General features: G+C 67.6%; 52 protein-coding genes and 2 pseudogenes (1 of these 54 running past the window's edge). 34 read left to right on the plus strand and 20 right to left on the minus strand.

The window, feature by feature from the left end:
- Both ABD333_RS42790 and ABD333_RS42795 read right to left on the minus strand, forming a co-directional pair.
- Positions 1–263, minus strand: a 263-nt coding sequence (locus ABD333_RS42790) for a hypothetical protein (protein ID WP_344548395.1), incomplete at its 3' end; no start/stop codon positions are given.
- 9 nt (positions 264–272) lie between these two features.
- The gene (locus tag ABD333_RS42795) at positions 273–860 is read right to left on the minus strand and encodes an ATP-binding protein (RefSeq protein WP_344548396.1); all 588 of its coding nucleotides are present in this window, start codon (positions 858–860) and stop codon (positions 273–275) included.
- A 265-nt stretch (positions 861–1,125) separates the two neighbouring features.
- Between ABD333_RS42795 and ABD333_RS42800 the strand changes: the two genes are divergently transcribed.
- Positions 1,126–1,980, plus strand: a complete 855-nt coding sequence (locus ABD333_RS42800) for a GntR family transcriptional regulator (protein ID WP_344548397.1) — start codon at positions 1,126–1,128, stop codon at positions 1,978–1,980.
- 127 nt (positions 1,981–2,107) lie between these two features.
- Here ABD333_RS42800 and ABD333_RS42805 read toward each other — a convergent pair whose 3' ends face one another.
- Genes ABD333_RS42805 through ABD333_RS42815 form a run of 3 tightly spaced genes read right to left on the minus strand, consistent with a single transcriptional unit; the run spans position 2,108 to position 3,016 of the window.
- Positions 2,108–2,344, minus strand: coding sequence for a hypothetical protein (locus ABD333_RS42805; protein WP_344548398.1), 237 nt, complete (start codon positions 2,342–2,344; stop codon positions 2,108–2,110).
- Positions 2,334–2,624 carry a hypothetical protein gene (locus ABD333_RS42810; protein ID WP_344548399.1) on the minus strand — a complete coding sequence of 97 codons (291 nt, stop codon included), beginning with the start codon at positions 2,622–2,624 and terminating at the stop codon, positions 2,334–2,336. Before ABD333_RS42810 ends, ABD333_RS42805 begins: the two co-directional genes overlap by 11 nt.
- Positions 2,624–3,016, minus strand: coding sequence for a hypothetical protein (locus ABD333_RS42815; RefSeq protein WP_344548400.1), 393 nt, complete (start codon positions 3,014–3,016; stop codon positions 2,624–2,626). The genes ABD333_RS42810 and ABD333_RS42815 overlap by 1 nt, the downstream gene beginning before the upstream one ends.
- A gap of 569 nt (positions 3,017–3,585) precedes the next feature.
- On the opposite strand from ABD333_RS42815, the gene ABD333_RS42820 reads away from it, so the two are divergent.
- Positions 3,586–4,659 (plus strand): hypothetical protein, encoded by a 1,074-nt coding sequence (locus ABD333_RS42820; RefSeq protein WP_344548401.1) that lies wholly within the window; start codon positions 3,586–3,588, stop codon positions 4,657–4,659.
- Between the two features lie 539 nt (positions 4,660–5,198).
- Here ABD333_RS42820 and ABD333_RS42825 read toward each other — a convergent pair.
- Positions 5,199–5,771 (minus strand): TetR/AcrR family transcriptional regulator, encoded by a 573-nt coding sequence (locus ABD333_RS42825; RefSeq protein ID WP_344548402.1) that lies wholly within the window; start codon positions 5,769–5,771, stop codon positions 5,199–5,201.
- A 77-nt stretch (positions 5,772–5,848) separates the two neighbouring features.
- Here ABD333_RS42825 and ABD333_RS42830 point away from each other — a divergent pair, with 77 nt between their 5' ends.
- The 8 genes from ABD333_RS42830 to ABD333_RS42865 all read left to right on the plus strand — a co-directional run bounded on the left by ABD333_RS42830 (position 5,849) and on the right by ABD333_RS42865 (position 13,263).
- On the plus strand, positions 5,849–7,114 hold the full coding sequence (locus tag ABD333_RS42830; protein ID WP_344548403.1) for an FAD-dependent monooxygenase: 1,266 nt from the start codon (positions 5,849–5,851) through the stop codon (positions 7,112–7,114).
- Positions 7,114–7,542 carry a DoxX family protein gene (locus ABD333_RS42835; RefSeq protein ID WP_344548404.1) on the plus strand — a complete coding sequence of 143 codons (429 nt, stop codon included), beginning with the start codon at positions 7,114–7,116 and terminating at the stop codon, positions 7,540–7,542. The genes ABD333_RS42830 and ABD333_RS42835 overlap by 1 nt, the downstream gene beginning before the upstream one ends.
- 669 nt (positions 7,543–8,211) lie before the next feature.
- On the plus strand, positions 8,212–10,260 hold the full coding sequence (locus ABD333_RS42840; protein ID WP_344548405.1) for a pentapeptide repeat-containing protein: 2,049 nt from the start codon (positions 8,212–8,214) through the stop codon (positions 10,258–10,260).
- Between the two features lie 507 nt (positions 10,261–10,767).
- Positions 10,768–11,028 (plus strand): hypothetical protein, encoded by a 261-nt coding sequence (locus tag ABD333_RS42845; RefSeq protein WP_344548406.1) that lies wholly within the window; start codon positions 10,768–10,770, stop codon positions 11,026–11,028.
- A complete protein-coding gene (locus ABD333_RS42850; RefSeq protein ID WP_344548407.1) occupies positions 11,006–11,524 on the plus strand; it encodes a DUF6879 family protein in 519 nt (172 codons plus the stop codon). Before ABD333_RS42845 ends, ABD333_RS42850 begins: the two co-directional genes overlap by 23 nt.
- Before the next feature lie 9 nt (positions 11,525–11,533).
- Positions 11,534–12,382, plus strand: coding sequence for a helix-turn-helix domain-containing protein (locus tag ABD333_RS42855; RefSeq protein ID WP_344548408.1), 849 nt, complete (start codon positions 11,534–11,536; stop codon positions 12,380–12,382).
- A gap of 64 nt (positions 12,383–12,446) precedes the next feature.
- Complete coding sequence (locus ABD333_RS42860) at positions 12,447–12,782, plus strand: hypothetical protein (RefSeq protein WP_344548409.1); 336 nt, start codon at positions 12,447–12,449, stop codon at positions 12,780–12,782.
- 268 nt (positions 12,783–13,050) lie between these two features.
- The gene (locus ABD333_RS42865; protein WP_344548410.1) at positions 13,051–13,263 is read left to right on the plus strand and encodes a DUF397 domain-containing protein; all 213 of its coding nucleotides are present in this window, start codon (positions 13,051–13,053) and stop codon (positions 13,261–13,263) included.
- Between the two features lie 295 nt (positions 13,264–13,558).
- Here the strand turns inward: ABD333_RS42865 and ABD333_RS42870 are convergent, their stop codons facing one another.
- Entirely contained in the window at positions 13,559–14,236 is a 678-nt protein-coding gene (locus tag ABD333_RS42870) for a DUF6879 family protein (protein ID WP_344548411.1), read from the minus strand.
- A gap of 552 nt (positions 14,237–14,788) precedes the next feature.
- Here ABD333_RS42870 and ABD333_RS42875 point away from each other — a divergent pair.
- Positions 14,789–15,358 carry a YbhB/YbcL family Raf kinase inhibitor-like protein gene (locus ABD333_RS42875; protein ID WP_344548412.1) on the plus strand — a complete coding sequence of 190 codons (570 nt, stop codon included), beginning with the start codon at positions 14,789–14,791 and terminating at the stop codon, positions 15,356–15,358.
- Between the two features lie 495 nt (positions 15,359–15,853).
- On the opposite strand, the gene ABD333_RS42880 is transcribed toward ABD333_RS42875, so the two are convergent.
- Entirely contained in the window at positions 15,854–16,993 is a 1,140-nt protein-coding gene (locus tag ABD333_RS42880) for a thrombospondin type 3 repeat-containing protein (RefSeq protein WP_344548413.1), read from the minus strand.
- Positions 16,994–17,097: 104 nt separating this feature from the next.
- Here ABD333_RS42880 and ABD333_RS42885 point away from each other — a divergent pair, with 104 nt between their 5' ends.
- On the plus strand, positions 17,098–17,769 hold the full coding sequence (locus tag ABD333_RS42885) for a MerR family transcriptional regulator (protein WP_344548414.1): 672 nt from the start codon (positions 17,098–17,100) through the stop codon (positions 17,767–17,769).
- A 186-nt stretch (positions 17,770–17,955) separates the two neighbouring features.
- On the opposite strand, the gene ABD333_RS42890 is transcribed toward ABD333_RS42885, so the two are convergent.
- Positions 17,956–18,465 (minus strand): CGNR zinc finger domain-containing protein, encoded by a 510-nt coding sequence (locus ABD333_RS42890; RefSeq protein WP_344548415.1) that lies wholly within the window; start codon positions 18,463–18,465, stop codon positions 17,956–17,958.
- A gap of 80 nt (positions 18,466–18,545) precedes the next feature.
- Here ABD333_RS42890 and ABD333_RS42895 point away from each other — a divergent pair, with 80 nt between their 5' ends.
- Positions 18,546–19,133: a GNAT family N-acetyltransferase gene (locus tag ABD333_RS42895; protein WP_344548416.1), complete on the plus strand. Its 588-nt coding sequence runs from the start codon at positions 18,546–18,548 to the stop codon at positions 19,131–19,133.
- Between the two features lie 1,035 nt (positions 19,134–20,168).
- On the opposite strand, the gene ABD333_RS42900 is transcribed toward ABD333_RS42895, so the two are convergent.
- From ABD333_RS42900 to ABD333_RS42910, 3 genes are all read right to left on the minus strand, one after another.
- Positions 20,169–20,387: a hypothetical protein gene (locus ABD333_RS42900; RefSeq protein WP_344548417.1), complete on the minus strand. Its 219-nt coding sequence runs from the start codon at positions 20,385–20,387 to the stop codon at positions 20,169–20,171.
- 31 nt (positions 20,388–20,418) lie between these two features.
- Positions 20,419–20,781, minus strand: coding sequence for a hypothetical protein (locus ABD333_RS42905; protein ID WP_344548418.1), 363 nt, complete (start codon positions 20,779–20,781; stop codon positions 20,419–20,421).
- Positions 20,782–20,901: 120 nt separating this feature from the next.
- A complete protein-coding gene (locus ABD333_RS42910; protein WP_344548420.1) occupies positions 20,902–22,569 on the minus strand; it encodes a WD40 repeat domain-containing protein in 1,668 nt (555 codons plus the stop codon).
- 496 nt (positions 22,570–23,065) lie between these two features.
- Here ABD333_RS42910 and ABD333_RS42915 point away from each other — a divergent pair, with 496 nt between their 5' ends.
- Complete coding sequence (locus ABD333_RS42915) at positions 23,066–29,974, plus strand: polymorphic toxin-type HINT domain-containing protein (RefSeq protein ID WP_344548521.1); 6,909 nt, start codon at positions 23,066–23,068, stop codon at positions 29,972–29,974.
- 462 nt (positions 29,975–30,436) lie between these two features.
- Here the strand turns inward: ABD333_RS42915 and ABD333_RS42920 are convergent.
- From ABD333_RS42920 to ABD333_RS42930, 3 genes and pseudogenes are all read right to left on the minus strand, one after another.
- Positions 30,437–30,688, minus strand: a pseudogene (locus ABD333_RS42920) (IS630 family transposase); the annotation flags it as partial.
- Positions 30,689–30,735: 47 nt separating this feature from the next.
- A pseudogene (locus ABD333_RS42925) lies at positions 30,736–30,828 on the minus strand (IS3 family transposase); the annotation flags it as partial.
- 498 nt (positions 30,829–31,326) lie between these two features.
- Positions 31,327–31,476 (minus strand): hypothetical protein, encoded by a 150-nt coding sequence (locus ABD333_RS42930; protein ID WP_344548421.1) that lies wholly within the window; start codon positions 31,474–31,476, stop codon positions 31,327–31,329.
- A gap of 185 nt (positions 31,477–31,661) precedes the next feature.
- On the opposite strand from ABD333_RS42930, the gene ABD333_RS42935 reads away from it, so the two are divergent.
- The 12 genes from ABD333_RS42935 to ABD333_RS42990 all read left to right on the plus strand — a co-directional run bounded on the left by ABD333_RS42935 (position 31,662) and on the right by ABD333_RS42990 (position 39,174).
- Complete coding sequence (locus tag ABD333_RS42935; RefSeq protein WP_344548422.1) at positions 31,662–32,864, plus strand: helix-turn-helix domain-containing protein; 1,203 nt, start codon at positions 31,662–31,664, stop codon at positions 32,862–32,864.
- 61 nt (positions 32,865–32,925) lie between these two features.
- Positions 32,926–33,396 (plus strand): hypothetical protein, encoded by a 471-nt coding sequence (locus ABD333_RS42940; protein WP_344548423.1) that lies wholly within the window; start codon positions 32,926–32,928, stop codon positions 33,394–33,396.
- Positions 33,393–33,587 carry a hypothetical protein gene (locus ABD333_RS42945; protein ID WP_344548424.1) on the plus strand — a complete coding sequence of 65 codons (195 nt, stop codon included), beginning with the start codon at positions 33,393–33,395 and terminating at the stop codon, positions 33,585–33,587. The genes ABD333_RS42940 and ABD333_RS42945 overlap by 4 nt, the downstream gene beginning before the upstream one ends.
- Positions 33,588–33,603: 16 nt before the next feature.
- Positions 33,604–33,804: a hypothetical protein gene (locus tag ABD333_RS42950; RefSeq protein WP_344548425.1), complete on the plus strand. Its 201-nt coding sequence runs from the start codon at positions 33,604–33,606 to the stop codon at positions 33,802–33,804.
- A gap of 164 nt (positions 33,805–33,968) precedes the next feature.
- Positions 33,969–34,316 (plus strand): transposase, encoded by a 348-nt coding sequence (locus ABD333_RS42955; protein ID WP_344548426.1) that lies wholly within the window; start codon positions 33,969–33,971, stop codon positions 34,314–34,316.
- 3 nt (positions 34,317–34,319) lie between these two features.
- Entirely contained in the window at positions 34,320–34,640 is a 321-nt protein-coding gene (locus ABD333_RS42960) for a hypothetical protein (protein ID WP_344548427.1), read from the plus strand.
- 72 nt (positions 34,641–34,712) lie between these two features.
- Positions 34,713–34,829: a pyrroloquinoline quinone precursor peptide PqqA gene (pqqA, locus tag ABD333_RS42965; RefSeq protein WP_344548428.1), complete on the plus strand. Its 117-nt coding sequence runs from the start codon at positions 34,713–34,715 to the stop codon at positions 34,827–34,829.
- 22 nt (positions 34,830–34,851) lie between these two features.
- Positions 34,852–35,742, plus strand: coding sequence for a pyrroloquinoline quinone biosynthesis protein PqqB (pqqB, locus tag ABD333_RS42970; RefSeq protein WP_344548522.1), 891 nt, complete (start codon positions 34,852–34,854; stop codon positions 35,740–35,742).
- Positions 35,739–36,443 (plus strand): pyrroloquinoline-quinone synthase PqqC, encoded by a 705-nt coding sequence (gene pqqC / locus ABD333_RS42975; protein WP_344548429.1) that lies wholly within the window; start codon positions 35,739–35,741, stop codon positions 36,441–36,443. The genes pqqB and pqqC overlap by 4 nt, the downstream gene beginning before the upstream one ends.
- 40 nt (positions 36,444–36,483) lie before the next feature.
- On the plus strand, positions 36,484–36,708 hold the full coding sequence (pqqD, locus tag ABD333_RS42980; protein ID WP_344548430.1) for a pyrroloquinoline quinone biosynthesis peptide chaperone PqqD: 225 nt from the start codon (positions 36,484–36,486) through the stop codon (positions 36,706–36,708).
- Positions 36,696–37,796, plus strand: a complete 1,101-nt coding sequence (gene pqqE / locus ABD333_RS42985) for a pyrroloquinoline quinone biosynthesis protein PqqE (protein WP_344548431.1) — start codon at positions 36,696–36,698, stop codon at positions 37,794–37,796. The genes pqqD and pqqE overlap by 13 nt, the downstream gene beginning before the upstream one ends.
- A gap of 175 nt (positions 37,797–37,971) precedes the next feature.
- Positions 37,972–39,174 (plus strand): erythromycin esterase family protein, encoded by a 1,203-nt coding sequence (locus ABD333_RS42990; protein ID WP_344548432.1) that lies wholly within the window; start codon positions 37,972–37,974, stop codon positions 39,172–39,174.
- A gap of 219 nt (positions 39,175–39,393) precedes the next feature.
- Here the strand turns inward: ABD333_RS42990 and ABD333_RS42995 are convergent, their stop codons facing one another.
- On the minus strand, positions 39,394–40,728 hold the full coding sequence (locus tag ABD333_RS42995; RefSeq protein ID WP_344548433.1) for an alpha/beta hydrolase family protein: 1,335 nt from the start codon (positions 40,726–40,728) through the stop codon (positions 39,394–39,396).
- A 378-nt stretch (positions 40,729–41,106) separates the two neighbouring features.
- Here ABD333_RS42995 and ABD333_RS43000 point away from each other — a divergent pair, with 378 nt between their 5' ends.
- The 3 genes from ABD333_RS43000 to ABD333_RS43010 all read left to right on the plus strand — a co-directional run bounded on the left by ABD333_RS43000 (position 41,107) and on the right by ABD333_RS43010 (position 44,470).
- Positions 41,107–41,361: a hypothetical protein gene (locus tag ABD333_RS43000; RefSeq protein WP_344548434.1), complete on the plus strand. Its 255-nt coding sequence runs from the start codon at positions 41,107–41,109 to the stop codon at positions 41,359–41,361.
- A gap of 275 nt (positions 41,362–41,636) precedes the next feature.
- Positions 41,637–42,803 carry a TylF/MycF/NovP-related O-methyltransferase gene (locus ABD333_RS43005; protein WP_344548435.1) on the plus strand — a complete coding sequence of 389 codons (1,167 nt, stop codon included), beginning with the start codon at positions 41,637–41,639 and terminating at the stop codon, positions 42,801–42,803.
- Positions 42,797–44,470, plus strand: coding sequence for a carbamoyltransferase N-terminal domain-containing protein (locus ABD333_RS43010; RefSeq protein WP_344548436.1), 1,674 nt, complete (start codon positions 42,797–42,799; stop codon positions 44,468–44,470). The genes ABD333_RS43005 and ABD333_RS43010 overlap by 7 nt, the downstream gene beginning before the upstream one ends.
- Here the strand turns inward: ABD333_RS43010 and ABD333_RS43015 are convergent.
- Together ABD333_RS43015 and ABD333_RS43020 are read right to left on the minus strand one after the other, a co-directional pair.
- A complete protein-coding gene (locus tag ABD333_RS43015; protein ID WP_344548437.1) occupies positions 44,440–47,508 on the minus strand; it encodes a condensation domain-containing protein in 3,069 nt (1,022 codons plus the stop codon). The two genes, ABD333_RS43010 and ABD333_RS43015, sit on opposite strands and share 31 nt — an antisense overlap.
- Complete coding sequence (locus ABD333_RS43020; protein ID WP_344548438.1) at positions 47,501–49,342, minus strand: non-ribosomal peptide synthetase; 1,842 nt, start codon at positions 49,340–49,342, stop codon at positions 47,501–47,503. The genes ABD333_RS43015 and ABD333_RS43020 overlap by 8 nt, the downstream gene beginning before the upstream one ends.
- Positions 49,343–49,477: 135 nt before the next feature.
- On the opposite strand from ABD333_RS43020, the gene ABD333_RS43025 reads away from it, so the two are divergent.
- Positions 49,478–51,100, plus strand: coding sequence for an AMP-binding protein (locus ABD333_RS43025; RefSeq protein ID WP_344548439.1), 1,623 nt, complete (start codon positions 49,478–49,480; stop codon positions 51,098–51,100).
- Positions 51,097–52,431, plus strand: a complete 1,335-nt coding sequence (locus ABD333_RS43030; RefSeq protein ID WP_344548440.1) for an MFS transporter — start codon at positions 51,097–51,099, stop codon at positions 52,429–52,431. The genes ABD333_RS43025 and ABD333_RS43030 overlap by 4 nt, the downstream gene beginning before the upstream one ends.
- On the opposite strand, the gene ABD333_RS43035 is transcribed toward ABD333_RS43030, so the two are convergent.
- Entirely contained in the window at positions 52,378–53,841 is a 1,464-nt protein-coding gene (locus ABD333_RS43035; protein ID WP_344548441.1) for a condensation domain-containing protein, read from the minus strand. The two genes, ABD333_RS43030 and ABD333_RS43035, sit on opposite strands and share 54 nt — an antisense overlap.
- A gap of 183 nt (positions 53,842–54,024) precedes the next feature.
- Between ABD333_RS43035 and ABD333_RS43040 the strand changes: the two genes are divergently transcribed.
- Genes ABD333_RS43040 through ABD333_RS43050 form a run of 3 tightly spaced genes read left to right on the plus strand, consistent with a single transcriptional unit; the run spans position 54,025 to position 56,661 of the window.
- Entirely contained in the window at positions 54,025–54,246 is a 222-nt protein-coding gene (locus tag ABD333_RS43040) for an MbtH family protein (protein WP_344548442.1), read from the plus strand.
- 46 nt (positions 54,247–54,292) lie between these two features.
- Complete coding sequence (locus ABD333_RS43045) at positions 54,293–55,429, plus strand: radical SAM protein (RefSeq protein WP_344548443.1); 1,137 nt, start codon at positions 54,293–54,295, stop codon at positions 55,427–55,429.
- Positions 55,430–55,470: 41 nt separating this feature from the next.
- Positions 55,471–56,661, plus strand: a complete 1,191-nt coding sequence (locus ABD333_RS43050) for a cytochrome P450 (RefSeq protein ID WP_344548445.1) — start codon at positions 55,471–55,473, stop codon at positions 56,659–56,661.
- Positions 56,662–56,701: 40 nt separating this feature from the next.
- Here the strand turns inward: ABD333_RS43050 and ABD333_RS43055 are convergent, their stop codons facing one another.
- Positions 56,702–57,671, minus strand: partial view of an LLM class flavin-dependent oxidoreductase gene (locus ABD333_RS43055; protein ID WP_344548446.1) — the 3' portion only. The gene runs 26 nt beyond the window's last position; only the last 970 of its 996 coding nucleotides appear in the window; its start codon lies off the right edge, out of view — the gene reads right to left on this strand; its stop codon occupies positions 56,702–56,704.

Genomic DNA, 57,671 nt, shown 5'->3' on the forward strand with positions numbered 1-57,671 from the left:
TTGAGGAAGGCGTGCCACCCTTCATCCACCGGAACCGAGGGCACGATCCGGGTCCACTCGCCGGGGTTGGCGTCGTAGGCCCGCATGATGTCGGCCTGGGCCTTGAGGAAAACCAGCGCCTGGCCCATCATCCGCTCGGCATACTGCCGCGTGACGTGGTTGTACTTGATGATGTCGGCCACCAGGAGGTCATAGACCTCGGACGACACCAACTCGCGGGGATCTTTGACGGCTTGGGCCGTCCTTTCCATTGCGATCGTCACAGGCTCCTCCTAGAGCCTCTGGCGCGGTCCTTTACCGCGCTGCTTGAAACCTCCGGGCGAACGGGGTGCGGAACCATCGGGAGCAGGCTCGGCGACCTGCGACCGCCCAGAGGAAATTGGGAAATCCTGCGGGTTGCCATGACCTGCTTCGAAACCCCGCCCGTCCAGAAGCGGGTTAAGGGACTCCAGCGCGAGACATGCCCAGACGGTCTTGCCGCCTGTCTCGGGAGGGTGGTCGCGGATGCCCCATGCCTGGGTGACCGTCTCGACGATGAGCAGTCCACGTCCCGTGGTTTCCACGGGCCCGACCTTCTTCATGGCGGGCTTGGCCTCCGCCGGGTCCCAGACCTCGATCACGAGGACTGCGGGAAGGCAGACGACCTGAAAGCCGATCAGACGTCCACGGCTGACGTTCACCGCATTGGTCACGAGTTCGCTGACCACGAGCGTCGCGGTCTCGACCTGGGCGCTGAGCCCCCATTTATGGAGATGCAACTCCGTGAGATCGCGCAGCATGCCCACCACCGCGGGAGTGGCGATCACGCCTTTCCTGAATTCGCGCCCATGCGCCTGAAGCCTTTCGCTCAGGGTCGTCATGGCCTGTGACCTCCGCTTGCGCGATCCGGTGCCGGGTGGTTTCGCTTGTGCCCGGAACCATGCCGGTGCTCAGGCGTAGGCTGCGCCGGGGAGATCAATCTGCTTGGACGGCTGGACGGTCGACCGTCGCGAGGTTGTGTTCAACATGCCGGGGAAGCCCCTCCTGGTGAGGTCGGCATAGGGAGGTAACAGGGACTCGCCACCGATTTGCTTCAACAAATCGTCTGTCATCATGGTGGCTGCTCTGCTGGAGAGAGGTGGGCTCATGGGAGCTGCCGCTCGGTACCTGGAGATCGCCGACAGCCTGCGGCAGCGCATCGATGGCGGTGAGTGGGCGCCGGGCGACAAGATGCCGATCCACTCTGAGCTCGCCAAGGAGTACGGGGTCTCCCGCAACGTGGTCGCTGCCGCGATCAAGAAGCTGGAGTCAGAGGAGCGAGTCTGGGCGGTGCCACGTCGAGGCACGGTCGTACGGCACCAGCAGCGCCGCACGATCATGCGGACGAACGTGGTCCGGCGCAATACCAGGCATGTGATCGACGGCAAGGCCGCATCAGGCGGATACAGCTTCCCGGCGGCGCAGGGCAACGAACTGTGGGTGCACCACAGGGAGCCCGACGTTTCTGAACAGCCGATGAGCGACGCCCGCTTGGCCCATATGCTCAACGTCAAGGTCGGCGCGAAGATCCTGCGACGACTGCGAGTGACAGGTCCGCCTGGAGAGCCTCCCTTCCAGATCAGCGCGACGTGGATCCATCCGCGTGGCGTAAGTGATGCACCGGAGGTCAAGGAATCTCATGGCACGGGACCCGGGGCCTGGCTCGATCGGTTGGAGGCGGCAGGCCATGGCCCGATCGAATGGATGGAACGGCGCCGGGTGCGCATGCCCGAGCAGGAAGAAGCCGGCCTGCTGAAGATCCCGGTCTCGCTGCCGATCTGGGAGATCGTCCGCATCGGCTACTCCGCCAAGGACGAGAACGCCCTGGAAGTCACACAGGTGATCATTCCGTCCGACCGGATGGAAGAGCTGTCCAGGCTCGTCCGCGACGAAACCGCGAGATGGCCCCACACCGACAAAGGACCTGATGGACCACCCGTGGCCGGCCGGAACAAGAACTAGCGCCGGTCTCCACGTGTCCGATTGTCGCGTCGGCATCGCTCGGGATGGTGCCTCATGCCACATAGCCGCATGGGCCCGTGCGGAAGGAGTGCCCCACCCTTCCGTGGTGCGTCCCCTCCGTCCCCCGTCAGCGCCGGACCCGGGGTTCGAACACCACCTCGTGCACGGTGCCGTCCGGTTGCTTCAGATAGATCTGGCCGCCGCTGGCCTGGTGGCGCTGCAACAGCGTCCACGCCCGCACCGCGAAATCGATGACCTGCGCGCGGTTGAACCCACTACGGGCGACCTCGGCCTCCAACGCCTGCGCGGTGTCGGGAGCGAACGGCACGAACGCCGACACCACACCCGGCCGGTCACCGGTCATCGGGCCCCCTCCCCGGACACGTGCCACCCAACTCCTTCTGAACCACGTCTGCGGCGTGCGAGATGTCATCGACCGGCGCGAACGACGGCCAGATGTAGCAGCCGCCCTTCTGCCACACGAATCCGTCGTGGATGACGCCGATCTCACGACCGGGGCCGAGCCGGACCGGCGCGACCCACATCCACGCCCCGGCCTGCGATACGTACCAGCCACGCGACAGCAACTCCACCGCCAGCGAGTGAACCGCGTCCCGGCGCCGCGCGACCTCCTCCCGCGACATCACACCTCCCACCCGTCCAACAGGCGCCGCAGCAATCCACGACGGCGCCGCACGTGGCGACCACACGCGGAGGCGCGGGGCGGAGACGCGACGATGGTGGACGCGGCGGCGAGAGCTGACTCTGCACGTCTCGCCGCCGCGTCGTCCGGGGACCCGCCCGGGACAGCCCGACGACGCGCGCCAAGCTCCTCCAACCGGCACGCCAGCTCGGCGGGGAACTTCGACTCGATCAACCGGACCTCACCGAACAGGCGCGGCGCGGCGAACCACGACCCGGTGAACTCCCCGCGCCAGATCATCACCCCCGCGAACCGGCGCTTCAGCTCACCAAGGAGCACCTCGGGATCGACATCTGTCGCCGCCCACGGCGGCGCATCGGCTACCTTGCCCATAGCCCGACCTCCATCGGGTCAGGCCCCGGGGAACGGCGCTCGTAACGCCGCCGGGGCCGCTTGCCGTCTACAGGCGGGACGCGCACCTCGAACCTGAATCGTGACCGCACGGGGAACAACAGGCAGTCGGTACGCGCCCCGCTGCCTCTCAGGAAAACGCGTCCCCGGGCGCAGTCCCAGGTGGAGAATGAGTAGAGCGAAGGAGACTCCGCCCTTCACCGCTGGACGGGACGCCCGGGAGGCGCATCTACATGACGGCCGACCGCAAGGAGATCAACAAGGCGATCGGAGCACGCCTACGCCGGGCACGCGAGGACCCTCGCCGCTCCGACGGGCGCCCCCGCTACTCACGCCAGAAGTGGGCCATCATCATGCGCCGCGCCGTCCAACCCGGTGAGGACCCCTTGCCCGGGATCGAGTCCCTCACCGACATGATCCGCCAATGGGAACGCGGCGACCACGCCCCTAGCGAGCGCTACCGCGTCCTGTACTCCCGCATCACCGGCAAGACCGTGGAGGAGCTGTTCCCTGCACCTCCCCAAGGTCCGACCACGGTCCTCACAGGTACCGTGGACATCAGCACCACTCCCGACACCGGGGACGAAGACGACGTGAAACGCCGCGCCGCACTCCAACTGATCACCACACTCGGGATTACCGCCGGCACATGGGGCACTGAACCCTTTCGACACCTGCTCGACCTCGCTCTCACCGCCGAACCCCGCGACCTTGACGAATGGCATCTCGCCTGTGTGGATCACCTCCACGCACTTCGCACCCGCCCTCCGGTGCAAGCCCGCGAAGATCTGGTCATCGATCTGCTCGCCCTCGGCTGCCAACTCCAGACCAGCCCGCCCACTGCGGACCGCATCGAACTACGGCGGGTAGAGGCCGCGCTTGCGATGCTTCACGCGCACTTGTTGACACGGCTCGGCGATCACGGCGCCGCCATCCGATGGTGGCGGACCGCGCGCGCCGCCGCCGACCACACCGGAGACCTTGATCTCCGGATGATGATCCGCTGCGAGGAAGCCGGGATAGGGCTCTACGGTCAGCGCGAAGTAGGGACGGTCTTGACCCTGGTTCAGAGTGCGGAACGGGCGGCTGGGGACGCCCCCTCGTTCTGGAAGGCCGACCTCGCTGGGACCCGCGCCAAGGCCCTGACTCTGCTTGGCCGACACGACCAAGCCATGGAAGCCCTGAACCTCTACGCCGGTTACGGCGGACCCGACAGCCGGGGCGGCATCTTCCCCACGTTGTGGGTATTCGATCAAGTGCACTTCGCCCAAAGCTGGGTTTACGCCAGCGCGGGCAATGAGGCCGCCGCCGACACCGCCCGCGAACTCGTACTCAGCGGACCCGCCGGGCATCGACTCGGTGGCGCATCGCCCTACGCCGTCAACGTCCGCCTCCACGAGGCGTTGTGCACCATCGTGAACGGCGGCATCGACCACGGCGCGCGGCAGGCTTCCACCGTCCTTGATCAGGTGCCCGTCTCCGCCCGAACCCATCTCAGCACCGCGACCGGCAACATGGCCCTTGAGGCCGTACCGTCAGAACAACGCGACGCCCCCGCCGTCCGCGAGTTCCGCGAAGTGCTGGCCAAGACCGCGCCCGTCCCAGCGTTGACCGCCGCCACCTGACCGGGCCCGGGCATGGCGACGTGCGGCGCGTGTGCAAGGGAAACGGCGGCTGGTGGATTCTCAAGAACGGCCAACCCGAGAGATGGGTCGGCTGCACCAACTGCCAGGGCAGCGGCGAGATCCCCGATGACGACTGACCAGCCATGCCACCTGTGCCGGGGCCGCCGCTCCTTGATCCTGGTCGGCAAGCCGGGATGGCGCTGGATCGAGATCCGCTGCGTATGCGCAGGACCGCCGTTCGAGCTGGGCGAGACATGCGACCCAGACGCGCACCTGTGCGGCACGTGCGGCGGGCTGAAGATCAAGCGCGCTGGCCGGTTCGTTTGCCCGAGCTGCACAACGGGATGAGCAGCAAACTACCCGCACAAGTGACGACGCCCCGCCAATCCTCTCCACCGGCAGGGCGCCGTTCGGTGGCTGCGGCTTTTATGACCGGCCGCACGGTGAACGTGGAGTGGGGGTTGAAGAACTCGTGATCAGAATCTGGCTGGGCATAATCGGGGGTAGGCCGCTTGCTGGCTTGGGGTAGATGAGCAGGCTCAACGAACTCGCAGGTCAGGCGTAGGGTCGTTCTGCGGCTCGATGCCCAGGGCCGCACAGGCGCCGTCCACGGCCGCGCGGCGGAGCTCGTCCTTTGGCACGCCGGCGAACTGGATCGTGCAGTCCTGGAGGCCGCCGAAGGCGATCGCGGCCCGGGTGGCCTGCTCCAGCGTAGGTTCGGCGCCGTGTAGCAGCTTGGTCAGCCGCCCGCGCCAGTCCATCACGCGGTCGATCAGGCCCAGGTCGGCGAGGGTGGTCAGCTCGCTGAGCATGAGCACCATCTCTCTGCGGTGGCGGTAGTGGAAGTCGAAGTAGCCCTCCAGCAGGGCGCGGGGCTCTACCTCGTCCAGCGCCTCCTGACGTGCCAGGAACGACTCTTCCTCGTCGATGATCGGCTGCACGATGCTGCGAACCAGGTCCTCGCGTGAGGAGAAGTGGTAGTAGAGCGCCGGCTTGGTGATGCCCAGCCGGTGGGCGATCTCCTGCAGGCTGGTCCGCTGCACACCCTGTTGGACGAAGAGTTCGCGGGCGACCTCCAGGATCCGCTGTTTGGTGGCGGAGGGGCGAGGCATGCCGCCAGCATATCTTACTTAACGATAGGTAAGTACTCGTGTTACGCTTACCTATCGTTAAGTAAGGAGGCGGATTCATGCGGATTCTCATCTCCGGCGCCAGCGTCGCCGGTCCGGTACTGGCGTACTGGCTGACCAGGCACGGCTTCTGCGTCACCGTTGTGGAGCGCGCGCCGACTTTGCGCAAGACCGGCGGCCACGCGGTCGACCTGTTCTGGCCCGCCATGAACATCTCCGAGCAGATGGGCGTGCTCGCGCGCGTCCAGGAACGGGCCACCGGCGCGAGCCGGATGACCCTCTACCGCGAGGGCGCGCGGCGGCCCGTCCACGTGGACCTGTCCAAGGTCTTCAGCGCCACCGACCGGCACGTCGAGATCATGCGCGACGACCTGAGCGAGATCTACTACGACGTCACGCGCGACGACGTCGAGTACGTCTTCGGCGACTCGATCACCGCGATCTCACCCGACGGCGAGGTGCGGTTCGAGAACGCCGCGCCGCGCCGCTTCGACCTGGTCGTCGGCGCGGACGGGCTGCACTCCAACGTGCGCCGCCTGGTCTTCGGCGACGAGTCCCGCTTCAACACCTTCATCGGGGCCTATTTCGGGGTGCTGACCCTGCCCAACGCCTCCGGCCTCGACGGCGAGCTCCTCATCCACGTCGGCGTGGGCCGCACCGCCGGCATGTACGGCGCGCGGCACCTGGGCGACGCCCGAGCGTTGTTCCTGTTCCGCAGCGAGCACGAACTCGACTACCACCACCACGACGTGCCCCGCCAGAAGGAACTCCTGCGCGCCGCGTTCGACGGCATGCACTCCGACGTGGACCGCTGGCTGGACGAACTCGACCGCACCCCCGCGTTCTACTTCGACTCGATCACCCAGCTCCACATGGACACCTGGTCACGGGGAAGGACCACGCTCGTCGGCGACGCCGGCTACTGCCCCGGCCCGGCCGTCGGCGGCAGCACCACCCTGGCCGTCGTCGGCGCCTACCTCCTCGCCGGGGAACTCGCACGGGCGCGCGGCGACCACCAGCGCGCCTTCCCCGCCTACCAGCGCGCCATGACCGAACACGTACGCGGCAGCCACGCAGCCGCGCTGAGCGCAGCCAAAACCCTGATCCCCACGTCCCGCCTCGGCGGATGGGGACTGGCCCAGGGCGCCCGCCTGATCTCCGCCCTGCCCGCGAAACCCAGCCGCACCCTCCTCCGCCTCACCACCAAAAGCGCACGCCTCTACAACTCCATGACCATCGACGACTACCCGCCCTCACCCACCGCACCAGCAGGCCCCGAAGCGGATTCCGCAGATCCGGCGACCGCCGGAGGAAGGACACTCTGATGCCACCACTCTTCGCGCTCCTGGTGGGGTTCGGCGGTGCCCGGCTGGCCGGCGCCGCCGGCATCGACGCACTGGACGGCTGGCAGCCGGCGCTGCGCGTGGGCGTCGCGATGATGTTCCTGCTCACCACCTTCGCGCACTTCTATCCGCCGCTCCGCGCCGATCTCATCGCCATGGTCCCGCCGGCACTCCCCAACCCCGGACTGCTCGTCACGCTCACCGGCATCCTCGAACTCGCCGGGGCCATCGGCGTCCTCATCCCAGCGACCGCGCCCGTCGCCGCGGCCTGCCTCATCACACTAATGATCGTGATGTTCCCGGCGAACGTCTCGGCCGCCCGTCGCAAGGTGGCGCAAGGCGACCCGATCGGCCGCCGCACCGCACTGCAGATGGTCTTCATCGCCGCGGCGGCGCTGATCATCCCATGAACGGCGGGCCGTATCCGATCGATTGTTACGGCCCCGGCTCGTTGTGGGCGGACCCCGGATGCGGGTCAGGCTGCGGGTTCGGCGTCGTCGCGGCACCAGTGGGTGACCTCGACGTTCTCCAACGGCACACCAATGTTCGCGTAGACCTTGCGGTGGCTCAGGTCGCGACGTCGCCGACGAACTACTCGCATACATCGCGCCCGGCCACAGGGCGAACATTGCTCATTCCAGAGATCGCCTTAGAAATCACCGACGATCAAGTAGGCTCACCCGAAATCGGGCCTGATCGGTCGAATTCGTCGTGCCTGCCGGAGGGCGATCGTGAATGTGGAAGCGAATATGAGCCCGGAGGTGCGACGGCTCGGTTCGCCTGCCCTGGCCAGAGAGTCGGACGTACGGGCCGCGCTGAACATGCTGGCCGCAGGTCCGGCCGGGCTCGTGATCACCGGAGGGGCGGGGGCGGGTAAAAGCGCCCTGGCTCGCCAGGTGCTCGGGCGTCTTCAGGCCGATGGCTGGGGAGTGGCCGCCGTAGTGGGCAGGTGGTCTCCGCAAACGCTCTTCCGAGGTGTCACAGAGGCCTTCTCGGGTTGGGGCGGGGAAATCCCTCCGAAATTTGAGGCCCTCCGCCTGGCTCCGTCGGACGATGTCGTGTTCGACACGATTTGCCGATTGCTGAAGAGCTTTCCCCTCGTTCTGCTCTTCGACGACCTGAGCCAGAACCTGGGCGGCACGGGCTACCTGGATCCCGGCTTCGGCGCGGCGTTCGACCGACTGTGCGAGGCCGCCGATCGGGGGCGAGTGCTGGTGACGAGCCGGACGCCGCTGCCGCCGTCGACCATCGATCGGTTCGGTGTCCTGCGGCTCGACCCTTTGGACCTCACCGCGGGAATCGAGCTGGCAAGGGGACTGCCGTTCCTGTCCACGGTGGATGCGGCCACCCGGGAGCGTGTGGTCCGCACGACCGCGGCGCATCCACGTTCACTGCAATTGGTCGACGCCTGGCTGTCGGCGAATCCCGACGGGACGAGGCTCGCGGCCGTGACACCGGGGGCCGTGCCGCTCGACCTCGTCATGGCCGAGCTGACAGGGCAGCAGCGAGAGACCCTGCTCCAGGCCGCGATCTCCACCGTCCCGATCACCGCACGCGACCTGGCCGTGGCCTGCGACACCAGCGGGCCGGACGTGCGGCAGCGCCCGGAACCCAAGCGGAAGGCGCTCAACAGCGTGCGGGCCACCGCAGCCCGGCTCGCCGAGCTCGGGTTGCTCAACGCGTGGGAGGGGTGGGACGGGGAAACCGTCTACTTCGCCGACCGCTGGATCGCGGAGCTGCTGGCACCGTTCCAAGGTCCGGCGATCGCCGACCGTCACGAACGCGCCATGAACATGCACTACAGCCGTACGCACGGCGACGGCACGTTCGACGACTACGTCGCGGTCTGTCGGCACCTGGTAGCGGTTCAGGGGATGGGCGACCTGACGCACTTCGTTCTCGCCGTCGTGGAGAGCTTGGACACCGACGCCGAGTACGCGGGGATGGCGCTGCTGGGAGAGATCGCGCCGTACGTGCCGGCGGGCAACGGCCATCACCGTCCCATCCGTGACCACCTGGTCGCCATGCTGATCCGGCACGGCTTCCCGCGCGCCGCGCGAGAGGTGGCCGAACGATCGTTGCCCGCCGTCAAGGAGTGGGCCGCCACCCACGCGCAGCGCGACGAGGCCAGGTTTTGCCTCGGCGCCGCGCACGACATCTGCGGCCAAGCTCGGTTCGCCGACGGCCAGCTGGTGGAGGCCGAGGCCGTGCTCACGGTCGCGGTGGACATTTACCACGAGCTCGCGGCCGAGCATCCGGCCTTTATCGAAGCAGACCAGCGGCTCGCCACCTCGCTGCAGCACCTCGGCGAGGTCTACCGCGCGCTCAATCTGCCGGAGTACAAGGACAAGGAATACGAGATCTGGTCCGAGTGCTCTTCGATCCGCACCCGGCTCTTCCAAGCGAACACGAACCCGGAAACGGCCATCGAAGCCGGCCTGGCCTTCCAACGCCTCGCTGACCTGGCCAAGAGCGACGGCGACCAGGACAACGCGCTGAGACTGCTGAGCACCCGCCTCGCGATGACGGAAGCGATGGCGGAGATGTATCCGTACGACGAGAAACTCGCCGCGGAACTCGCCAGTGCCAGGGCGGAGACCGCCGCCCTCGCCCCGCACGTCGCCGATGATCCTGGGCAGGCGGAGCGTTCTGACGTCATCGAGATCCTGAGACAGGGCCCGTTCGCCTTCAACCAGTGGCGAGCCGACAACGCGGAGCAGGAACTCGATCTTTCCGGCGCAGATCTGCGTGGACTGGACCTCGACAAGATGGTCTTCGCCGGCGCCAATCTCGCCGGCGCGGATCTGTCGGGAGCCTCCGCACTCGGCGCCATCTTTTCCGGTGCCGACCTGACCGGCGCCAATCTGGCCGGCGTCGACCTGACCAGGGCGGGGTTCGGCCACAGCGAGTTGGTCAACGCGACCATCGCCTTCACGCGGCTGGGCAAAGCGATGATCCAGCCGGCAATCTTGACCGGCGCGGCCTTCACCGGTGCGACCCTCGACCACACTTCGTTCCGTGAGTGTGACCTGACCGACGTCGACCTGCGCGGATGCGACCTGAGCACACTGGATCTCCAGCGCACGAGCCTGGACGGCGCGATCACCGACACCGCCGGACGATCGTGAAAAGCGGCACCGCCGCCGAGACCCCGCCCTCGCTAACGTCCGACAGCCCTCATTCAAGCCCCCACCCCAACCCCAAGCCGGGCCCATCCCTAGAACCCCCACCCGCTGCAAACCAACCCCCACGCCTGCCCATAAGGCCCCGCTTCAACGGGCCTTCCTCCTCCCCTCGTCCCCCCAGGGGATAGGGGAGCGGGAGAAGCGGCAACGCCGCTAGAGAGCATCGCCCTCGCCAACGCTCGGACAGCCCCATTGGGACTCCCGCCCCAAACCCCAAGCCGGGGGCTCCGCCCCCAGACCCCCCACCCCTTCCGTGGTACATCCCTTTCGCCCAGATGGACGCATCTGGGCTGGAGGGGTGTGCTTTCAAAGTTCGTACAGCTAGTCCTCGGCTGACCAGCGGCTTCCTCCTCGCCTCCCTTGATCGGTGATCTGCACACCTTGACGTGGGAAAGCGCAAGACAGAGGATTCAGCTGCTGGAGCACGCAAGTTGGTGCACACGGTCTGCCTTGGAGGTCATCGTGGCTCTAGAGTTCTATGGCAAGGACGACACCAGCAAGAACCAGGGGTCTCCGGCGGTCTTCTTGGACCGCGCCACCAATGAGCTCGTGTTTCAGGGCTGGACCGAGACCGACGCAGCGGTGCTGGCGGAGATCTCCTCGCACAGCCGCACTGCTGACAACGAATCATCAGTGCGTCTCCCTGCTCGCATGAAGCCAATGATCCTCAAGGCGTTGGAGGCTCTTGATGGGGACGCCCCTGACCAATGAGAGGTTTGAGAACCTCCTCACCGCAGCGGCCAACTCGGCAGTTCATCTGGAGTCACGCGATGCCTACATGGCGGATGCTTCATTCACGAGATGGCAGGAGACGGGCGTCGTTGCCAAGGACGCTAACGACGAATGGTGGATCTCCACTGTAGGCAAGGCGGTTGAAAGAGGTGTCAGGGTTCGGAGGGCGCGCATAGTATCGGAGCCACTGTCCAGCTATAGCCGTTGGCTTTGGGCATGTACGCCGTCGGTGAACTTGGCGGCCGGGGAAGTGGTTCGCTGGCTTCCTCGCCACCGGACCGCTGGACTCGTTATTCCCCCAGCGGATTTTTGGGTCTTTGATTCTTCTGTCCTTGTGTGGAACCACTTCACTGGTGACGGCGAGTGGGCCAGTAATGAAGTAACTCGCGACCCGGCGCTGGCCGAACTCTGCTCCAGCGCCTTTGAGTCGGTATGGGAACGAGCAGTTGATCATCAGGAGTACCGGCCGGTCTAGCGCTCCATCATGGCCACACATCCTTCATCGTCCATTCAGCGGGCCCGTGAGGCACTGGCATCACGACTGAGAGAGCTTCGTCTGGATTCCGGCCTGTCCGCCCGGGAGTTGGCGGCCGCATGCGGCTGGCATGAGTCGAAATGCAGCCGTATCCAGAGTGGAAAGCAGGCACTCACAGATTCCGACATTGCGGCGTGGTCTGCCGCGTGTGGAGCCGGTGAACAAACAGTTGCCGAGCTTATTACCATCAATCGCCAACTCGATTCGGCCTATGTGGAATGGCAACGCATGCAGCGTGGAGGCCTGAAGCGGCTACAAGAAGCCGTGTTGCCACTGTGGGAGCAGACAGAAACATTTCGTATCTATGAACCAGGGGTAGTTCCTGGTTTCTTTCAGACCCAGGGATATGCAAGCGCACTTCTTGATCGAATAGCCGAGTTCTTCTCGATCCCCGGTGATGGCGAAGAGGCGGCCATGGCGCGTCTGGAACGGCAACGTCTGCTCTACTCGGGTGTTCATCGCTTCGGCGTCGTGATCGAAGAGGCTGTACTGCGCGCTCGCATCGGCGGGCCGGAGATAATGGCTGGCCAACTCGGCCATCTACTCGACGTCATGGCTCTGCCTTCGGTGTCGCTCAGCATTGTTCCGTTTACCGCTGATCGTTCAATTTGGCCGGTCGAAGGATTCTGGATCTTGGATGACGAGCAGGTCGTCATCGAAACCGTCTCAGCCAAGATCACAGTGGAACAGGCAGGAGAGTTGGACCTGTATCGGCGGACCTTTGCAGAGTTGTCCGCGATGGCGGTAACTGGTGCGGAGGCGCGGCGTTTGATCACGACCGCGATCGCCACTCTGTGAGTTCGCTTGCAAGTTGACGCAAGTTCGTGGCCGCCGATGAGTGCTGCTTCTTAGCGTTCTACACATGAGCTTCGACACACCCAGCAGTGCGGCCCCCGACGCCGAGACCCCGACGCGCATCGGTGAGCGTCGCACGTTCCTGTCCGTCCTAGACGAGGCGGTTCGGGAGCACGGCGGTATGTCGTGCGGGGTTGTCAGGCGGGCCGGTGTGCCGGTTCTGCATGTGATCAATTCCGAGCATGCTTGTCGTCGTACCGAGGTCGGGGCCGAGTTTGTTGGTTCGGGCTGGTGGTTCATCTGGGCTGAGACCGACGGCACGATCGGGCCGGTGGAGGACCCTGCGGGTGTCGCCGAGGCTGTTGGTCGCTATCTGGGTGTCCACGTTCGGGCGGTGCGATGACTACCGCGGCTGGGACCCAGCGCTGCCGTCATTGCCGCAAGCCCATCGCCTACGGCCCCGGCTGGTGGGAGCACGTCGGCGGAACGGTGGCCTGCAATCCTCACCAGGCGACATGGCCGCCCCGAGGGACCAATGCCGCTCCGATCGTCGAAGGCATCACAGACCAGATGCCGCACGCACCGGCCCATGATCCCCGGCTGGCCACGCCTAACGGATAGCGCGGCGCGGTCGGCCGGTTCCACATCCTCGAAGGCCCAAGGGAGGCCCTGTGTTCATCAAGTCCAGCCAGTGCGACGGACAGCAGGAGACGTGTGGCTGTGTGAACGTCGCCATCGTGCGTGACGCGGTCATTGTCACCGACGAGCAGGGCAACGTCTCCACGTTCGACCACTTCGAGTGGCGCGACTTCATCGCCGGAGCCAAGGCGGGCGAGTTCGACTTGCCGGAAGACTCCCCGGCCCTGACCCCCATCCCGGTCTAGCCACTCCCATCACATGAGCAGGCCCCGCCCTGGGGATGGCCAGGCGGGGCCTGCCCTTGTTCGAAGGATGCCGTTCGATGGCCTTTCACTGCTACTGCTGGCACGGCGACACCGCCACCGCCCAAGGCCCCAAACGCGACTCGCTGTGCGGAGACCTCAGCATGGCCACCCCTCCGGTCCTGACACGCGACTGGCTGAAGAAGCCACAGAGCATGTTGCAACGAAAGGCCAGCACGCCCGACGAGGCCGTGAGCTGGCTGGAAGAGGTCTTCGACCAGCACGCGCCGAAGATGGCTCACTCGCAGGCCACCGGCATCAATCGACAGGACCGGTTCGGCTCCGCGCTGGCCGACCTCCAGGCCGGCAACGACCTGTCCTGGGGCTTTCCCTTGGCGGGAAGCAAATACCTTGCGCTAGCCGTCATCGTCGTCGGCTGAAAATCGGCAAGCCCCATCGCGTCGGCACGGCCGGGATGATCGATACCCCTTGCCCAGGCGGCTTCAAAGGCTGAACGCGCGAGCTTGGCCGATGCCTCCCGGTCGTCTCGTTCGACCTCGGTGAGGATGCTGTCGCCGGAGAAGTGGTTCCAGTAGACGACGACCTTGTCAATCACCCAAAAGTCGGCGCCGGTGAGGCACAGATCAGCCGCGCCACGACGCGCCAACCATCGCACCCGTTCGTCGGCTCCGATGTTCATGCTCGTCGTCCAGTGGAGATATCGCGTGTACTCACTGACCGGAGTACCGACGATGCGGGCCCGGCGGACCACGACTCCACGTGCGGTGGTTTCGCGGACGAGTGACACCCAGCGCGCAAACTTGTCCGCAGGGTCGTAGTCGACGCCGGCTTTCCAGTCCGCGAACGTCTTGGACGGAGGGCCGTAGAAGTCCCTCAACTCCAGATGTAGGGCCTCATGGTTCGCTTCGCGGAGCATCGCCGCGAATATTTCCTCGAAGTTCTGCGATGACATCATGCGCCTCCGCGAGCAAACCGTACAGCCGATCAGAGAACCGGTTGATCGACTCTTGATCGGGCGGCAGCTTCCCGTCGCTCGGGCCTCGGCCCCGAGATCTCGTAGGTCTCGATGTCCACCCACACGGCGTCGGAACCGCCGCCTTCACTCTCGTCGTCACCGCGATCAACCGTAGAGCCTGCGAGCTGATCGGATGAGGAGAGGAGAAGGCGCCGCTGGGGTCGGCCTTGTCGTTGTTCCGTGGGCGTGGGCGTGGGCGTGGGCTTGGTTTGGAGGGGGTGGGGGTCTGGGGGCGGAGCCTCCAGCTTCGGGTTTGGGGCGGGGGGCCCGATGGGGCTGTCCGAGCGAAGCGAGGGCGATGCTCTCTGGCGGCGCGGGCCTGGGGAGCTGAGGTGGGACCGGTTTCGAGGCCTTGCGGCTTCGGGTGTTCGACCGATGACGGGGACTAGGTTCTGGCACCGAGGGCCATGAGGTCGGCAGCGAATGCATAGAGCGAACCCCGGGTCGGCTCGTACGTTTGCGCCGATCCCGGTAGCGGAGGGAATTCCACTCATGGCCATCAGACGACTCATGCTGCACGCCCTGGCCATCGCGGGCACCGTCGGTCTCACCGCGGCCCCGTCGTTCGCCCAGTCGGCTTACACCTTGACGAGTACGGCGTTCGCCGAGGGCGGGGTGATCCCGAAAGTCCACGAGTGCACCAGCAGCGGCACCGGAGACCCGAGCCAGAGGAACGAGTCCCCGCCGCTGGCCTGGGCCGGAGCCCCGGCCACCGCCCAAAGCTACGCGATCGTCATGCGCGATCTCGACAACGCCAATCTCATCCACTGGGTGATCTACGACATTCCGGCGAACGTCAGCTCGCTTCCGCAGAACGTCCAGCACGTCTACATGCCGCCCGTTCCGGCAGGCGCCCGGCAGGTCTACTACCGGGGAAGCGCGAGCCTGTTCGGCTATCAAGGCCCGTGCTCACCCAGAACGGTCAACACCTACCAGTTCACGGTCCACGCCCTCAGCAGAGCCAAGCTGTCCGAGCTGAATTCCTCGTCATCGACGCAGACCGCGGCCCGGGTCATCTCGAACGCGTCCCTGGGCTCGGCCCGCCTGTCCGGTGAGTCGTGAACCCGTTCTAAAGACCACCCGAGGCAACTGGGGGACGGGCCCCAGCATCCGCCAGGAGGCTCCGCAAAGTGGCTACGGCCTGGTCCGAGGCAGGTCAGCCAGTTGTTGAGGACGATGGCCTCGTAGCGGACGGCCCAGCGTGGCCACCGCCCCGGCTGCCGCCGTTGCGGATCTGGTCGGCCTTTGAGCGGGATCGTGCAGGCGATGCCACGTCGGTGTCTTCGACACCCTCGTTGCATGGCCTCGCTCACCTGCACGTCATCGGTCACCGCCACCCGAGGGTGGCGGCGACCGAGCGGGCTCACCGCCTTGACCGAGGTAGTTCGCGTACCGCAGATTCGTCGTCACCTTGATGGACGTCTTCGGCAGTCAAGTCCCCGAGCTCTTGGAGCATGACGACGAGCTGCACGTCTGCAACCGTGTGGAACCCATCGCCGCGACGCATGGGGCTCCGGCGCCGCGCTTTGAGGCCCGTCCAGATCCGGGTCCACTCGTTCAGGAGGTGAAGCCGTACGCGGCGGGCTTGGACCAGCGCGGGTTGGCGTCTTCCCAGTCCTCCCAGTTCTTGACGCTGGGGTCGTTGCTCTGCCACATCATCCAGCCGAACTGGAACGTCTTGCGGTAGTTCTTCTTGGCGTCATGTACCAGATCGGCGTTGGCGGTGCAGGGCCAGATGCCCTCCTGCAGGGCGCGGCACTCGTCGTATACCAGCATCCCGTCGATGACCGGGAGGCCCTGCAGGTTGGGCAGCGGGATGCCGCCTAGGCCAGAGCCGCTGACCTGGCGCCAGTCCAGGATTATCGCCTCGCGGCCGTCCTTGTACGAGGCGCCGCGCATGACCTTGCCCTTGACAGTCTGGCCGTAGCCGTTGACGAAGATGTCGGGGAACGCCTTGATGATGGGCGCGAAGGCCGGATCCTCGGTGACAGGCGCGAAGAAGCGGTTGGTGATGCTGCCGCCGGCGTTGGTAGGGGTGAACAGGCGCTTGCCGCTCCACACTCCCCAGGTGATGAACCGGGTGAACGGTCTGGCGATCGCTCCGGTGCGGCAGTCGAACGGGGGCGTGTCGGCGATCGGGAGGTCCTTCTCCGGCATCCGGAGCGCGTACTCGATCATGTTGACCCAGCCGTCGTTGACGTCGGTGCAGACCGGCCCGCCGTAGACGGGGGTGTTCTTGCCGTACATCGGGCCACCGTTCCCGATGAACCGGTAGATCTGCTGCTTGGTCTCCTCGGGCGCGAGGACGAGGGCCATCTCGGTGCGCCGCCAGTTTCCGTTCCAGCCCGAGCACGCCTCGCCGAGTTCCTCGTTGGTACGGAACGGGGCGGCCGGATTCTGCCGCTTCCACTCGGCCGCCTGCTGGTGGACGTCGCCGTCCTTCCAGCCCGCGGGCTTGACCGCCTTCCGCTGGCCGCGGTTGGGAACGAGCAGGCAGTTGTCGTTCTTGTTGAGCACGCCGTCGCGGTCGAAGTCGGCGTTGCCGTACTGGCCCTCGGGGGCCGGGGGCGGGACGGGGACGGTCAGTCGCGGCTGGTCGTTCGAGCAACCCCAGTCGCCGCATCTGATCTCGTCGGCGGCGACGCCGGGCGCGGTCAGCGCGACGGTCAGGGCGGCCGCGGCTAGCGGTGTGAACATGGCACGCACGAGTCCTCCTCAGGCCATCTCTACATGGGCCATCTAAATATGGCGCATAGAGATTTGGCAAGGTCTACGGAGGAATCGATAGGGTCGAACGTCATATGGAGCTGACCATCGACGAGCTGGCCCGGCGCACCGGGATCACCGCGCGCAACCTGCGCGCCTACCGCGAGCGCGGCCTTTTCCCGCCGCCGGTGATGCGCGGCCGCACCGGCTACTACGGGCCCGCGCACGTCGAGCAGATCATGCGCGTCAAGCGCCTGCACGATCAGGGGTTCGCGCTCGACCTGCTGCAGGAGATCGTCGAGGCGGGCGAGGACGCGTTGCGCCGCGCCGAACGGCTCACCCGCCCGTTCACCGAGAACACCGCCGTGGTGGTGACCGGGGCCGAACTCGCCGCGCTGACCGGCCACGACGACCCCGCTCTGCTGCGACGCGCGGTCGATGTCGGGATGCTCAGGCCACTGGGCGACGACCGGTACGCGACGGTCAGCGACCGCCTGATCGGCGTCCTCGGCACGCTGCTCCCGCTCGGCGCGACCGGCGAGGACATCGTCGGCGGGATGGAGGCACTGCGCCCGCACACCGACGCGATCGCCCGGAAGCTGATCGAAATGTTCCTTCCCCGCGCCGACCGGACGGACCCCGAGACCCTCGAACGACTGCGCGCGGTGGCACCCGAGATGATCCGCGGCCTGCTGGAGCTCTCCCTGGACGCCGCCGTACGGGACACGATCGCCCAGGGCCACTCCAAGCCGAAGCACTCCTCGTAGCGGAGGCCGGCCGACGCTTCGCCCGCTCGGTCACCGGCTGCCGAGCAGCCGACGCGTGGACGGTGCCGCCGACGAACATCGCTGTGGCAGCCACGGTGGTGAGGAGGCAAGTACTCCTTCACCGCCTGCGCCTGCGCCAAGCTCGCCACAGCCATACCAACTCTGCGAAGACGGCGACTGAGCACCTCACGATGGTTCGGCTCTGCGGCGGCGTCGGTAGGCGCGGGCCTTGTGCAAAGACCCGCACGCCGCCATCGAGCACCAGCGTCCAGTGTGGCTACGCGAGATGTCGTAGAACAACCACCTGCATTCGGGATTGGCGCATGCCTTCAGCCTCGACCAGGTGCCCGCGATGATCGCCTCGTGTACGGCCGCGACGACCTCGCCGGCAACGTGGTGCGCTTGCAGTTCCGCACTCAGATCCGTCACGTCGTGGTCCAACCGGACGACCTGCGGGTGCGCGGCGGCGATCCGGTTGAACTCGGCCACGGTCTCATGCCGCGGAGGTTGCCGCTCGGTGTTGGCGGTCGCCAGATCTCGGACGGTGGTTCGCAGCCGGAGTAGTTCGTCGAGCCGGTCGGTCGGCCACGCCCCGTCGGCCAGCTCGTCGTGGCCGCCGTAGCGGTCCTCGGTGTTGGCCAGGCTCCGTACGAGCTCAAGCCGCCCCGGAGCGGGATGTGATGGATCAATCGCCAATGAACACCTTCGCAGCACAACCGGCGTCAGGCCGGCCGCCCGTCACCATCGTTTTCCCGAAGATGGTAACGTACCCGAGTATGGCAGGACTTCCTGACATCACCTCCGCACCCTTGACCCAGGACACGTGGACCGACTTCGAGCAGGTCATGGGGGCGAACGGAGGCGCGAGGGGCTGCTGGTGCATGCACTGGCGCATGTCGTTCGCGGAGTGGGAGAAGGGCCGAGGGGACGGCAACCGATCCCACCTGCACGAACGCGCCCTCACCGATCCGCCGCCCGGCCTCGTGTGCTACCTCGACGACGAACCAGTCGGCTGGGTCGCCGTCGGCGACCGTTCGGAGTATCCGCGCATGCAGCGATCCCCGGTGATGCGCCCGGTCGACGACACCACCGCCTGGGTGATCAGCTGCCTGTACGTCTCCGCACCCCACCGCGGGGCACGGCTGCAGACACCCATGATCCACGCGGCCTGCGACTTCGCGACCGGCCACGGCATCAGCGCTGTGGACGCCTATCCCGTCGACCCGCCCAAGGGCAAACGCGCCGGCGCGGACAACGCCATGACCGGCATCGCCTCGGCCTTCCGCGCCGCAGGCTTCAAAGAACTGGCCCGCCCAAAACCCGACCGCCCCGTAATGCGCCGCAAGCTAACCACCACCACGTGACTGACATCCACACGCCGGAATAGCCTCAGTGCGGGATGCCGTCGACCAGCTCCCCAGCATCCCCCGGTCCGCTGTCCCGCACTCCTGGGAATGCACGAACGCCCCGAGCGCATCTTCCCGCGCCGTTGTGCCTCACGATCTCGCCAATTCAAACTGAGGCCCAGGTCTCGCCGAGCCGCGGCTTTCAGTGCCGCAAACTGCGGCACTTCGATGGCGAGCGCGTTGACTGGCCCGGTGGATTCCTCCACCGACTATCGTTGCCTAGCGGAACGCCACTAAAGAATGGGCTGCACGCCACGGCCGCGTTGCTCGCCGTACGTGGCTGGCACGTGCGTCGCCGAGCGGTACCACCGGCGCCGGACTCCAGAACTTGAACGTGTCGTCGGCTCCGCCTTGAGACAGCAGTGCAGCTCACTCCGACCCGTCTGCGCCGCACTTGCCCGACCCCTTCTCGGCGACCAGTTCGTCGTAGCCCCTGGTTCCAACGCATCGACCTGCACTTGTGATTTCTCATAGCTCGCCTAGATCCACGCGTGTGGCGATGTCCGAAGTCGCGTGCACAGATCTCCGTACTCACTCACGTGCCTCCTGCACGGCACCGATCGGCGTGGGCAGGCTCAGGAGCTAAGCCTTACTTTGGCAGGTTGTTGGGGGTTGACGGTGGTGTGCATTCGTTGCAGACGTACACGGGTGAGCTGTCTGGGAGTCGTCCGATGAGATGCGTGGGGACGGGCCAGCGTTTGTCGCACGATGCGCAGGCGAGACCGCGCCGTTGGGCGCGGTTGAGGCCGGTCGGGTCGAACGTGATGTCGTCGGAGCTCACGGCGCTCGCCGTTCGCCATGGCCCAGGCTCAAGGCCGGTTGGTTGTTGCTAGGGAGCCCCTTCCGTTTGCTGCTGACGCGTTCGATGGTGGATTGAGGCATAGGAGCAAGTCCGGACCGCCCTGAATGCATGGCGGCCCTTTTCGGTTGGGCGGCGGTTGTGGAGCTGCCGCGCGTGGCGAGAACGGGAGTTTGCCTGCGTTCTATCTGCTCCTAGTCGACTTGTGTGGGCACGCTTTTGCGGCTGGTGGTGTTTCCAAAGGGATCGGTGGCTCGGATGGTGTAGGTGTGGGTGCTGCCGGGAGTGAGTCCGGTGTCGGTGTAGGTCATGGGTTGCAGGTCCCAGAATTTGGATGCCGATTGGGCGGTGTGGATGACGGTGGTGCCATCGCGGATGACCTCGTATTTGAGGGTTTTGTTATCGCGGGCCACACCCTCTACGTCGCCATCGAAACCATCGCCGTCACTGGCCGTCGGGGGTGGCGTGGATGTCGCGGACGATGGCTTGGGTGCCGTCGGGGCCTTCGACGGTGGGGTTCCAGGGCAGCGGCTGGCCGGTGGTGGCGTTGAACGCGGCCAGGTTGTGGCGGGGCAGCTCGGCTGGGTCGCCGGGGTCGGCGCCGGGCGGGCGGATGGTGTTGAACTCACCGCCGACGTAGACGGTGTCGCCGATGATCCGGATGGCCCATACGGTGCCGTCGGTCTGCCAGGTCGGCAACGGGTCGGCGGTGACCGTACGAGGCTCGCCCGCTGGCGGCGCGGTATCGGCTGCCGCGATCGGCACCAGGGTCAGCACAGCCGAAATGATCAGCGTGATCAGGCCCACGACGCCGTGCGTGGCGCGCTGGCGGGTACCCCCGAGTACGCGCGTGATGCTTCTGGCCGCCTGTCATCCGGTCTCCGCTGCGGTTTGGCCGTCGTGTACGTGCACCGAGTGGTTGCGGTGTCAGTCGGCTTGGATGGGGGTGCTTTGGGCTGACCAGAATCGGTTGCCGAAGGGGTCGATGGCGCGGATGGAGTAGGTGTGGGTGCTGCCGGGTGCCAGGCCGGTGTCGGTGAACGTCATCGGCTGCAGGTCCCAGAATTTGGATGCGGCCGAGGTGGTGTGGACGACGGTGGTGGCGTCGCGGACGACCTCGTATTTGAGGGTCTTGTTGTCGCGGTCCCAGGTTTGTTTCCAGTCGATTTTGATGGTTCCGGTGCTGCCGTTGGGTTTGGTGACCTGCGGCGCGGGGGTGGGCTGAGGTCTGTTGACGTCGGTTCCGGTGGTCATGGAGGCGAAGCGCGTCAGTCCCTGTTGGGGTTTGTTGTTGACGGTGGTGAATTCACCGCCGACCCATAGGTAGGCGCCGTTGTTGGCCAGTGCGCGGGGGCCTTGGTGACCGTTAACGGTGCCGTGGTTGGTGTTGGGGAACCAGTGCAGGATCGGTGGGGTTTCGCCGGTGGGTTTGGCGGGTTCGGCGAGTAGTCGTTGGGCGGGGAATCCGGTGAGTTCACCGAATCCGTCGGGTTGGGTGCTGCAGTTGTGGGCGTGTGAGCCGCTGTAGAGCACCCCGTCCAAGAGGGTGAGGGCCTGGGTGGCGCCTTTGCAGTTGTCGATCCAGCGCAGTTCACCGTCGTCGGGGTTGACGGCCAGGCGTCCGTCGAAGGTGCCGGCGCCTTCGGCTGCGGCGTAGATGGTGTCGTTGTCGGCGACCAGGTCGGTGACCACCGACCTGTAGGTGGCGTCTCGGTATTCGACGCCGGTGGCCCAGGGCGCGCTGGCTCCGGTGTCGGTGTAGACCGCGCCGAGTCCGTGCGGTGGGTTGCCGTTGAGGGTGTCGAAGTCCCCGCCTACCACGACGCGGCTGCGGTCGGGTGAGATGACCAGGGCGTGCACGCCCCGGTCGGCGGCGGGCGCCCACGCGGTCAGCGTGCCGTTGGCAGCGGTGGTGAAGGCGGCCAGGTGTTGCCGAGGCACACCGTCGGCGGTGGTGAAGTAGCCGCCGGCGTACACGGTGGTGTTGCTGACGGCCAAGGACTTGACGCGGCGGTTGAGGCTGCGGCCGAAACCGGTGAGGGTGCCGCCGGGCAGAGCGAACGAGGCGATCCGTTGGCGCGGCTGTCCGTTGATGGTCGTGAAGTCGCCGCCAACGAACAACGTGGTGCCGTCTGGTGAGGATCGGACCGCGTACACCGCATCACAACGCCACTGGTCACCGTCCAGATCGTCACAACCCACCTGGACATTAGGAGTGGTGAAGGTGGCCGCGTCGACGGTCGGGTTCCAGTCCAGGGGCTGGCCGGTGGCGGCGTTGAACGCAGCCAGATTGCGGCGCGGCACCTCGGCCGGATCGCCGGGGTTGGTGCCCGGCGGCCGGATGTGGTCGAAGTTGCCACCCACATAGACGGTGTCGCCGACCATCGCGATCGACCACACCACCCCATCGGTCTGCCAGGTCGGCAGTTCGTCGGCGGTGACAGTCCGCGGCTCGCCGGGCGGCGGCGCGGTGTCGGCCGAAGCGGCGCCAGGTATGCCGGCCGAGAACGCCAGGGCCAGGCATCCCAGCCCAGCCAGCAGGCGGCGATGAAGGCGGCACGCGTTACGGCGAGTGATCGAGGGAGCCGGTGTCATGTGGAACCTCTCCGTAATCGTTCTGCACTCGGCGGAGATCGTCACATCTTTCTCGGCTCCCAACAAGCCCACCCGAACGCTGTCATAGGCGACACTCACAAAGTGACAATGCCGCAGGCTGAGGGCCTTACGGACGAGGCTCAGCAGATTCCGGTTGTCCTGACGGCCGGATCCGGACGCGATCTCACCGGTGGCCTGCGGCGTCATCGGGCTGTAACCGGTCATGTCACGACTTGGGCTTGATCAACCTTCTAAGTGGCCGCATTGTGCAGTTTGTTCACTCCTCGTGAGTTGTGTGAGGCGCGTACGTCCCTTCGCCTCGTGCTCCCCAATGCTCAAGGAGATGCGGCGTGCTGCTGTCCCTCTCTGTCCGCCTGGTCACGTGTGAACGCACGCGTCCCGGAACTTCTTCTGAGTGCCAAACGCTCGCGTGTCGTGTTCCTGCGCCTCCAGGAGTTCCGCCGCTTTGGATTGCCGCAGACGGGAGGGCGTGGCGATGATGAACCGCAGACGGCTGGTATTCCGGATGGGACGTTCACTGCGCGGCGTGGCAGCAGGCATGAGCATGGTGCTGGCGGTCGGGCTGGCGTCGGCGCCACCGGCACAGGCCGAGCCGGTGAACTCCAGCCGTCCCAAGGTCAAGGACCACGAACGCACGGTCGACGGCCGAAATCTCAAGGTCCGGCCGCGTACCAGCGACCCGTCCGCCACATCACATCCCACAGCCCGGGCCACATGGCCGAAGCCAGGAAAGGCCCAGGCGGCCCTCCCGGCGGCCACCGGCCGCGCGCCGGCCAGCCTGGTGCGTGCGGGAGACCTGCCGATCTGGGTCGGGCCCCCAAGCGGCCAGCCCAAAGCAGCGCAACCCAAGACAGGGACGTCCAACAACGCCACGCCATCACCGGGCATGACCGGCGAGGCCAAGGTTGAGGTCCTGGACCGCAAGACTGCCCAGCGTGCGGGGATCGCCGGCATGGCCTTCGCGGTGACCCCTGCCGACAGCGCCAAGGCGGGCCGGGTCGCGGTCCGGCTGGACTACTCCGCCTTCGCCCAGGCGTTCGGTGGCTCCTACGGGTCACGGCTGCGGCTCGTCCAGCTACCCGCCTGCGCCCTGACCACCCCGACCAAGCCGCAATGCCGCACCAACACCCCGATCCCGACCGCCAACGACGGCGAGAAGCAGACCCTCACCGCCGACGTCGACACCACCCCACCCGCAGCGGCCGGTGGGCAGTCGTCCGAGGCCACACCCACCGTGCTGGCCGCTGCCGCGGCGCCGGAAGGGTCACAGGGTGACTTCAAGGCCACCACCCTGGAGGCCTCGGCGACCTGGAAGGTCTCCGGGAACACCGGTGACTTCACCTGGAACTACCCGATGCGGGTCCCGCCGGTGCCCGGAGGCCTGGCGCCGAAGGTGGAGTTGGGCTACTCGGCGCAAAGCGTCGACGGTCGCACCGGCAACACCAACAACCAACCCTCGTGGGCCGGTGAAGGCTTCGATCTGTCCCCGGGATTCATCGAGCGGCGCTACAAGTCGTGTGAAGACGATGGCGCCAAGAACGCCGAAGGCAAGATCCCCGGTGATCAGTGCTGGGGGTATGACAACGCCACGGTCACCTGGAACGGCAAGGGCGGCGAGCTGATCAAGGCCGCCAACGGCACCTGGCGGCTCAAGAACGACGACGGCACCCGCTTCAAGAAGATCGTGTCCCGGCCCGAAGGCGACGGCCAGTCCATCAACGGCGACAACGACGGCGAGTACTGGGAAGTCACCACCACCGACGGCACCCGCTACTACTTCGGCCGCAACCAACTGCCCGGCTATGGCTCTGGCGGCCCGCAGACCAACTCCGCCTGGACCGTCCCGGTCTTCGGCGACGACGCCGGCGGACCAGGAACTGACGACGACGAGCCGTGCCACAAGTCCAGCGGGTTCGCCGACTCATGGTGCCAGCAGGCGTGGCGGTGGAACCTGGACATGGTCGTCGACCCGAACGACAACGCCCTGTTCTATGTGTATGAGAAGGAAATCAACCACTACGGCCGCAACCTCAAGCCTGCCGACGCCACCCCCTACACCCGCGGCGGCTACCTGAAGTCCATCGACTACGGGGTCCGCGGCACCAACGTGTTCGCCAGCGCGGCGCCCGCCGTGGTGGAGTTCGCCACCGCCGAACGCTGCATCCCCAGCGCCGACTTCGACTGCGCCCCCGCCAAGATCTCCACCAACCCGGAGAAATGGCCGGACGTGCCATGGAACATGAACTGCGCAGCCGGCACCGAATGCACCGGCGACCACGGCTCCACCTCACCCACCTTCTGGTCCCGCAAGCGACTGACCAAGGTCACCACCCGCATCAACCGCGGTGCCGGCTGGGGCTACCGCAACGTCGACTCCTGGGCACTCGACCATGCCTGGGGCGCCGAAACCGACGAACGCGACCTGCTGGCCAAAGACATCGAGCACAAAGGCCTGGCCGGCCCCACCACCGCCGATGACATCGCGTTGCCGAAGGTCAGCTTCAAGCACGTGCCCCGGGCGAACCGCGTTGACCAGGCCAACGACGGCATCGCGCCCTACACCCGCTACCGCGTCAGCACGATCTACGACGAGTCCGGCGGCGAACTCAACATCAACTACACCGGGCAGGAATGCTCCCGCTCCGCACCGCCCACACCCCAGACCAACGGCAAACGCTGCTTCCCTTCGATCTGGCACCTGCCGGGACAGACCACGCCGTACCCCGACTGGTTCAACAAGTACGTCGTCACCTCCGTCGTGCAAAAGGACCGCACCGGCCACGCACCCGACATGGCCACCACCTACGAGTACATCGGCGACGCGGCCTGGCACTTCGACGACGACGACGGCCTGACCCGCGAGAAGTTCAAGACCTGGTCACAATGGCGCGGCTACGGCCACGTCCGTGTCAAAACCGGCAGCCTCAGCAGCCCCTCCACCCAAACCGACACTTATTACCTGCGCGGCATGCACGGCGACCGTGCCACGCCCACCGGCGGCACAAAGACCGTCAAGGTCTCCGACGGCGAGAACGCCGAGCCGCACACCGACTACGAGGGCCTAGACGGCTTCGAACTCAAGACCGTCAGCTACACCGCCTCCGGCGGGCCGGTGCACAACAAGACCGTCAACGTCCCCTGGCGCCACCAGACCGCCACCCGGACCCGCTCATGGGGCACCGTCACCGCCAACAACGTCCAGGTCGACAATTCCCGTACCTGGACCGCCATGGACGGCGGCACCTGGCGCCAGACCAAGATCACCAGCGACTACGAAACCGAATTCGAGAAAATCGGCCGCGTCACGCAGGTCTCCGACCTCGGCGACGTCACCGCCGACACCGACGACAAGTGCACTCGCACCGAGTACGCCGACAACGTCGAGAAATGGATGGTCGCGTACAAGTCTCGTGTCGAGACGGTCTCGGTCGCTTGTGCCGCCGATCCCGACCGGTCCAAGCACATCATCGGTGATGTGCGCACTTTCTACGACAACGGCGGCCACGGTAGCGCCCCGACCAAGGGTGATATCACCAGGACCGAGAAGATTGCCGAGTATGACGGCGGCGGCGCGAGGTACGTCACCGACAAGGTCACGGGCTATGACACTTTCGGTCGTCCGATCTCGGTGACCGATGCCCTTGGGCGGACGACCAGCACGCGCCACACCCAGACCAACGGGTTGACCACCAAGACCGTGGTCACCACGCCTCCTGCCACACCGGGCAATGCGGCCACGGCGCTGACCACCACGCAGGAGCTCGACCCGGCCTTTGGACAACCGACCGGCAAGATCGACGCCAACGGCCAGCGCTCCGACATCGTCTACGACGCGCTCGGGCGTGCACGGAAGGCATGGCTGCCCAACTGGCCCAAGAAGGACAACGCGACCCCGAGTCTGGAGTTCGGCTATCGGCTGACCGACGGGCAGATCGTCGCCGTCACGAGCAAGACCCTCACCAATACCGGTGGGCAGCGCACCTCGATCGAGTTGTTCGACGGGTGGCTACGGACTCGGCAGACCCAGGTTCCCGGCCCGGAAGGGCGGCTGATCGCCGACACCTTCTACGACACCCGGGGCAAGGTCGCCAAGAAGTACGACCTCTACTCGGCCACCGGTGCCCCGGAGCTGACGCTGTTCGGTGTCGATTCCCCCGGCAATGTCGAAACCCAGACGCACTACTCCTACGACGGGCTTGGTCGGCAGACCCTGGAACGTCTATTGATCGGCAACGGGTCAACCCAGGAGAAGTGGCGCACCACGACCAGCTACGGAGGGAACTGGAAAGCGACCGACCCACCGGACGGCGGCATCTCGACCGCTGAGATCACCGATGCCCGCGGACAGGTCATCGAACGCCGCCAGTACGTGGGCCAGGGGCCCTCTGGTTCCTACGACGCCACCACCTACACCTACGACCCCGGTGGACGGCCCGCCACGATCACCGACGCATCCGGAAACCGGTGGACCACCACCTATGACCTGCGCGGCCGTAAGGCTCGCACCACCGACCCCGACAAGGGCACCACCACCCTCACCTACGACGACGTTGACCGGCTCACCTCGACCACCGACGCCCGCGACAAGACGATCGTCCACGTCTACGACGGACTCGACCGCAAGACCGAAACCCGCGAAGGATCGGTGACCGGACCCCGGCTGGCGTCCTGGACCTATGACACCGCCACGCGGGGCAAAGGCCTGCCTGCCAGCTCCACCCGCCACAGTGCGGCTGGTGACTACACCTCCCAAGTCTCTGGCTACGACGTGCTGGGCCGCGCCGAGACAACGCTCGTCACCATCCCCACCTCCGAGGGGGCACTGGCGGGCAGCTACGCCTTCAGCCAGACCTACAACCTCGACGGCACCCCCAAGACACAGGGCCTGCCCGCCGCCGGTGGCCTGCCCGCCGAAACCCTCACCCGCACCTACGACAACCATCTGCGCCCCACCCGCCTGACCAGTGATCTCAGCGTGTACGTCGGCGCGACCGACTACACCCCCACCGGCAAGCAGAAGCTGGTCGAGCTCGGCGCCGGCGGCAAACGAGCCTGGAACACCCAGACCTGGGAGTACGGCACCCAACGCCTGGCCACCTCTCGCACCCACCGCGAAAGCATCACCGGCGACGACCGCAACGCCACCTACACCTACGACGATGCCGGCAACATCAAGTCGATCTCCGACGTATCCACCATCGGCACCGACAACCAGTGCTTCGCCTACGACTACCTGCGTCGGCTCACCGAGGCCTGGACCGAAGCCGACAACACCTGCTCGGCTACGCCCACCGCGCCCGCCGTCGGCGGACCCGTCCCATACTGGCAATCCTTCGCCTACGACAAGGCCAGCAACCGCACCAAGGAGATTCAGCACGGCACCGGTGGCCAAGGTGACACCACCCGCACCTACGCCTACGCCGGGCCAGGCAAGGGAAGCAGACTCAACGCGGTCACACAGACCGGAGCAGCTGGCAACCGCACCGACACCTTCGCCTACGACAACGTCGGCAACACCACGAACCGCACCCTCGGCACGACCAGCCAGACCCTCGACTGGGACGCCGAAGGCAAGCTGACCAAGGTCACCGAAGGCGGCAAGACCACCAGCTTTATCTATGACGCCGCTGGCAACCGCCTCATCCGCAAGGACTCAACCGGAGCCACCCTCTATCTCCCGGACACCGAGGTCCGTGTCACCACGGGAAACGCCGCAGCGGCCGGCACCCGCTACTACACCCACAACAACCAAACCGTCGCCATGCGCGACAGCACCGGCCTGCGCCACCTGACCGGCGACCACCAAGGCACCTCGCAGATCGCCGTCAATGCCACGGACCAGAAGACCATCACGCGCAGATTCCTGCCCTTCGGACGAGAACGTGGCGCCCTAGAGGAAGACACCTGGCCCGGTGAAAGAGGCTTCGTAGGGGGCACCAAGGACCCAACCGGGCTCACCCACCTCGGAGCCCGCGAATACGACCCAGAGACCGGTCGCTTCATATCTGTCGACCCGCTCTTCAACCTGGACCACCCGCAAAGCTGGAACGGATACTCCTACGCCAACAACACACCGGTGACCCAGAGCGATCCTGAAGGGCTCGACGGACCCCTGAGGGGCAACAGGGACTGCTACTACTCCGGAACCGGGTGCGAAAAGCCCAAACCCAACGGCGGCTGGGATGGGGACGAACTGGAATACCCAGAGACCTTTCCCGAACGCCCCGAAAATCAGGCGCGGCAAGACCAATACCGGCGCCGAATTGAGCAACTACGCGAGACCCCCATCGACCCAGGCACATCCGCAGGAGCTGTGACACTCCGGATGCGCATCCAGGCCGAACTGGCCTACTGCGCTGAATTCCCCGGCGACGCCCAGATCTGTGGCAACCGCGACGCAAGCGTCCATGAATCCCTGGACGCCATGGGCCTCGCCGGCCTGGATGCAGCCGACGCTGCCAACGCCATCCTCTATCTGAGCGAAGGGAAATGGAAAGACGCGCTCCTCTCCGGCCTGGCGGTCATACCCTTCCTCGGAGGCCTCGCCACGGCCAAACGGGCAAGCAAGGGCGCCCGCACCTGCAGCAGTTTCGTTCCCGGCACCGCGGTGCTGATGGCCAATGGCGAGCCCAAGGCCATCGAGGAAGTCGAGGTCGGAGACAAGGTCCTTGCAACCGACCCTGAAACAGGCAAGACCGAAACCAAGACCGTCCTAGCCACCATAACCAGCAAGGGCAAAAAGAACCTCGTCCAGATCAGCATCGACACCCACAACCAAAAATTCTGGACCGGCACGACAAACCAGGAACAAACCTCCGGCGCAAACTTCAAGATCCAGAAGTCCTCTCCAAAGACCGGCCTGGTCATAGCCACCGACACCCACCCCTTCTGGGTAGCCAGCGGAATCGACAAATGGATCAAGGCAATCGACCTCAAGCCCGGCATGTGGCTCCGCACCAGCGCCGGCACCTACGTCCAGGTCACCGCCACAAAATCGAGAACCACCCACGAGCAACGAGTCCACAACCTCACCATCGCCGACCACCACACCTACTATGTGCATGCTGGCGACACACCCGTCCTCGTCCACAACAGCAACGGCTGTTTCTCGACACACAACGAGAGGGCTGGTGATCTCGCTGATAGGTACACTGAGGGACAGTCGACTCGGGATCCATCGTCGCAGTGGTACCACGAGATGCTGAGCAACGAGGAGCTGTTGGCCTCGATCAACCAGGCCGCAGCCGGGGACGGAATTCTGGTCTCGCGCGGAGGGCAGATCCTGGGAGGCCATCACCGCTGGGATGAGCTCCAAAAAAGGATTCGCGACGGGCGAATCGATCCGGACGAGCCAATCCGTATCGAAGTCTACGGTGGGGATTAAAGTTCACGTGGCCATCATTCAGTCAACTGACTCTGACTTCCGCATTTGCCAGATCAGCTTCGACGTGCTCCTTGAGATTCAACTGGAGGCAGAGGATCGCGGTTGGGCTACTCGGTGGTCCTCTGTGCAGGCACTCCGCAGCCAGGTCAAGCAAGAAGTGGCCATCCTCCAATCGCTGATGCGAGAGGAGCGAGGGGGGATTGTGCGAGCCTACCGATGCCTCCTGCTGTTTTCTGTTGTAGGCGAGGGGCCCGCTGGCGGAGTTGCAACAATAGATCTTGAACCGGCTCGATTCAGATCACTGGAGCGACTCGATCGGGACCCTGAGGTAAGGACGGCGCTTGTCCGGCTATTCTCTCTTGCTCTGGGAGGGATTTCGACCGTAGCGAAGATGTAGAGGATCAAGGTCGCTTCTATGTTACGGTTCAGCCTAACTGGACACTTTCTCCAGGTCCCTAGTGTGCCTGAGTCGTTAACTTGATGGCAGTATGCGGCGAGGGTTTCGAGGATCTCGTCGGTGGTCTTGGTCCGCACGAATGGCCTGGGGGCCTTGTTCCACTTGTTGATCCGGGCGCGTACGTCCTTCTCCAGTTCTGCGACGCTGCGGTGTGCTGAGCGGCGGAGCTTGCGGGTAGTCAGTTCGGCGAACCAGCCCTCTACCAGGTTCAGCCATGAACTGCTGGTCGGGGTGAAATGCAGGTGGCACCAGGGGTGGCGGGAGGTGTCCTCGCCGGCGATGCCGGCCCTGCAGCCGAGGCCGCTCGCATCAGCCGGGCGACGCGGTGTCGGCCGCAACCCGTGCCTTCACGCTGCAGGACAGCGTGGATCCGCGGAGCGCCGTAGGTGCCACGCGATTCACGATGCGCCGTGATCTGCTCGATCGATCACGTTCAGGTCTAGATCCCGGTACATGCGCGGGCCGAGCACGCCAGCGTGGCAGGCGGCACGGGAGACCCCGCAGCAGCTCACACGCCCGTTTGACGTTGTGACCGCCCTGCTTTTCCGCCTCCCACCCCTTCCAGGTCTGGTGGTATGAAGCAGAGGAGATAGATAAGCCCAAGGGCGACCTTCCGCTCTTCCCTTCCAGCGTGGTCGTCGGCGCCCGGCATTCGAGTCCTTGGAAATGAGCCTTAAAAGGAACGGTGCCCTACCTTCCCCTCCTCTCCGAAGGAGAGTTTATGTATTTCTATGATGTCACGAAGGTGATCGATGTGCTGGATATAGAGAGAACCTCTGCGCGCACCTTTCCGTGCGGTAGATACATGCAGATAAATAAGCATGTATTTTCCGGGGAAAGGCTCGAAGGGGTGGAAATATTCAAGCTACCCCAAATGTGCATAGGGAAGGAAAATCTATGTCACCGATTCCTTTGTGAGGCCCCGCTGCGCGTAGCGTTCGCGCTCGCGCAGCAGCGCGGCGACCATCAAGTCCTGGGTCTGGGATTCGCTGGTCTGCTCGGTGTCTGGCGTGGGGTCCGGCTGAGGCGTCGGCTGGTCGGTCATGCTCGCTCTCGCAGGTGGATGGTGGTGACGTGCACGCCACCGCCGTGGGACTGCTCGCTTCCGCGCTGATCATCATCAGCGACGTCTGGGACGCGCTTCCGCTGTAGCAGCCGGATCTCCGACGCGAAAAGGCCCTGCGCCGTAACCTGGGATTGTCGAGGTCTCAGGAAGCCGGTGCAGGGCCTATGAAGGAAGCTAGCACGGAAGAGGGCATCGGGCGGCGTATCGCCCGCGCACGGAAGTCCCGTGGACTGACGCAGCAACAGCTCGCCGATCGCGTGCCGTGCTCCAAGAGCCTCATCGCCCAGGTGGAAGCCGGCCACAAACCGGCCTCGCAAGCACTGGTCGCCGGGGTGGCCCGTGCCCTCCGGGTGGGCATTGGGAAGCTGACCGGCCAGCCGTACGACGACGAGCCTCGGGCGGGTCGAATCCACGCCACCATCCCCGACATCCGCCGCGCTCTCCTAGCCTGGGACCTCCCGGACGAGGACATCCGGCCGCGGCCGATCGACGAGCTCCAGAAGGACGTAGCGAGACTGTCGGCCCTCGGCCGGGATGCCCGGTACGGACAGCTTGGCGAGGCGCTCCCCGGCCTGCTGGAGGAACTCGCCGCCGCGGCGCACGACGCTACAGGGCCGAAGGAGGCGCAGCTGCACGCCCTGCTCTCCGAGGCCTACACCGGCGTCACGGCGATCGCGTACACGCTCGGCTACTTCGACCTGCGGAGCCTGGCCATGGAACGGGTCGAATGGGCCGCCCGTAAGTCCCAAGACCCGCTCCGGGTGGCCCGCACGCAGTGGCAGCGCAGCACCCTGTTCCTGGCGAGCGCCTCCTACGACAAGGGCGCCAAGCTGCTGGATCGGGTCCGCCGCGACATCGGCGAGAACATCGCCCAGATGGACGAACCGACCTTGAGCGTGTTCGGAGCAGCGCATCTCCGGTCGGCGATTTTCGCCGCCCGCAAGCCCAGCAAGGCGACCGCGTGGGCCCACATCGACGAGGCGCGCGAGGCCGCCCGGGTCCTTGACGCCGACGCCAACCACTACGGCCTGGAGTTCGGACCCTCCAACGTCGCCATCCACGAGGTCGCCGTCGCCGTTGAGATGTACGACGGCACCGAGGCCGTACAGCGGGCGAGCCGGATCCACCTGCCCGCCACGGTGCCGCCGGTCAGGCGCGGCCACTACTACATCGACCTGGCCCGCGGCTTCCTCTACCACGGAGACCGCGCGCAGTCCTTCGATGCCCTGACCCGCGCACGGCGGATCGCCCCCCAGCAGACTCGCAATCACCCGATGGTGCACGAGACGACCCGAATACTGGTCGAGCTCGAACGGCGCCGCTCCGGTTCGCTCAGCGGGTTCGCGTCCTGGCTCGGTATCACCTGAGGTTCACAAGTTTCACCAGCTGTGAAACTTCAGCGGCCTCATATGCGGCTGAATCCAATGTGTGACCTGTGACGCAGAAATAGCCAAGCCGACACAACTTCGCGACGGGCTCGTCACTCGCACCTTGAGCGCGGGCGCGGCGGGACCCTTGCGCGGGGCCGCCCGCCGTGCTCGCCCAGATCGTACGGCCGCCCGCCCTGATGGGAGAGCATCGGGCGGGCGCCGTACGACCCCGGACGGCACGGCGGCGGCGCTAACCCCCGAGAGCGACGCCGCCGCGCCTCAGATCCCCGGAACGTTCTTCGCCTGGGACGTCGAGATCGCCGGCCGCCGGCCGCGCGGCATCTCCGGAGTCACCGACGAGGCGGCCCTCGCCAAACGCCAGGTGAGCCTCGCCCTCACCGGGCAGCCGATCGGATCCACAGGCAAGGTGCGGCTGGTCGCCCTGTCCCCGCGCGGAGACATCTCCTACGTCGACCTGAACGTCGTCGCCCAGGCGCACAAGACCAAGAGCGGAATCACATGGGCGTGACGCGCGACGAGCGAGCCCACCAGCTCGCCGAAGCGATGGCCGCCTACACGCGGCTGATGAACACAGTCCGCCCTGCCTCCAGCGGCGGAAAGAACAGCGAAGCCGAGATCGAGCAGATGCGAGTCGACGGCGACATCATCGCCCGCGCCGCCGTCCGCGCCCGCGAACTCGAAGCCGAGCAGAACGGCTGACAAGGAGCACGGACACATGTCCACCGTGACCTGGCTGAAAGCGTGGGCGCTGCGGTTCCTCTACCCCGAGTGGGAGATCACCCCGTCCGGTCCCGAGTGGTGGATGCTGCGGCGGCTGCCGATAGAGCGACGCGTCCCTCGCGACCGGATGTGGCGCGAGCTGCGGTTCCTGGAACGGATGTTCCGTCATGGCGCGATCAAGGACCAGGACGACTAGTCCGTGTTTTATAAGTGATCGCGTGATCTGGTCGGGGTGGCGTGTCGCTGGCCGGTAAGCAGTGAGGTCTCCGGTAGGTGGTTTTTCGACCAAGAAAGCCCACGCTCCGGAGACCTCGTGGCCACCCTGGCGGTGACGGGGCGGTTCGACCTGACCGACGTGCAGTGGGCGGTGCTGGAGCCGCTGCTGCCCGCGCGGAGAAGGCAGGGCGTCCGCCGAAATGGAGTAAGCGCCGGCTCATCGACGGCATCCGGTGGCGGGTGCGGGTCAGCTCGCCCTGGCGGGACGTGCCCGCCAGGTACGGGCCGTGGCAGACGGTGTACGGGTTGTTTCGCCGGTGGCGGCGTGATGGCACCTGGGCTCAGATCCTTGCCGGGTCGCAGACGCGGGCGGACGCGGCGGGGTTGATCACCTGGGAGGTGAACGTGGACTCCACCATCATGCGGGCGCACAAGCATGCCGCGGGCGCCATGAAAAAGGAGATCTGCAGGCCGAGCCGCCGGCTGGAGTGAGGGATGAGCCGGCCGATCACGCGTTTGGGCCGCTCGCGGGGCGGGTGGTCGACCAAGCTGCACCTGGCGTGTGAGCAGGGGCTGGTCGAGGACGAACGCGGCCGCATCGGGCTCGTGCGCGTCGGCGTAAGCACCTTGCTGTTCAGGTGCGCGCCGAGTCGCCACAACGAGATCGTCATGTCGATCGACCGGGCGGCCTTTTTCCATGCGGGTCTGGCAGAAGTCCTGCCAGGTGCCGAATTCCTCGATGTGCTGGTCGCCGTCTTGGGAGGCCTCGGGGGGCTTGCCGGTGGGGCGGTGGGTGTCGATTCGGGCTGGTTTTGATCAACGTGCGGTGATAGCCCTGAAGTAAGAGGCCGCCTCGGCGCGGCCATGTCTGGAAGGGATCTGGCTCCCATGAACGCTCCCGAAGTCATCCCGGACGAGAACGGCCCCGGCGCCTGGCTCACGCCGGCGTTCGAGATCGTCGACACCTCGCTCGAGGTGACCGCCTACTTCCTGGCGACGCGATAACGGAGACGCCGTGCTCGTCCGCGTGCTTGGAACGGCCGCGGGAGGCGGCGTACCCCAGTGGAACTGTGCGTGCCCCGGGTGCGCCGCCGTCCGCGCCAACCCCGCCCGGCGACGCTCGCACGCCGCGATCGCAGTGCATGACTCGGCGACGGGCCGGTGGCATTTGGTGAACGTGACCCCGGATGTCACCGACCAGGTCGAGGCATGCGAGGCGTTGCGGCCGGAGCCCGGGAGCAGACGCACCCCGCTGGCCGGAGTGATCCTCACCGATGCCGAGCTCGACCACACCCTCGGGCTGTTTCGCCTCCGCGAGGCGGAGGAGATCTCGATCTGCGCGACTGCCGCCGTGCGGGCGGCACTCACCGACGGGCTGGGCGTCCAGCGGATCCTGTCGCCGTATGCGCGGATCGTGCTGCGCGAGCTCCCCGACGGCGATCCGGTGCCGCTGGAGGAAGGCGGCTCGCTGCGCGTCCGCGCCGTGCCGGTGTCGGCTAAACGCCCACGCTATGCCAATGCGCTTCCCGCCACGGGGCTGTGGTCGGTCGCGCTGCACATCACCGACGGGGCGGACGGCAGGTCCCTCCTTTACGCCCCCGCCGTGGCCGCCTGGTCATCCGGCCTGGCGGCAGCGGTCGCCCAAGCCGACCATGTGATCGTCGACGGCACGTTCTGGGACGACGATGAACCCGTGCGGGAGGGCATCGGCGCCAGGACCGCCACCGAAATGGGGCACCTGCCGATCTCCGGGCCGACCGGGACCGCCGAACGGCTGTCGGCCCTGGCCGCGGGCCGCTGCGCGTACACGCATCTCAACAACACCAATCCGCTGGTCGACCCGGCGGCGCCCCAGCACAAGGAGCTGGCCGGCCTCGGCCTGCGTGTCGCCGACGACGGGGAGGTCATCGCACCATGAGCGCGCTGGGCATCGAGGAGCCGCTCCGGGAGATCGCTGAACGCCGCTACCACCACCGCCACCGGTTCAACATCCGTATGCACGAAGGAGTGCTGACCCGAGAAGAACTGCGGGGCTGGATCCTCAACAGGTTCTGCTACCAGCGCCACATTCCCATCAAGGACGCGCTCATCCTGGCGAAGCTGGAGTCGCCCAAGCACCGGCGCATGTGGGTCCGGCGTCTCCACGACCACGACGGGACCGACGAAGACGAGGGAGGCATCGAACGCTGGCTCAGGCTGGGTGAGGCGGCGGGCCTCGACAGGGCGGAGCTGTGGTCCGGCACAGGAGTGCTGCCCGGCGTACGCCTGGCCGTCGAGGGCTATGTGAACTTCTGCCGCTTGCGCGGCCCCCTCGAAGCCGTCGCCTCCTCGTTGACCGAGGTCGTCGCGCCGGACCTCATGGCCACGCGGATCGCGGCGTTCGAAAAGCACTACACCTGGATCGATTCCGAGGGCCTGCGCTACTTCCAGCGGCGCGTCGACCAGGGCCGCAGGGACGGGCGTGAGGCCCTTGAGCTGGTCGAGCAGTGGGTTCGAACGCCCGAGGACCGCAGCCGGGTCCTCGCCGCCTTCGAGTTCAAGTGCGATGTGCTCTGGGCGCTCCTGGACGCCGTCGAACACGCGTACCGGCCCGAGAGCCGCCAAGCCGATGTCGGCTGACCGGCGACAGGGACAGTGGCGGCCGGAACTGCGCCGGTCGATGGTGTTGCGTCGTGACCGGACCAGGGGCGCCGACATCCTGCTCATGCCCGAACGGGTCGTGGTCCTGAACGAGACGGCGGCGCGGATCCTGCGGCTGTGCGACGGCGAGCACAGTGTCGACGACATCGTGACGGAGTTGGGCCAAGCCTTCCCCGGCGCGCCGGTGAACGCGGAGGTTCCCACGTTCCTTCGACAGGTCATGGAGGCCGGATGGCTCCGCTGACGACGCCGTCTCCTCCGTGGGCGTTGCTCGCGGAGGTCACACACGCCTGCCCCTTGCAGTGTCCCTACTGTTCCAATCCGCTCGACCTCGTACGCCGTTCGGCCGAGCTCGGCACCGGCGACTGGCGGCGGGTGATGCGGGAGGCGGGCGAGCTCGGCGTCGTCCAAGCGCACATCTCCGGCGGCGAGCCGTTGCTGCGCGGTGATCTGGAGGACATCATCGCCGCGGCCGAGGACGCGGAAATCTACACGCAGCTGGTGACCAGCGGCCTGGGGCTGCCGCCCGCCCGCCTGGACCGGCTGGTGGCCGCCGGGCTCCGCAGCGTCCAGCTGTCGGTCCAGGACGCCGCCGCACCGAACTCCGACCTCATCGCGGGACGCGGAGGGTCGTTCGCCGCCAAGGAGGAGGCCGCGACGGTCGTGACCGCCGCGGGCCTGCCGCTGGGGCTGAACGTCGTGTTGCACCGGCACAACATCGACCACATCGACGAGATCATCCGGCTGGGAGTCGCGTGGGGCGCCGAACGCATCGAGCTGGCCAACGTGCAGTTCTACGGCTGGGCCATGCGCAACCGGACGGCGCTGCTTCCCGGCCGGGACCGGCTGGCCCGGGCGCAGAAGGTCGTCGACGACCGGCGCGCGGAGCTGGCCGACGCCGTGGAGATCATCTGGGTCGTCCCCGACTACTACGAGGGAATCCCTAAGCCGTGCATGGGCGGCTGGGGCAGCCGTTCGCTCACGGTGGGCCCCGACGGCACCGCTCTGCCATGCCCCGCCGCGTACGCCATCGAAGGGCTCGATCCGCCGAACGTCAAAGAACGGTCGCTCGCCTGGATCTGGGAGCGGTCTTCGGCGTTCGCCGCGTATCGGGGCACGAGCTGGATGCCGGAGCCGTGCCGGAGCTGCCCGGAACGCGAGCGCGACTTCGGGGGCTGCCGATGCCAGGCGTTCGCGCTGACCGGCGACGCGGGACGCACCGATCCCGCATGCCGGCTCTCGCCCGATCACCACCTGGTGGAAGCCGCCGTCAGCGCCGACGAGGAGATCCCCGCGCTGGTCTACCGGCGTCCCGGCAGACGACGCTCATGACCAGTCCGCCTGGACGTCATCGTTCCCGACCTGCACGAGAAACCACGTCCTGATCGCCTCAGCGGACACACCATGCTCACCGCCCAGAGCTCGCCTCCGTTTGAAGGTTTTGCCCTACTCCCGCGCGCTACTCCGACAAAGCTTCAAACGAAAGTTCAACGATACCGTTTAAGGCATGGCCACCGACATCAAGGACATCGCCCAGACCGTCGACGCCACCGCCGTCATGGGGCTGCTGCCCGCCCGGCCGCGGTTGCTCGCACTGGGCGAGCCCACGCACGGCGACGGCACGCTGCTCGACCTGCGCAACGAGCTCTTCCGGCAGCTTGTCGAGCAGGAGGGCTACCGATCGATCGCGATCGAGAGCGACTGCATGATGGGCTTGATCGTGGACGACTACGTCACCTCCGGCACAGGCAGCCTCGACGAGGTCATGGAACGCGGGATCAGCCACGGGTGGGGCGCGTTCACCGCCAACCGCGAGCTCGTGCGCTGGATGCGCGCGTACAACGACGGCCGGACCAGGTCAGAGCGAGTGCGCTTCGCCGGCTTCGACGGCCCGCTGGAGATCACCGAGGCCGCGAGCCCCCGGCAGGCCCTCACCGGGCTCCACGGCTACCTCGCCGCTCAGGTGGACGCCGACCTGCTTCCGTGCACCACGGAAACGCTCGACCGCCTGCTCGGCGCCGACGACAAGTGGGCCAATCCCGCCGCGACGATGGACCCGTCCCAGTCCGTGGGACGGTCGGCCGAGGCCAGCGAACTACGGCTGCTTGCCGACGACCTGGCCGCGCTGCTCCACGCGCAGACGCCGCACCTGATGACCGAGACCCCTCAGGACGACTGGCACCGGGCACAGCTGTACGCGCGCACCGCCATCGGCTTGCTGCGCTACCACTTCTGGATGGCCGACACCTCGCCTGGCCGCCTGGCGCGGTTGGTAGGCCAGCGGGATTCGATGATGGCCGACAACCTCCTCGCCGTGGCCGAGCAGGGCCCAACGTTGGTCCACGCACACAACGGGCATCTCCAGCGAAACAAAAGCACGATGCGCTTGGGCGACCTGCCCGTGGAGTGGTGGAGCGCCGGCGCAATCGTGAACGCTCGCCTAGGCAAGGAGTACGCCTTCCTGGCCACCGCCATCGGTACGCTCCGCCACCACGGCGTGGACACCCCACCCGCCGACACCCTCGAAGGACTCCTGTACGCGCTTCCAGAAAACCACTACGTCATCGACACCCACCGACTGACCGCCACCCTCGCCAACCTGACGCTCGCTCCCCGCGAGTCCCCTTGGTTCGGCTACTCCCCGCTGGACCCAGCCCACGTGGCCCGCCATGACGGGATCGTGTTCGTTAAGGACGCCCTGACGAGCTAACCAGGGCTATTTGGTGATGGCGGTTGGGTGAGTGGACGGTCTGGTGGTGTGGCGCCCGCACCTCAGGACCGCTGTTCCGGGCCGACCGCCGGCCCGCACGTGCGCGGCCGTCGACCGGTGTCCCCACACCGGCCGCGGCCGCCTCTCCTCGAACGCGCCGAGTACCTGTTCAAGCAGGATGACCCCGCCGATGCGGTTACGTCCGTTCAAGGCACCCGGTCACGGCACGAACTGGATCTCGGGATAGTGCGGGGACGGTCCGGACAACAGGCGGTTGTCGTGGTGGCGCAGGTGGAGGTCGAAGAAGGCGCCCAGGTAGGCGCGTTGGGCGGCGACGGCCCGGCCGGCGTCGATCGTGCCGATCGATTCGGTCAGACGGGCGGCGACCTGGGGCGGGATCGGGAGTGCCCGCATCAGTTGCTGCGCCATCGGGGACAGGTCGGTGTAGGTCTGGTGGCCGGAGTCACGCAGGAGCAGTTCACGGCGCCAGCCGCGCAGGTTCGACCAGAACTGCTCCCAGGTCGGATCGTTGTAACGCCCATGGGTGGCGTTGCTCATCAGCAGGAAAGGACGGTCAAGGCCGGTGTCGGCGACGGCGCCCGGAATGGAGCCGTCCAGGTCGGCCCCCGCGAGGATCCGCGAATCCTCCGCCATCGTGTCCGCGGCCGTCGCGCCGCCCAGCGAGTGACCGAACATCCCGATCTTCGATAGATCGAGGGAGCCCTTGAGGCCGCGCGGCAGCCGACGCCGGCCGGCGTCGGGATTGCGTCCCGCGTTCAGGGCCGCGAGTTGGTCCATGACGAACTTGGTGTCGTCCAGCCGGGCCTTCAACGCCTTGGCTATGTCCTTCGGGGTCGGCTGGGCCGGTTTCCGGCTCAGTTCCAGCCTGCCGTGAGGGAACTCCACGAGTTGGGAGTCGTAGGTGTGGTCGATGGTGACGACCACATATCCGCGGCTGGCGAGGTCCTCGACCAGGGCGGTGCCCTGTGCGCGCATCGAACCGTAGCCGGGGGAGAAGAGCACCACCGGATTACCGCGGCCGCGCGCGTGGACGGGTGCGCCGTGGCCCGCATGCGTCACTGGGAGGACGACCTTGTCCAACGGCGTCTGGAGGTCCCTGCCGGCCTGCGTCAGGTACTGCGACGCCGCCGCCCGTGTGAGCCACGGGACGCGGCGGTGCGCATCGGCGCTCAGGGTCGGGTACCACAGACTGATCATCAGCTCGCGCCGCGCGGGCGACGTCCACGGGTCCTGACGGGCACGGTCGATCAGATGCAGGGACGTCGTTCCAATCCGCCGCGGACCGGTCGGCGCCGGCAGGGACAACCGCACAGTTTGCCGCTGGGCGGCCTGCGCGGTGGGACCGTGCACGACCTTCGCGGTCTCGGTGCGGGTGGGCATATGGCCGGTCGCCGCGGCCGTCCCCGTGATGGCGAGGAGCACGCTCGCCGTGCCGGCCGTCGCCACAACGGATCGGCGTTTGAGAACGGGTGGCCGCTTCGAGCCGGAGGGCACCGGAGGACGCGCCTCGTCGGCCGGAGGTTGAGAGATCATTTCCCGACATTCGCAGCCCGTTGGCGGTGTGAACAGGCGTTATACGCGATCTCGGGGTAGAACCGGGGACATCCCCGAGCCGTCTCCTAGGGGCGAGGTCGTCCGCTCGACAACAATCATCCCCCGGCAGACGATCGGCAGCGCCAGGTCACGGTCCGGCTCCTCACCCGCGGCCTCAGACGACCTGGGCGCCTGGATCTGTTTCGAGGACGAGACCGGCCAGGGACTCAGTCCGCCGCGCGGACGCTCCTGGAGCCGCCGGGGACACCGGCCGCGGGTGAGCCTGCGCGGCGGCGACTGGCTGACGATGTTCTACCGGCCGGCCTACGCTCCCGAACTCAACCCCACCGAGACGTGTGGGCGGTACTCAAGCGCTCCATGACCAACTTGCTGGCCGCCGACCTGGACTACCTGACCAGCATGATCAAGCACCGACTCACCACCGTCCAGCACCACCCTGAAGTGATCGACGGCTGTACAGGCGAGATCATGCTTGCAGGTATTCCGCTCCACCCGCACCCATGGGGTACCGCACCTGGCCGGCCGGTATTTGGTCGGCCGGATTCCTCGATCTCGGTACCGAGGTGTTGGCAGGCTTGTGACCGGGCTTGCGTGCCTTCTCAAGCGCAATAGCCATGGCCGTCGGCGGAACCCGTGGTCCATCGCCAGACGCCACGTAGGCCAGCGCTGGGCTTGCCGCGTACGCCGCGATGCTGGCCGCCCTGGCGGATGACGACCTGGCGGCGCGTCGGTGCGTCGGCGATGCTGGGTCGGGTGGAGTACGTGTCAAAAGTGGCGCGACCGGCTAGGCCGGTGGCGGTTCGTGCGCGTGCCGGGTGCCACGTCTTCTACATGACGGACGTTGAGGCGGCACATCACCGCCCACGCCTCGCCCATAAGGAGATGCCATGCCGGAAGGGCGCCGAAAGTACGATGCGGCGTTCCGGGAGGGAGCGGTTCGGATCGTGCGGTCGACTGACAAGCCGGTCGCCCTGGTGGCCCGGGTTCTGGGAATCGTCGCGCGGACGCTGCATCACCGGGTGAAGGCTGACCGGGTCGAGGCGGCGGGGTTGAAGGTCGACGAGCGTGCGGAGCTGGCGCGGTTGCGGGCCGAGAACGCCGAGCTGCGGAGGGAGCGTGATGTCCTCAAGCGATCCGTGGTCGCTCCGCCTCGCGGATCGGGCTGGTTTCGTCTTGGCCGCCGCCACGTCAATGTCAATCACCAGCTCGTCAACTGCATGCGCCACATCCGGAGCGAGACCGGCCTGGGAACGGATGAGATGGGCCGCCGGGCCGGTGTTCCCCGGCGTGTTCTGCGCCGGTTCGACAAGGGGGAGTGCCGGTTGGCGGAGCGGCGTTTCCTCGATCGGCTCGCCGCCACGTTCGGCTTCGACGCCTCGGCCGTGCTGGGACGTCCGGTCTGGGAACGCGACGGCGGGTTCATGGCGGCATATGAACGCGTCGTCGCGCACACGCTGATCAGCATCGACCGGTGCTTCCATTTGTTCCAGTACGCCCAATCGGTCCGTGACCTGCCGGGCGCCGCTGCCGAAGTCGGTGTCTTCCGGGGCGGCTCGGCCAAGCTCATCGCAGAGGCGGTGGGCGCCCGAAAGCTGTACTTGTTCGACACCTTCACCGGCATCCCGGCGCACTCGCCCACCGACGATCTGCATCAGACCAACGACTTCGCCGAAACGGAACTGGCCGTTGTCGAGCGATTGTTCGAAGGCCAGAAAAATGTCGTCCTCGTGCCGGGTGTCTTCCCCGAGTCCGCCACCGAGATGCAGGAGGCATTCTGCTTCGTGCATGTCGATACCGACGTGTACGGATCGGCCCTGGACTGCTGCCGTTATTTCTATCCCCGGCTCGTCAGCGGAGGAGTCATGGTCTTCGACGACTACGGCAGCTACTCGTGCCCCGGAATCAAGCGGGCCGTCGACGAATACTTCGCCGACAAGGGGGAGTGGGCGATCCAGACCACCGGCCACCAAGCCGTCATCCGCAAGGTCGCCTACACCGGCAACGGTCGTCGATGGTCGCCTGAGTCGATGGGAATCGGGGCGAGCCCATGGTGATCTGCGGCATCAAGGTGACGCACGACGGTGGCGTCGCCGTGGTCGACGGCGGCGTGCTGCGCTTCAGCGTCGAAATGGAGAAGCTGGGCGGCAACGTCCGGCACAGCACCCTCGGCTGCCTGGACAACCTGGATTTGATCCTCAAATCCGAGGGCATCAGCCCCATGGATGTGGACGCTTTCGTCGTCGATGGCTGGTTCGGTGCCGCGCCGGGCGCGCCTGTATCGGTGGCGACCTCCCGCGCGGGAAGCCGGGTCGAGCTGCGGGTCGCCGATTACCAGCCGCCCTCGACCAGGGTGAGCGCTCTGACGCCCTATCGTTTCGACAATCCAGCGTTGTCGCCCCGGGGCACTTACACCAGCTATTTCCATGCGAGCAACCATGTGTTCGGCTCGTACTGCACCAGCCCGTTCGCGGAACGCGGTGAGGACTCGTTGGTGCTCGTCTGGGACGGCGGTATGCTTCCCCGGCTCTTCTCCGTTTCGGCCTCCGACCGATCCGTGACGGACCTGGGACCACAGTTCCCTCTGCTCGGCAATATGTTCTCCGACTTCTGCGCCCGCCTGGCACCGTTCCGCCGTGACTGGGACGGGATGGACGACGAGGAGAAGCACCGTACGCTTCTGGAGGTCCCGGGCAAAGCAATGGCGTACGCCGCATTGGGCACGGTCGAACCGGACGCGTTCGCCGGCTTCGACACCCTCCTCGACGAGCTGAACGACCTCACCTGGACCGCCGCCGCCCGGTTCGGGGAGGGGGTGCTCGCCAGGCGCGACGACATGTTCGCTGGACTGACCGACGCGGACCTCATCGCCACCTTCCAGGCGTACATCGGTGAACTGTTGCTCGGCGCATTGCGAGAGAGCCTCCGCAAAATCGGTGGCACACCCAACCTGTGCCTCGGCGGTGGCTGTGCCCTCAACATCAAATGGAACGCCGCTGTGCGCGGAAGCGGTATGTTCGCCGACGTCTGGGTGCCACCGTTCCCCAACGATTCGGGAGCGGCGATCGGGACCGCGTGCTGCGAGATGTTCCGCGCCGGCCGCCATGCGGCGTTGGATTGGCAGGTGTACGCCGGTCCACAGCTCGGCGCCCAGCCGTGCCCTCCCGGATGGAACGCGCGGGCCTGCGACGAAGAGGCCCTCGCCGAGCTGCTGTATCGGCACGGCGAACCGGTGGCCGTGCTGACCGGCCGCGCCGAACTCGGCCCCCGGGCGCTCGGCAACCGCAGCATCATCGCGCCGGCGGTCGACCCGGCGATGAAGAGTCGGCTCAACGCGATCAAGAAACGCGAGCACTACCGGCCGGTGGCTCCCATCTGCCTGGAGCGGTACGCGCCCGAGGTGTTCGACCCGGGTACTCCCGACCCCTACATGCTGTTCGAGCACCGGGTACGGCCGCAGTGGATCGACAAGGTGCCCGCCATAACGCACCTCGACGGCACCGCTCGCCTGCAGACGGTCAACGACCGGCAGAACCCCCCCATCGCCCGCGTCCTCAACGCGTATCACCGCCGCACCGGCGTCCCGCTGCTGTGCAACACCAGCGCCAACGGACCCGGCCAGGGCTTCTTTCCGGACCTGCCGTCCGCGGCTTCCTGGGGAGGCGTCCGCCTGTTGTGGGCGGACGGAACGCTCTACAAGGCCCCGGACGCACCGTCGGGGTGATCATCCGGCCCCGGACGCCCCGGGTCGATGGCGGCCAGCAACGCGGTGAGACCGCGTACGGTCGGCGCCTTGAAGACGGCGGCCAGCGGCACATCCCAGCCGAGCGCGGAACGGAGGCGGGCGACCACCTGCGCGGCGAGCAGCGAGTGGCCGCCGAGAGCGAAGAAGCTGGTCTCCGGGTCGACGTCCCGAATGCCCAGCACCTCTCCCCACACGTCGGTCACGAGCCGTTGCAGGGCGGCCGGCGCCGCGTCCGTGTCGCTCGGTGACTGCGCCGCCGGTGCCGAGGCGGATCGGGCTTCCTCACCGGCACCGCCCGTCGTAAGCCGCACTCTGCCGTCGGGCAGCAGCCGCGCAGACCGTCCGGTGGCCAGCATCCAGGCGCCGGCAGGCATGAACGGATCGGGCCGCCGGACGGTAGCCGTGGAATCGCCGTAGTAGCCGACGTTCAGGTGATCCGCGCTCAGGTACAGGTCGCCCACGGCCAGCACCGGGCAACGTTCCAGGGACTCCGTCAGAACCAGCGGGGCCACCCCGGGGCCCGCTCGATAGGCCGGCGGCCCGCCGGCCGCCTGCGGGCGGCGAGACAACCCCCACGGCACCTCCACCGTCGGCCAGATCGCGAGCAGATGCGGTGCCCGCCCGCCGTCCTGGTCGCCGCCCGCCAACGCGTCAGCGGCGGCCGGATCGTCGTCCCACAGCACCACCGTCGTGACCGGCAGCCGGCCGAGCCCACCGATCGCGGTGTCGAACCGGGACAGGGTGGAAGCACGCGCGATGAGGCAGATCGCCTGTTCCCCGGCCAGTAGATCCTCCACCAGCTCCGGAGACCGCTGCAGGGCGGGCGGCACCGCGACCAGCCGCTCGCCGCTGATCAGCGCGGCGTAGACGGCCAGCAGGCCGACCTCGGTCTGGATGGGGTCGAGCAGCGCCCAGACTCGGCCGGGCTCGGCGGGCAGTTCGGCGACACCCGCCCCAACGCCCGTCGCCAGCGCCCCATCCGTGAGTTGCACGGTGCCTTCACCGACGGGTACCGCAAACGCCACGCCCCCGAAGGCCCGACTCGCGCCCCCAGCGCCATCGCACCCAGCGCCATCGCACCCGGCGTCATCGCCCCCGGCCCTGCCGCCCCCGGCGTCATCCGCCACGGCCCCGGTGTCCTCGGCCCCAGCCCTGGTGTCGTCGGCCCCGCCATCATCGGTCCTGGCGTCGTCGGCCCCGGCCCCGGTGTCGTCGGCCCCGGTGTCGTCGGCCCTGGCCTTGACGGCCCCAGCGTCGTCGGCCCTGGCGTCTTCGAGCCTGGCGTGGTCGGTGACGGCCAGTTCGTTGATCGCGTGTCCTGGCCGGAGGAGGTGTCCGGAGTTTCCGGTTGGCGCCGGTGACCAGAGCGCGGTTCCGCCATCCTCGATGATGGCGAGCGCTCCGGAGACCACGCCCGGTGCGGCCGGGCATTCGACTGTGACGACGTGGTCGCCGCCAGCGGGCAAGCTCTCCAGGACGGCCGTCAAACGGGCCGCTTCGTCGGCCAGGTCGCGGTAGGTCAGGGACGCGTCCGCGAAAGTGCCCGGTTGCATGACGGCTACAGCGTCCGGCCGTTCACGGGACCAGTGCTCGACGGCGGAACGCAGCGTGGGAAACCGCGGCGTATAGGACGAGGCGCGCGTCGCCGTGGCCGCGGCAAAGGTACGCCGGTCACCGGCCAACCGGCCGACGACTTCCGTGAGCGGCTGGTCGGGCGCGGCGGCCACGGCCTCGACGACGTCGCCGAAGTCCTCGATGACGCGGTCCACGGTGGCGTCTTCGAACAGTTCCGTGCTGGCGATGAGCTCGCCGTCGATCGTCCCGTCCGGCCGCTCCAGGAGCTGGAACTCCAGGTCGAAACGGGTCTTGCAGAAGACGTTCTCGGCGGTCGTGACCAGGCCGGGCAGCTCCGGGTGATCGAGTGCCCGCCACCGCCGGCCGTCGAGCACCTGGAACGAGACGGACGTCAGCGGGAACCTGTTCGCCTCCCGTTCGGCCCCGACCGCCGCGACGACCTGCGCGAACGACAGGTCCTGGTTGGCCAGCGCGTCGATGGTCGTCTCCCGGGCGCGCCCCACCACCTGCCGGAACGTCGGCGACCCGCCCAGGTCGACCCGCAGGACCAGGGTGTTCAGGAAGCAGCCGATGAGCGGCTCCAGTGCGGCGTCGGGCCGGTTGCTGACCGGCGTGCCGATCATCAGGTCGTCCGTTCCGGAATACCTCGACAGCGTCACGGCCAGGGCCGCCAGCAGTGTCATGTGCATGGTGGCGCCTTCGGCACGGGCCACCTTCCGTACCCGGCGCACGGGCTCGTCGGGGAGCCGGAGCGGATACGCCGCCGCCGCGTGCGTCATATGCGCCGGTCGTACGCGGTCAGCGGGCAGCTCCAAGGCCGGCGGGGCGCCGGACAGCTGCGTGCGCCAGTAGTCGAGCTGACCGGCGAGCACCTCCTCGGTGAAGGTCTCACGCTGCCATACCGCGAAATCGGTGTACTGCACCGGCAGCTCCGGCAGGGCGGGAGGCTCGCCGCGGGTCGCGGCCTCGTAGCAATGGGCGAATTCACGGTGGAAGTTCACCGTGGACCACGCGTCCATGACGATGTTGTGGAACGTCAGCACGAGTACGTGGTCGGTCTCGTCCAACCGCAGCAGGCGGCACCACAGCATCGGGCCCCTGCGGAGGTCGACGGGCTTGCCCGCCTCCCGCTCGGCCGCCTCTCGTACCGCCCGTGACCGGCCGGCGGCGTCGAGCGCGCTCAGGTCGTCCACGTCGATCGCGATGCTGAACGGCGGCCCGACCACCTGCACGGGTCGGCCCTGGTGGGAGTCGAACGTGGTGCGCAGGGCCTCGTGCCGCGCGACGATCGTGTCGAGCGCCCGCTGCAGCGCCGTCAGGTCCAGCTCTCCGCGCAACCGCATCCCGTTGGCCATGTTGTAGTAGGCACTTCCGGGGTCCACCTGGTCGACCAACCACAACCGCTCCTGGGCGAACGACGTCGGCAGGCGGACCTCAGTCATCCGGGGCTTCCTTTCCGAGCGGCCTGATCGGTGGCAGCGGCCTGCCCCCGCCGGTGCTCGTGCGCTCGTCGATCGCGCTGGCGAGCTCGTGCAGGATCCGGGCGCGGAAGATCAGGCCGACCGGCAGTGTCTGGTCCAGCACCTGGCGAAACCGGCTGACGGCACGGGTGACCAGCACGGAGTGCCCGCCCAGCTCGAAGAAGTCGTCGAACCGGCTCGCGGACGGCACCTGGAGGACCTCGCACCACACCTGGGCGACCGTTCTCTCCGTCGGTGTGCGGGGCTCGTCGTCGCGGCCGGGGCCGGCTGCGGCACCGCCGGCGGGTCCGGGCAGCGCGGCACGATCGATCTTGCCGTTCGAGGTCGTGGGGAGCGCCGGAAGCCGGACCACGTGCGCCGGCACCGCGTACTCGGGCAACCGGTCACGGAGCGCCGCGCGCAACGCGTCGGCGTTCAGCCGCGCATCGTCGGAGCCGCAGACGTAGGCGACGAGCCGGTGGTCGTCCGCGCTGATCTCGTGCACCGCGACGGCGCACTCGCGGACGCCGGGCTGTGTCGCGAGGATCGACTCGACCTCCGCCAGGTGGACACGCAGACCGCGGATCTTCACGAGGCTGTCGCGCCGGCCGCGGAACTCGATGCCGCCGTCCTCCCGCCGCCGGCCGAGATCACCCGTTCGGTACATCCGCTCACCGGGGACCTCCGCCCAGGGGTCGGGCACGAACGACTCGGCGGTGGCGCCGGGACGGCCGACGTATCCCCGGGCGAGAACCGTGCCGGCGACGCAGATCTCGCCGACCTCGCCCGGAGGCACTCTGCGCAGGTCCTCGTCCAGGATCTCGACGCGGCAGCCGGGGACCGGATGGCCGATGAACGTGCCGTCGCCGTCGGGCGTCAGCGGCGCCGCGGTGACGAACACCCCTGCCTCCGTGGTCCCGAACACGTTGACGTACCGCCGTCCGGGACCGGCGAATCGGCGGAGAACGGCCTGCGAGACGAGATCGCCGCCGCTGATGACCGTCGTCAGCGTGGGCAGGTGCGCGGGCGGCAGGCTGGCGAGCAGGGCCGGCACGGCCTGCATCAGCTCGATCCCGTGCCGGCGGACGAGGTCGACGATGTGGTCGGGGTCCCGGCCGTCGCTGATGTACAGGGTCGAGCCCGTGCACAGCGCCAGCAGCACGTCGGAGATCCAGACATCGAAGGTGAGCGGCGTCTGCGTCAGGATCCGCATCGGGCGGTCGACACCGAGCACGGCCGGCTGCATCGCGGCCAGGTTGTCCATGCTGCGGTACGGGACCGCTACCGGCTTTGCCGTACCGGTGGAGCCGGACGTCCGGATCACATAGGCGGTGGCCTCCGGGTCCGGCGCGTCTGCCAGACGCCCGCCGCCGCCGCCGCTGCCGCCGCCGCTGCCGCCGCCGCTGCCGCCGCCAATGTCGCCGCCGCCGGTATCGCGGGTGTCGCTGGCTGTGGGCGCCAGTGCCGGCGTGATGTCCTCCTCCGCCAGCGTCATCGCTGCGCCGCCGTCCCGCAGCAGTGCGGCTTGATCGGCCGCGGATGCGTCGGCCGGCACCGGTAGGTAGGCCGCGCCGGTCCTCAGCACGGCGAGCATGGCGGTAACGGCTTCGGGCGAGCGGCGCGTGACCGCTCCGACGACCCGTTCGGGACCGGCCCCATGACGAAGCAGATATGCCGCGACGGCCGTCGACGCTTGATCAATTTGGCGGTACGAGAACGCACGGTCCGCGAACCGGACGGCGCATTCGTCAGGGCGAGTCCGCACCTGCCGAGCGAAGCGATCGAGAGCCCTTCCGTGTGCGGCTTCGACATGCATCGCGAATTACCTCCGCTGACCCAGCTATGTCAATCCTCGCACAAGGCCGCCGGATACCGCACGGCGTGCGACGTCAGGTACCGACACCGTTGGCGCCGTGGCCAGGGAAGCAACCGGCTTCGGTTACCAGCACACATGCCGTGTTGTGAGGAGGCACGCCGTGTTGTAGGGAGGAACGTGTCATGGTGTGCCCGGGGAACGGAGACGGCTGTGCGACCCACTTCCACGTGGCGGGAAGCCCGTGACGCATTGCTGACGCGACTCGACACGGTCGTCCATCGACACCCACAGGCATTGGCGCTCAGCGATGGCCCGCACACGCTGACATATGGCGATATGTGGAAACACTCGGCGGCGCTGGCGGCCCGATTGGCGGCTGCCGGTGTCCGGCCCGGCCAGTCGGTCGGACTGTACGGCTCGCGCAGTGCCGAAAGTGTGCTGACGATGGTGGCGCTGTTCAGGCTCGGCGCTGTCTGCGTCCCGCTGGACCGCACTTACCCCGTCGACCGGCTGGCCATGATGGCCGACGACGGAGCCGTCGGGCTCATGGTGACCGACGGCGCATCGGCGGTCCCTGAGGACCTCTCGCATCTGCCGGCGCTTCGAGCCGTCGGCGGCGACGGGCCGGCCGACGCGGTGGCAGGACCCGCCGCCGACGCGCCGTTGCGCCCGGATCTCTGCTACCTGGTCTACACCTCGGGCTCGACCGGCCGCCCCAAGGCCATCGCCCTGCCGTACTGGTCGCTGGAGAACCTGGTGTCGTGGCAGATCGGCGACAGCCGCGCGACGAGGGGAACGCGGACCGCGCACTTCGCGCCGCTTTCGGTGGACGTCTCCTACCAGGAGTTGCTGACGACGTTCGGCACGGGAGGGCACCTGGTCGTCGTCGCGGACGAGGTGAAGTCCGACCCCGAGCGGCTGTGGCGGCTCATCCTTGATTCCGGTATTGAACGCCTGTTCATCCCGTTCGTGGCCCTGCAGATCCTGGCGCTGTTCCTGCCGCCGCAGGAGCGTCTGGCACAGGCCCGGCTCACCGAGGTGATCGTCTGCGGCGAGCCGCTGCGGTGCTCACCGGACATCCGGGAGATGTTCGCCAGGATGCCGCGGTGCGTGCTGACCAATCAATACGGCACCACGGAAACGCATGTCGTCACCGCCCACCATCTCGGCACGGCATCGGAGGAGTGGCCGGATCTACCTCCCATCGGGCGGCCAATCAGCTCGGTGACCGCGACCCTGGAACCCCTCACCCCGGCAGCCGGTGATCCGGCCCCTGATGCCGGCGAGTTGCTGATCGGCGGGATGGCGGCCGGCGCCACCTACCTTCGGCGTCCCGGGCTCACCGCGGAGAAGTTCGTGCCCGATCCGGCGCTGCCAGGTGGGCGCATGTACCGAACGGGTGACCTCGTCACGCGCGACGCGGACGGCGTTCTGCACTTCCTGGGGCGCAACGACGACCAGGTCAAGATCCGGGGATACCGGGTGGAGCTCGGTGAGGTGGAGGTGGCGCTCAGCCGGCTGCCCGGTGTCCGGCAGGCGACCGTGGTGGCCGCGGGCAGCGAGTCCATGTCGCGGTTCCTCGTCGCCTTCGTGGTCGGTGACGTCGACACGGGCGAGCTGGCCGACTCGCTGCGCCGGCGGCTGCCCGACTACCTGGTGCCCTCGATGATCCAACGCGTCGATGCCTTCCCCACCACGGGCTACGGCAAGGTCGACCGGCGACGATTGCTGAGTTCGATCGGAGTCATATCGCGGTGAACGCCGGCGACCAGGCCGACCCCGGCGACCGGGCCGACCCCGGCGACCAGGTCGGCCCTGCCGCACCACAGGCACCGCAGGTCCTCCCGCCTCTGCACCGCAACCGTGACTTCGTGCTCCTCTGGGTCGGGCAGGCCGTCTCCCACCTCGGTGTGCAGATATCCCAGACCGCGTTGCCGCTGCTGGTACTCGCCGTCACGGGCTCCGCGGCGAAGGCGGGCATCATCGCCACCGTCCGCTTCATCGTGATCTATTCCCTGCAGCTCTTCGCCGGGGTGCTGGTGGACCGGTGGAGCAACCGCGTGGTGATGCTGATCTGCGACGCCGGCCGCGCCATCGCGCTCGGCAGCGTCGCCATCGCGATCGTCGCCGACCACCTCACCTACGCGCATCTCATCGCGGTCGCCGTCTGCGAGGCCGTGTTCGGCGTCTTCTTCGGCCCGGCCGAGACTCCGGCGGTGCGGCAGGTGGTGCCGGCCGCGCAGCTGAAAGAGGGGATCGCCCGCAATCAGATACGCGGCCAGATCGCCAACGTGGTCGGGTTGCCGCTGGGCGGCTTCCTGTTCGCCTGGCACCGCGTGGCCCCGTTCGCCGCCGACGCCATCTCCTACCTGCTCTCGTTCGCGGCCATCACGATGATCAGGGCGCGGCTCGACCCGCTGTCCCGTGACCGGCGACCGCGCCAGCAAGGCCTGATACCGGAGGTCAGGCGAGGGTTGTCGTGGGTGTGGCGCGAGCCGTTCCTGCGCACCTTCACGCTCTGGCTGGCCGCCGCGGGTGTGATCTTCAGTGCCATCCACCTGGTGGCCACGGTGCTGGCCCTGTGGCGCGGCGCGTCCGGTGCCGAGCTGGGCGTCATGTACGCCATCGTCGGAGTCGCCGGACTGATCGGTGCGCTGCTCATCCCGCTCGTTCAGCGCAAACTGCGTTCGCGGGCGATCGTGCAGCTCTTCGCGTGCACGGCCACCGTGGCGATCGCCGCGATGCTGGTCGCGCCGACTCCGTACCTGATCGGGATCGCCACCGCGGCGCCGATGCTTCTGGGGCCCTCGCTCAACGCGATCCTTTTCGGCTACATCCTCACCCACGCCCCCGACGACATGCAGGGCCGGGTTACGAGCGCGACGCTCCAGATAGCCAATTCCGGGGCCTTCCTTGGCCCGGCCCTCTTCGGTGTGCTGCTGGACTCGCTGGGTGCCCTCGCCACGGTCGGCTGTATCACCGGCATCATGGCGGTTCTGGCGGCCGTGACGTTCCTGCCGGGGCTCGCCCAGGAGTCAGGCGGGGACGCAGTGCCCGTCCTCGACGACACCCGCGGAGGGCAGCCGTAGCGCCGAGAGCCTCGTCGACGGGTCCGCGAAGCAGGTGGCGCAGATGGCGAGGAAGTCGTCGGCCAGCGCCTGCATGCGGGCGGAACCGAAGGTCTCGGCGTTGTAGACCACCTCACCACCGATCAGGTCGCCCCACTGGGCCAGGTTCACCGCGGGATTCTGGTTCTGCCACAGCCGACGCACGCCATCGTCGTCGGGAAGAACGAAGTGGCGCGTCATGCGGTCGAGCGGGATCCGGGTAACGGACAGGCCGGGCATCCGGACCGGCGACCCGCGCTGAACGAGGTCGAGATTGCCGTGGTAGAACGCCTTGGCGTCGAACGGCACCGACCAGTCCCAGCCCGGACGCAGCCGCTCGACCATCGCCCGGAACGGCACGCCGCGATGGTCGTACGCCCGCAACGACGCGTCCCGCGCCCGATCGAGGACCTCCGCGAACGTCGGGTCGCCCGCGAGATCGGCCCGGATGAACACCCGGGTCAGGAGGTTGGCGACGAGCCCCTGCTCATCGGGTTCGACATGACCGCCGAACGGCGATGCGACGATCACCTCGCGCGACCGTGCCGCCGGCGTCCACAGCAGCAGGAGGATCTGGTACGCGGCCAGCAGCGCCATATAGGTCGTCACGTGGCGCTGGGCGCAGAGGGCCGCGAGCGCACGGCCGGCCTCTTCGGGAAGCTCGAACGCCAGATGGCCCTGCCGGTAGCGCCCGACCTGTCCGCGGGGCACGTCGCTGGGCATCACGCGCGGCGCCACGTCCGACAACTGCTCGAACCAGAAGTCGAGGTGCCGATCGAGCGTCGGGCCTGACATCCAGCGGCGCCGCTCCTCGGCGAACGTCCGGAACGATGGCGCCGGCCCGAGGTGCTCGGCGCCGTGACCCGCGAGGCCCGCATGACCGGCGAGGCCCGCGTGACCGGCGAGGCCCGCACCCAGTTCGCGCAGGACGATGCCGTACGCCGGGGGATCGATGACGAAATGGTGCAGCTTCACCATCAGTAGATGGTCGTCGGGGCCGATCCGCACCAGCCGTGTCTGGAACACCGGGTCGTGCTCCAGGTCGATGCGCGTGGTCTGCTCGGCGTTGATGCGCCGCACGGCCTCGGCGGCGGGGTCCGCCGCGGCGGTGACGTCGACGACGTCGGCCGCCGCGCTCCGGGACGTGATGATCTGCTCAACGTCCGCGCCACGGGTGCTCACGGCGAGCCGGAGGGCCTCGTGCCGCCGGCTGATCCGTTCCGAGGTCTCCTCGAACGCCGTTTCGCTGAGCCGGCCTTTGACCCGTAAGGCCATGACGGTGTTGTCCAGCGCGTTGCCGGGCGGCAGGTGGGCGTGGCTTCGCACGTATTCGAGATACCACTCCTGGCACGGCGCGAGTGGAACGGCGCGGTCGGAAGCCACGCGCGTCATCTCGGATCTCCTTTGGACACGCGGTGTCCCCCTCGGCAGGGTCTCGTACCGGGGCAGCGAGCTTCAGTGTTACACACGCCGGGAACGGTCGCGGTCGGGCGCCGCCTCGGAGCAGGACGGCGACATTCATAGTAGTTTGGGGTCAGGATGGTAAATCGATCATCGATGTGCTAAGGGGACTCCGTGGCCGGCGCCGCCGAGGAAACCACCGCCGAAGCGACCACCACCTACGACGTCGTCATGAATGACGAGGAGCAGTACTCCATCTGGCCGGCGGCCCTACCGTCACCCGACGGCTGGCGTGCCGCCGGGTTCCGCGGCTCGAAGCAAGCCTGCCTTTCGCACATCGACGAAGTGTGGACGGACATGCGGCCACGTACCTTGCGCGAGGCCATGGGGCGCTAGTTCCCCGCTGACGCACGGGTCGGGGACGTGAAGAGGGGGATCTGCTGTGGCCGGACTGATCCGCGGCGAATTCCAGGAGATCATTTCGCCCTTCCTCAAAGAGAAGATGGCCGAAGTCGCGGCGACGTCAGGGTATGGCGCGCCGGAGTACAAAGCGCTCGCGCTGCAATACCAGCGGGATCCGCAGGAAGTGGTGGTGTTGAGGCATCAGTCCTCACGTCACTACGAGGCCGTGATGGCCCCCGGGGCGGACGGACCGCAACCGCAGGACGGACCGCACCTGCGCGGAGTGGAGCGGCTCTACCGCCGGACCCTGCTGGTGGAGCCGACCATCAGGTGCGCGGCGCACTGCCGGTGGTGCATCCGTGCGAACTACGAGGTCGCTGATCTCTCGCCGACCGAGCTGGAGAGCGTCGCGCGATACGCCGGCTCCCCGGCGCTTCGCTCCGACATCACCGAGGTGCTGGTCACGGGCGGCGACCCGCTCGTGACACCGAAGCTGCTGCGGCTGCTCGTCGACGAGTTGAAGGCGCATGCCCCGAACGTGACGACGATCCGGATCGGCACCCGCATGCCGTTCCAGGCCCCATCCCGCGTGAACGACACGTTCCTCGCCATCATCCGAGACGCTGATCCGATTCGCGTCGAGATCGGCCTCCACGCCAATCATCCCGTGGAGTTCTGGCCGGAGACGACCGATGCGCTCAATGCGATCAGGGACGCCGGGGCCACCCTCTACAACCAGCACCCCGTCCTGGCAGGCGTGAACGACGACGGCGACACGCTCGCGGAGCTCTACGAGGCTTTGCGTGCGCACCGCATCGAGCCGCACTACATGTTCCACGCGGCGCCCATGCGCGGCATGGAGCACCACCGGACCACGGTGGACGAGTTGCTGGAGCTCCACCGGACGCTCACCACCTCCGGCAGGCTCTCCGGCCGGACCAAGCCCAAGCCCGCACTCCTCACGGACATCGGAAAGGTGGTGCTCACCGAGGGCGCCGTCATCGGACGCGACGACGAGGGCAAACGACTGCTCCTTCGGACCGCGTATTCCGTCGAGGACCGGCGACGCTGGAATCCGACCTGGACGTTGCCGCCGTCCGCCGTGATCGGCGCGGATGGACGCATGGCCGTCTGGTATCAGGACAGAAAGGAAAAGCCGGACCCAAGCCCGGCGTGATCGCTGTGGCGGTGCCGGGCCGTCGTGGGGGAGTACCTGACATGCGAGTCGACCTGACCGACCCGAGCCGGTTCGCCGATGGCACGTTCTGGTCCGACCTCGCCTGGCTGCGGGAGAACGACCCGGTGCACTGGCACGCCGACGCGGAGGGCGGATTCTGGGCGGTGACCCGGCACAGCGACGTGCTGAGCGTCTACGCCCGCCACGAGACGTTCGTCTCCGGCCAGGGCATGCGGCTCGGTGACCAGCCCGACGCGGTCGGCGCCGTGGCGCAGCGCATGCTCATCGTCTCCGATCCGCCTGACCACACCCATCTCAAACGGGTGCTGGGCAAGTCCTTCCGGTCCGCCGAGATGCCCCGCCTTGACCGGCTGGTCCGGCAGACGGTCGGCGCGGCGCTCGACACGGCGCTGGCCGCCGGTGAGATTGATCTGGTGCCCCTCGCGGGCGAGATCCCCAACAGCGTGATTTGCTCGCTGATGGGCCTGCCGCCCGCGGACTGGCGATGGATCGGCGGGGTGACCACCGCGGCGTTCGAAGGCCCGAGCGAGGACGCGCGGTCGGCCGCGCACAGCGAGATCTTCCTCTACTTCAGCGACCTCGTCGCCGAGCGGCGCAAGCGCCCCGGCGACGACTACATCAGCCGCATCACGCACGACCTGCGCGACACCGCCGTGCCCTGCCGGCAGCGGCCGCTGACCGAGGAGGAGGTCGTCTACAACTGCCACGGCGTGCTCGCCGGAGCGAACGAGACCACCCGGTACGCCGCCGCCGGCGGGACCCTCGCGCTGGCCGAGCGGCCCGACCAGTGGCGGCTTCTGGTGGACGGCGGCGCCGAGGTGGCCGGCTCGGCGACCGAGGAGGTGCTGCGCTGGACGACGCCGGCCGTGCACGTGCTGCGCACGGCGACCCGTCCGGCGGACATCGGGGGCGTGCCGATCGCGGACGGTGCGCGGGTGACCCTCTGGAACGTGTCGGCCAACCGCGACGCCGACGTCTTCCCAGATCCGGACCGCTTCGACGTGACCCGCTCACCGAACCGGCACGTCGCGTTCGGCGGAGGCCGGCACCGCTGCATCGGAGCCCGGCTGGCGCGGCACGAGCTTGAGGTGTACCTCACGGAGCTGGCCGCCCGGGTGGCCCGTATCGAGCTGACCGGTGCGCCGCGGTGCAACGCGTCCAACTTCACGCTCGGCCTGACGAGCCTTCCGGTGCGCCTGACACCACGGTGAGGCCGCGGTGACACCACGGTGAGGCCGCTGGGGAGGGCCACTACTGCCGATGCGGTGGCCGCGAGCGCAGGCGTTGCATGACGACGGCCAGGTGCTCGTACTCCACCCGCGTGGTCGGCGTGGTCAGCACGAAGGTGTGCACGCCTTCCCTCGCCACCTCGGCCAGCTGCGCGACGACCGTGTCGTAGCTCCCCACCAGATAAGGGCACCCGGCTTGGAACGAGTGAAAGGGATCCATCCGCACCGCCGGGTCGGCGTCGGCTCTCTCGGTCTTGAAGAGGCGCTGCTTCCACACCGAGTCGGTGTTCGCCATGGTCAGCCGCAGCATTTCCCGGCCGAGCGGCTCCTGCTCCTCGGGGAAGTACTCGCGTGCCGCCGCGTCCGCCTCGTCCGGCGTCTCCCTGGCGATGATGCCGACGTTCACCGCGCCCAGCCCCTCCGGAACGTCCCGCAACGCGGGCGGGAACATCCCCATCAGGGTGGCTCCCAGCGCTTCCGCCGTGCGCCGGGCGTCATCCGAGGCACCGGCGAGGTACAGCCACGGTCGCAGCTCAGGCGCCACCGCCGGAGCCAGCTGCAGGTCAGCGGCGCGGTAGAACCTGCCGCGCCAGGTAACCGGCTCCCCGTCCAGCAAGCGCAGCAGCAACTCGACGTACTCCCGCAGCCGGACGTAGCGCTCGCCGTGCTCCAGCGTGTCACCGACCGAGCGCAGCTCGCTCAGCGCCGTCCCCGTGATCAGGTTCAGCGACACCCGCCGACCATGCAGCTGCCCGATCGACATGATCGACCGTGCCGCCGCGAAGGGATGCGTGTACAGCGGGTTCACCGCGACCATGGGCACCAGCCGGCGAGAGGCGGAGATGATCGCCGCCGCGCCCACCCAGGGATCGAGCACCGCGCCGGCGCCGGTGAACAGCAGAATGCCGTCGAAGTCGAATTCGTCGCACCAGCGCGTGACGCACCACGCCGCCTCGGCGGACCGCGCGGGGTCCGCGACCCGGGGCACCGCG

This window comes from Actinomadura fulvescens (assembly GCF_039533225.1).
Lineage (GTDB): Bacteria > Actinomycetota > Actinomycetes > Streptosporangiales > Streptosporangiaceae > Spirillospora > Spirillospora fulvescens.

Coding starts and splice junctions, on each gene's coding strand:
- ABD333_RS42850 (WP_344548407.1), top strand. CDS start 11,006: ATGGGGACGCCCCTGACCAATGAGAGGTTTGAGAACCTCCTCACCGCA.
- ABD333_RS42875 (WP_344548412.1), top strand. CDS start 14,789: ATGGCCATCAGACGACTCATGCTGCACGCCCTGGCCATCGCGGGCACC.
- ABD333_RS42935 (WP_344548422.1), top strand. CDS start 31,662: ATGAAGGAAGCTAGCACGGAAGAGGGCATCGGGCGGCGTATCGCCCGC.
- ABD333_RS42880 (WP_344548413.1), bottom strand. CDS start 16,993: ATGTTCACACCGCTAGCCGCGGCCGCCCTGACCGTCGCGCTGACCGCG.
- ABD333_RS42915 (WP_344548521.1), top strand. CDS start 23,066: ATGATGAACCGCAGACGGCTGGTATTCCGGATGGGACGTTCACTGCGC.
- ABD333_RS42960 (WP_344548427.1), top strand. CDS start 34,320: ATGAGCCGGCCGATCACGCGTTTGGGCCGCTCGCGGGGCGGGTGGTCG.
- ABD333_RS42990 (WP_344548432.1), top strand. CDS start 37,972: ATGGCCACCGACATCAAGGACATCGCCCAGACCGTCGACGCCACCGCC.
- ABD333_RS42830 (WP_344548403.1), top strand. CDS start 5,849: ATGCGGATTCTCATCTCCGGCGCCAGCGTCGCCGGTCCGGTACTGGCG.
- ABD333_RS43005 (WP_344548435.1), top strand. CDS start 41,637: ATGCCGGAAGGGCGCCGAAAGTACGATGCGGCGTTCCGGGAGGGAGCG.
- ABD333_RS42895 (WP_344548416.1), top strand. CDS start 18,546: ATGGCAGGACTTCCTGACATCACCTCCGCACCCTTGACCCAGGACACG.
- ABD333_RS42815 (WP_344548400.1), bottom strand. CDS start 3,016: ATGGGCAAGGTAGCCGATGCGCCGCCGTGGGCGGCGACAGATGTCGAT.
- pqqD (WP_344548430.1), top strand. CDS start 36,484: ATGGTGTTGCGTCGTGACCGGACCAGGGGCGCCGACATCCTGCTCATG.
- pqqA (WP_344548428.1), top strand. CDS start 34,713: ATGAACGCTCCCGAAGTCATCCCGGACGAGAACGGCCCCGGCGCCTGG.
- ABD333_RS42805 (WP_344548398.1), bottom strand. CDS start 2,344: ATGACCGGTGACCGGCCGGGTGTGGTGTCGGCGTTCGTGCCGTTCGCT.
- pqqE (WP_344548431.1), top strand. CDS start 36,696: ATGGCTCCGCTGACGACGCCGTCTCCTCCGTGGGCGTTGCTCGCGGAG.
- ABD333_RS42870 (WP_344548411.1), bottom strand. CDS start 14,236: ATGATGTCATCGCAGAACTTCGAGGAAATATTCGCGGCGATGCTCCGC.
- ABD333_RS42910 (WP_344548420.1), bottom strand. CDS start 22,569: ATGACACCGGCTCCCTCGATCACTCGCCGTAACGCGTGCCGCCTTCAT.
- ABD333_RS43020 (WP_344548438.1), bottom strand. CDS start 49,342: ATGCATGTCGAAGCCGCACACGGAAGGGCTCTCGATCGCTTCGCTCGG.
- ABD333_RS43010 (WP_344548436.1), top strand. CDS start 42,797: ATGGTGATCTGCGGCATCAAGGTGACGCACGACGGTGGCGTCGCCGTG.
- ABD333_RS42825 (WP_344548402.1), bottom strand. CDS start 5,771: ATGCCTCGCCCCTCCGCCACCAAACAGCGGATCCTGGAGGTCGCCCGC.
- ABD333_RS43050 (WP_344548445.1), top strand. CDS start 55,471: ATGCGAGTCGACCTGACCGACCCGAGCCGGTTCGCCGATGGCACGTTC.
- ABD333_RS43000 (WP_344548434.1), top strand. CDS start 41,107: ATGACCAACTTGCTGGCCGCCGACCTGGACTACCTGACCAGCATGATC.
- ABD333_RS42860 (WP_344548409.1), top strand. CDS start 12,447: ATGAGCTTCGACACACCCAGCAGTGCGGCCCCCGACGCCGAGACCCCG.
- ABD333_RS42855 (WP_344548408.1), top strand. CDS start 11,534: ATGGCCACACATCCTTCATCGTCCATTCAGCGGGCCCGTGAGGCACTG.
- ABD333_RS42950 (WP_344548425.1), top strand. CDS start 33,604: ATGTCCACCGTGACCTGGCTGAAAGCGTGGGCGCTGCGGTTCCTCTAC.
- ABD333_RS43015 (WP_344548437.1), bottom strand. CDS start 47,508: ATGACTGAGGTCCGCCTGCCGACGTCGTTCGCCCAGGAGCGGTTGTGG.
- ABD333_RS42800 (WP_344548397.1), top strand. CDS start 1,126: ATGGGAGCTGCCGCTCGGTACCTGGAGATCGCCGACAGCCTGCGGCAG.
- ABD333_RS42885 (WP_344548414.1), top strand. CDS start 17,098: ATGGAGCTGACCATCGACGAGCTGGCCCGGCGCACCGGGATCACCGCG.
- pqqC (WP_344548429.1), top strand. CDS start 35,739: ATGAGCGCGCTGGGCATCGAGGAGCCGCTCCGGGAGATCGCTGAACGC.
- ABD333_RS42930 (WP_344548421.1), bottom strand. CDS start 31,476: ATGACCGACCAGCCGACGCCTCAGCCGGACCCCACGCCAGACACCGAG.
- ABD333_RS42795 (WP_344548396.1), bottom strand. CDS start 860: ATGACGACCCTGAGCGAAAGGCTTCAGGCGCATGGGCGCGAATTCAGG.
- ABD333_RS42835 (WP_344548404.1), top strand. CDS start 7,114: ATGCCACCACTCTTCGCGCTCCTGGTGGGGTTCGGCGGTGCCCGGCTG.
- ABD333_RS42995 (WP_344548433.1), bottom strand. CDS start 40,728: ATGATCTCTCAACCTCCGGCCGACGAGGCGCGTCCTCCGGTGCCCTCC.
- ABD333_RS42810 (WP_344548399.1), bottom strand. CDS start 2,624: ATGTCGCGGGAGGAGGTCGCGCGGCGCCGGGACGCGGTTCACTCGCTG.
- ABD333_RS43025 (WP_344548439.1), top strand. CDS start 49,478: ATGCCGTGTTGTGAGGAGGCACGCCGTGTTGTAGGGAGGAACGTGTCA.
- ABD333_RS43035 (WP_344548441.1), bottom strand. CDS start 53,841: ATGACGCGCGTGGCTTCCGACCGCGCCGTTCCACTCGCGCCGTGCCAG.